This window comes from Sorangium sp. So ce1153 (genome assembly GCF_051521595.1).
Classification (GTDB): Bacteria; Myxococcota_A; Polyangia; order Polyangiales; family Polyangiaceae; genus Sorangium.
This window is the reverse complement of record NZ_CP150361.1, coordinates 3,862,672-3,920,342: the sequence shown is the minus strand read 5'-3', so window position 1 is coordinate 3,920,342 and position 57,671 is coordinate 3,862,672. Positions and strand designations below refer to the sequence as shown.

Annotated in this window: 41 protein-coding genes (1 of these 41 running past the window's edge); 20 read left to right on the top strand and 21 right to left on the bottom strand. The window is 72.2% G+C overall.

Features of this window, described 5'->3' with window-relative positions; translation table 11 throughout:
• Positions 1-64: 64 nt before the first annotated feature.
• Positions 65-601 carry an N-acetyltransferase family protein gene (locus tag WME85_RS13825; RefSeq protein WP_437838466.1) on the top strand — a complete coding sequence of 179 codons (537 nt, stop codon included), beginning with the start codon at positions 65-67 and terminating at the stop codon, positions 599-601.
• 54 nt (positions 602-655) lie between these two features.
• On the opposite strand, the gene WME85_RS13820 is transcribed toward WME85_RS13825, so the two are convergent.
• A complete protein-coding gene (locus WME85_RS13820) occupies positions 656-1,102 on the bottom strand; it encodes a hypothetical protein (protein ID WP_437838464.1) in 447 nt (148 codons plus the stop codon).
• Positions 1,103-1,566: 464 nt separating this feature from the next.
• Between WME85_RS13820 and WME85_RS13815 the strand changes: the two genes are divergently transcribed.
• Positions 1,567-5,616, top strand: coding sequence for a serine/threonine-protein kinase (locus tag WME85_RS13815; protein ID WP_437838462.1), 4,050 nt, complete (start codon positions 1,567-1,569; stop codon positions 5,614-5,616).
• A gap of 251 nt (positions 5,617-5,867) precedes the next feature.
• Here WME85_RS13815 and WME85_RS13810 read toward each other — a convergent pair whose 3' ends face one another.
• A complete protein-coding gene (locus WME85_RS13810) occupies positions 5,868-9,014 on the bottom strand; it encodes a PQQ-dependent sugar dehydrogenase (protein WP_437838459.1) in 3,147 nt (1,048 codons plus the stop codon).
• 532 nt (positions 9,015-9,546) lie between these two features.
• On the opposite strand from WME85_RS13810, the gene WME85_RS13805 reads away from it, so the two are divergent.
• The 3 genes from WME85_RS13805 to WME85_RS13795 are packed head-to-tail and all read left to right on the top strand — an operon-like array spanning position 9,547 to position 12,961.
• Positions 9,547-10,071, top strand: a complete 525-nt coding sequence (locus WME85_RS13805) for a hypothetical protein (RefSeq protein ID WP_436616822.1) — start codon at positions 9,547-9,549, stop codon at positions 10,069-10,071.
• Positions 10,052-10,444, top strand: coding sequence for a hypothetical protein (locus WME85_RS13800; RefSeq protein ID WP_437309564.1), 393 nt, complete (start codon positions 10,052-10,054; stop codon positions 10,442-10,444). Before WME85_RS13805 ends, WME85_RS13800 begins: the two co-directional genes overlap by 20 nt.
• A gap of 12 nt (positions 10,445-10,456) precedes the next feature.
• A complete protein-coding gene (locus WME85_RS13795; RefSeq protein ID WP_437838457.1) occupies positions 10,457-12,961 on the top strand; it encodes a SpoIIE family protein phosphatase in 2,505 nt (834 codons plus the stop codon).
• Here WME85_RS13795 and WME85_RS13790 read toward each other — a convergent pair.
• Both WME85_RS13790 and WME85_RS13785 read right to left on the bottom strand, forming a co-directional pair.
• Positions 12,924-13,577 (bottom strand): hypothetical protein, encoded by a 654-nt coding sequence (locus tag WME85_RS13790; RefSeq protein WP_437838455.1) that lies wholly within the window; start codon positions 13,575-13,577, stop codon positions 12,924-12,926. The genes WME85_RS13795 and WME85_RS13790 overlap by 38 nt on opposite strands.
• 32 nt (positions 13,578-13,609) lie before the next feature.
• Positions 13,610-15,778 (bottom strand): serine/threonine protein kinase, encoded by a 2,169-nt coding sequence (locus WME85_RS13785; RefSeq protein ID WP_437838453.1) that lies wholly within the window; start codon positions 15,776-15,778, stop codon positions 13,610-13,612.
• 151 nt (positions 15,779-15,929) lie between these two features.
• On the opposite strand from WME85_RS13785, the gene WME85_RS13780 reads away from it, so the two are divergent.
• From WME85_RS13780 to WME85_RS13755, 6 genes are all read left to right on the top strand, one after another.
• Positions 15,930-16,898 (top strand): SIMPL domain-containing protein, encoded by a 969-nt coding sequence (locus WME85_RS13780; protein ID WP_437838451.1) that lies wholly within the window; start codon positions 15,930-15,932, stop codon positions 16,896-16,898.
• 176 nt (positions 16,899-17,074) lie between these two features.
• On the top strand, positions 17,075-17,755 hold the full coding sequence (locus WME85_RS13775) for a hypothetical protein (RefSeq protein ID WP_437838449.1): 681 nt from the start codon (positions 17,075-17,077) through the stop codon (positions 17,753-17,755).
• Positions 17,756-17,783: 28 nt separating this feature from the next.
• Positions 17,784-18,680 carry a tRNA1(Val) (adenine(37)-N6)-methyltransferase gene (locus WME85_RS13770; RefSeq protein ID WP_437838447.1) on the top strand — a complete coding sequence of 299 codons (897 nt, stop codon included), beginning with the start codon at positions 17,784-17,786 and terminating at the stop codon, positions 18,678-18,680.
• Positions 18,673-18,987 (top strand): PhzF family phenazine biosynthesis protein, encoded by a 315-nt coding sequence (locus WME85_RS13765; protein ID WP_437842289.1) that lies wholly within the window; start codon positions 18,673-18,675, stop codon positions 18,985-18,987. The genes WME85_RS13770 and WME85_RS13765 overlap by 8 nt, the downstream gene beginning before the upstream one ends.
• Positions 18,988-19,487: 500 nt before the next feature.
• Positions 19,488-20,822 carry an NAD(P)-dependent oxidoreductase gene (locus tag WME85_RS13760; RefSeq protein WP_437838445.1) on the top strand — a complete coding sequence of 445 codons (1,335 nt, stop codon included), beginning with the start codon at positions 19,488-19,490 and terminating at the stop codon, positions 20,820-20,822.
• Between the two features lie 84 nt (positions 20,823-20,906).
• Positions 20,907-22,274: an MATE family efflux transporter gene (locus tag WME85_RS13755; protein WP_437838443.1), complete on the top strand. Its 1,368-nt coding sequence runs from the start codon at positions 20,907-20,909 to the stop codon at positions 22,272-22,274.
• Positions 22,275-22,358: 84 nt separating this feature from the next.
• On the opposite strand, the gene WME85_RS13750 is transcribed toward WME85_RS13755, so the two are convergent.
• The gene (locus WME85_RS13750; protein WP_437842288.1) at positions 22,359-23,093 is read right to left on the bottom strand and encodes an SDR family oxidoreductase; all 735 of its coding nucleotides are present in this window, start codon (positions 23,091-23,093) and stop codon (positions 22,359-22,361) included.
• Between the two features lie 323 nt (positions 23,094-23,416).
• Positions 23,417-24,100 carry a hypothetical protein gene (locus WME85_RS13745; RefSeq protein WP_437838441.1) on the bottom strand — a complete coding sequence of 228 codons (684 nt, stop codon included), beginning with the start codon at positions 24,098-24,100 and terminating at the stop codon, positions 23,417-23,419.
• A 127-nt stretch (positions 24,101-24,227) separates the two neighbouring features.
• Here WME85_RS13745 and WME85_RS13740 point away from each other — a divergent pair, with 127 nt between their 5' ends.
• Positions 24,228-24,665, top strand: coding sequence for a nucleotide triphosphate diphosphatase NUDT15 (locus WME85_RS13740; protein WP_437838439.1), 438 nt, complete (start codon positions 24,228-24,230; stop codon positions 24,663-24,665).
• A 26-nt stretch (positions 24,666-24,691) separates the two neighbouring features.
• Here WME85_RS13740 and WME85_RS13735 read toward each other — a convergent pair whose 3' ends face one another.
• The 13 genes from WME85_RS13735 to WME85_RS13675 all read right to left on the bottom strand — a co-directional run bounded on the left by WME85_RS13735 (position 24,692) and on the right by WME85_RS13675 (position 39,213).
• Positions 24,692-25,468, bottom strand: coding sequence for a PP2C family protein-serine/threonine phosphatase (locus tag WME85_RS13735; RefSeq protein ID WP_437838437.1), 777 nt, complete (start codon positions 25,466-25,468; stop codon positions 24,692-24,694).
• A gap of 140 nt (positions 25,469-25,608) precedes the next feature.
• Complete coding sequence (locus tag WME85_RS13730; RefSeq protein WP_437838435.1) at positions 25,609-25,968, bottom strand: hypothetical protein; 360 nt, start codon at positions 25,966-25,968, stop codon at positions 25,609-25,611.
• Positions 25,969-25,972: 4 nt separating this feature from the next.
• Positions 25,973-27,508 carry a hypothetical protein gene (locus WME85_RS13725; protein ID WP_437838433.1) on the bottom strand — a complete coding sequence of 512 codons (1,536 nt, stop codon included), beginning with the start codon at positions 27,506-27,508 and terminating at the stop codon, positions 25,973-25,975.
• 166 nt (positions 27,509-27,674) lie between these two features.
• Positions 27,675-28,655: a type VI immunity family protein gene (locus WME85_RS13720; RefSeq protein WP_437838431.1), complete on the bottom strand. Its 981-nt coding sequence runs from the start codon at positions 28,653-28,655 to the stop codon at positions 27,675-27,677.
• A 14-nt stretch (positions 28,656-28,669) separates the two neighbouring features.
• Complete coding sequence (gene tssI, locus WME85_RS13715; RefSeq protein WP_437838429.1) at positions 28,670-31,345, bottom strand: type VI secretion system tip protein TssI/VgrG; 2,676 nt, start codon at positions 31,343-31,345, stop codon at positions 28,670-28,672.
• Positions 31,346-31,361: 16 nt separating this feature from the next.
• On the bottom strand, positions 31,362-32,138 hold the full coding sequence (locus WME85_RS13710; protein ID WP_437838427.1) for a PP2C family protein-serine/threonine phosphatase: 777 nt from the start codon (positions 32,136-32,138) through the stop codon (positions 31,362-31,364).
• Between the two features lie 166 nt (positions 32,139-32,304).
• A complete protein-coding gene (locus WME85_RS13705; RefSeq protein ID WP_437838425.1) occupies positions 32,305-32,658 on the bottom strand; it encodes a hypothetical protein in 354 nt (117 codons plus the stop codon).
• Between the two features lie 4 nt (positions 32,659-32,662).
• Entirely contained in the window at positions 32,663-34,228 is a 1,566-nt protein-coding gene (locus WME85_RS13700; protein WP_437838422.1) for a hypothetical protein, read from the bottom strand.
• A gap of 58 nt (positions 34,229-34,286) precedes the next feature.
• Positions 34,287-35,369 (bottom strand): PEGA domain-containing protein, encoded by a 1,083-nt coding sequence (locus WME85_RS13695; RefSeq protein WP_437838419.1) that lies wholly within the window; start codon positions 35,367-35,369, stop codon positions 34,287-34,289.
• 1 nt (position 35,370) lies between these two features.
• Positions 35,371-36,138 (bottom strand): hypothetical protein, encoded by a 768-nt coding sequence (locus WME85_RS13690; protein ID WP_437838417.1) that lies wholly within the window; start codon positions 36,136-36,138, stop codon positions 35,371-35,373.
• Positions 36,135-36,833: a sigma-70 family RNA polymerase sigma factor gene (locus WME85_RS13685; RefSeq protein ID WP_437838414.1), complete on the bottom strand. Its 699-nt coding sequence runs from the start codon at positions 36,831-36,833 to the stop codon at positions 36,135-36,137. The genes WME85_RS13690 and WME85_RS13685 overlap by 4 nt, the downstream gene beginning before the upstream one ends.
• The gene (locus WME85_RS13680) at positions 36,830-37,120 is read right to left on the bottom strand and encodes a hypothetical protein (RefSeq protein WP_437838412.1); all 291 of its coding nucleotides are present in this window, start codon (positions 37,118-37,120) and stop codon (positions 36,830-36,832) included. The genes WME85_RS13685 and WME85_RS13680 overlap by 4 nt, the downstream gene beginning before the upstream one ends.
• Before the next feature lie 161 nt (positions 37,121-37,281).
• Positions 37,282-39,213, bottom strand: a complete 1,932-nt coding sequence (locus WME85_RS13675; RefSeq protein ID WP_437838409.1) for a serine/threonine-protein kinase — start codon at positions 39,211-39,213, stop codon at positions 37,282-37,284.
• 796 nt (positions 39,214-40,009) lie between these two features.
• On the opposite strand from WME85_RS13675, the gene WME85_RS13670 reads away from it, so the two are divergent.
• The 3 genes from WME85_RS13670 to WME85_RS13660 all read left to right on the top strand — a co-directional run bounded on the left by WME85_RS13670 (position 40,010) and on the right by WME85_RS13660 (position 47,176).
• Complete coding sequence (locus WME85_RS13670; protein WP_437838407.1) at positions 40,010-40,960, top strand: hypothetical protein; 951 nt, start codon at positions 40,010-40,012, stop codon at positions 40,958-40,960.
• 213 nt (positions 40,961-41,173) lie between these two features.
• Positions 41,174-41,377 carry a hypothetical protein gene (locus tag WME85_RS13665; protein ID WP_437838406.1) on the top strand — a complete coding sequence of 68 codons (204 nt, stop codon included), beginning with the start codon at positions 41,174-41,176 and terminating at the stop codon, positions 41,375-41,377.
• 309 nt (positions 41,378-41,686) lie between these two features.
• A complete protein-coding gene (locus WME85_RS13660; RefSeq protein ID WP_437838404.1) occupies positions 41,687-47,176 on the top strand; it encodes an AAA family ATPase in 5,490 nt (1,829 codons plus the stop codon).
• Here WME85_RS13660 and WME85_RS13655 read toward each other — a convergent pair.
• A complete protein-coding gene (locus tag WME85_RS13655; protein WP_437838402.1) occupies positions 47,145-47,516 on the bottom strand; it encodes a response regulator in 372 nt (123 codons plus the stop codon). The two genes, WME85_RS13660 and WME85_RS13655, sit on opposite strands and share 32 nt — an antisense overlap.
• 603 nt (positions 47,517-48,119) lie before the next feature.
• Here WME85_RS13655 and WME85_RS13650 point away from each other — a divergent pair.
• The 3 genes from WME85_RS13650 to WME85_RS13640 all read left to right on the top strand — a co-directional run bounded on the left by WME85_RS13650 (position 48,120) and on the right by WME85_RS13640 (position 52,211).
• Positions 48,120-48,926: a metal-dependent hydrolase gene (locus tag WME85_RS13650; protein ID WP_437838400.1), complete on the top strand. Its 807-nt coding sequence runs from the start codon at positions 48,120-48,122 to the stop codon at positions 48,924-48,926.
• A gap of 434 nt (positions 48,927-49,360) precedes the next feature.
• Positions 49,361-50,860, top strand: coding sequence for a protein kinase domain-containing protein (locus WME85_RS13645; RefSeq protein WP_437838398.1), 1,500 nt, complete (start codon positions 49,361-49,363; stop codon positions 50,858-50,860).
• A 109-nt stretch (positions 50,861-50,969) separates the two neighbouring features.
• Positions 50,970-52,211: an ATP-binding protein gene (locus WME85_RS13640; protein WP_437838396.1), complete on the top strand. Its 1,242-nt coding sequence runs from the start codon at positions 50,970-50,972 to the stop codon at positions 52,209-52,211.
• 114 nt (positions 52,212-52,325) lie between these two features.
• Here WME85_RS13640 and WME85_RS13635 read toward each other — a convergent pair whose 3' ends face one another.
• Complete coding sequence (locus WME85_RS13635) at positions 52,326-53,930, bottom strand: glycoside hydrolase family 43 protein (protein ID WP_437838393.1); 1,605 nt, start codon at positions 53,928-53,930, stop codon at positions 52,326-52,328.
• 23 nt (positions 53,931-53,953) lie between these two features.
• Between WME85_RS13635 and WME85_RS13630 the strand changes: the two genes are divergently transcribed.
• Together WME85_RS13630 and WME85_RS13625 are read left to right on the top strand one after the other, a co-directional pair.
• Positions 53,954-54,283, top strand: coding sequence for a hypothetical protein (locus WME85_RS13630; RefSeq protein WP_437838390.1), 330 nt, complete (start codon positions 53,954-53,956; stop codon positions 54,281-54,283).
• A gap of 597 nt (positions 54,284-54,880) precedes the next feature.
• Positions 54,881-57,671, top strand: the 5' portion of a protein-coding gene (locus WME85_RS13625) for a beta-propeller domain-containing protein (protein ID WP_437838388.1). Its footprint extends 584 nt past the window's final position; the window shows 2,791 of its 3,375 coding nt (coding positions 1-2,791); it begins with the start codon at positions 54,881-54,883; its stop codon lies beyond the right edge, outside the window.

The following is a 57,671-nucleotide window of genomic DNA, read 5'->3' as shown; positions in this document are numbered from 1 at the left end:
CGCCGGACAGCACAACGGCAGCGCGTCGCGCCTCGGCGCCATGCATACTGGGGCGCGAGGCACCATGTCGGAGCGGATCACAAGGGCGGTCATCCGCCAGGCCCAGCCCGGGGACGCGGCCGCCATCGCGCGCGTCGAGGTCGACTCGTGGCGGGCGGCCTACCTCGGCCTCGTGCCGGCCGCGGATCTCAACACCCTCTCCACGCAGGCGCGCGAGGCGAGCTGGCGGCGCATCCTGAGCCACGGCGCCGCGACCGGCACGCGGGCATGGACGCTCTCTGCCGAGGGCGCCGTGCTCGGCTTCGCGAGCGCCGGGCCGACGCGCGACGAGGACGACGACCCGTGCAACGTCGGCGAGCTCTACACCATCTACCTCCTGCCCGCCGCCTGGGGCCGCGGGCTCGGCGCCGCGCTCCTCGACACCGCCCAGGCCGACGTCGCCCGGCGCCGCCACCGGACCATGACGATCTGGGTCCTCGAAGGGAACACGCGGGCGCGCCGCTTCTACGAGCTCTCCGGCTTCACCGCCGACGGCGCGCGGCGGCGCGCGCGTGTGGGCGCGGGCAGCCTCCCCGAGGTCCGCTACCGCCGCGCGCTGTAGCGCCCAGGACGCCCTCCGGCGGCGGCCTCGGGGCCATCGAGGCCAGGGGAGCCGTCAGCGGGTGGCGTGAGCCTCGGCGCCCGGGCCGAAGCGCACAACGATGCTGCTGTAGCCGCCCCGCGGATCGTGCTCGGAGGTGATCTTCCCCCAGGGATACACGTACGGCGGCGGGCCGAGGATCGATTCGAGCCAGGCGTCATGGCTCGCCTTGCGCTCCGCCTCCTCCCTCTCGGACCAGTCGTTCCAGAACGCCTTCGACTCCGCGCCCACCTCGAAGAGCTCGACCGACGAGAGCTTCCCGCTACAGAAGTGGAGCGTCATCCGGAAGGTCCGGAAGCCGATGCGCTGGCGCGACGTCCGGTATCCGCTCCACGGCTGCGCCTGGCTCAGGGCGTTGGCCGTCCGCGCCAGGGGCGAGGACAGGAACTGCGCTTCCGAATACGAGGGGCCGATGCGAACCCCGGATGAGAGCTCGATGTCGCCCGTCTGTCGATGGATCATCCAATCCTCCGGCCGCTCGGCGCAGCATACACCACAGCTCCCGGCCCCGTGTGGCCCAGCGGCGCCCGCCGACGGCCGGACGCGGCTGTAGCATGAGGGCGGACTCCGCCTCTCCCGGGTGGGTGATCCACGGATACCCGGCCCGCCGGCGGCGCCGATCCAGGCCGCCGGCGAGCAAGCCCTGCCGCAGCGCGCGACACGACAGCGCCGCCGCTGTCCTCCTGTGTCGACGCAACACCCACGTGCCGTACGCGGCCCCGCGCTGCGCTTTCGACATGGGCATAAGTCGACGCGGAACGACGGGAACGGTGATGGCTTTTCCCATTCATGAAGACCGGATACCCGGTAATATCGGCCACCTCTCGCACCTGGTCCATCCGAGGTCATCAGAGGTCTTCTTGCCGCGCTGCCCATCCTGTCATCGCCGACTCGCAGCCCTCGCCGCCTGCCCCGCGGACGGCGCCGTGGCGCCGCGCCACGCCGCGCCCATCGATCTCGACGCCGAGATCTCACCGTCGCTCGCGGGCTACCGCGTCGGCCTGCCGCTCGCGGCGGGCGCTTTCTCGGTGATCTGGGGCGCGACGCGGCTGGACGACGGCGCCCCCGCCGCCCTCAAGGTCAGCAGGGCCCACCCGCTGCTCGCGCGCGAGCGCTTCCGCTGCGAGACGTGGGCGCTCGAGCAGCTCGGCCCGCCGGTCTCGCCGCGCCTGCTCCAGAACGGCGTCCTCGAGGACGGCCGCGCGTACATCGCGATGGAGCGGCTCCAGGGCGAGACGCTGGCCGCCCGCCTCGAGGGCCTGCCCGCCGCGCTCGACCTGCGCTCCGCGCTCGACGTCGCGCTCGCCGTGCTGGGCTGCCTGCAGGTGGTCCACGAGCGCGGCCTCGTCCACGTCGACCTCGCGCCCGAGAACATCTTCCTCGAGCCCGGCGGCGGCGTGCGGCTCCTCGACTTCGGCCTCTCGCAGCGCGAGCGCGGCGTCGTCTGCCACCCGGCGGACAGCGCGCTCACCACGCTGGGCACCATGCTGGGAGCGCTCGAGTACGCGTCGCCCGAGCGGCTCCGGGCCGAGCCGATCGACGGGCGCGCGGACCTCTACGCGTTCGGCGCGCTCCTGTTCGAGCTGCTCACGCTGCGGCCGCCGTTCACGGGCGACCGCGCGAGCGTCGCGCACGGCCACCTGAGCCGGCAACCCCCCCGCCCGGGCGAGCTCGCGCCGGTCCCGCCGCCCATCGAGGCCCTGGTCCTCGCCTGCCTCGCCAAGGAGCGGGCGCTCCGCCCGCGCGACGCCGCCAGCCTCCGCGCGGCGCTCGCGGCGGCGGGCGCCGCGGCGCTGGCGCCGGACGGCGACGCCGCCGCGCTCGCCGCGAGCACCGCAGGCGACGACGCGGCCTCGATCTCGACGGACCGGCACGACACCGTCGTGCTCGCCCTCGAGGCCCGCGGCGCCGAGGACGAGGTCCGCGCCGCCGTGGCCCGGCACGAGGGGCACCTGGCGCGGCAGCGCGGCTACCGCTTCGTCGCAATTTTCCCCGGACCGAAGGAGGCGGCCGCCGAGCGCGCGCTGGTCGCCGGGCGGGAGATCGTCGCGTCCGTGGGCGCGCCCCTCGCGATCCACGTGGCGCCGCTGAAGCTCCGGCGCGAGGCGGAGGGCGTCCAGGTCGTCGCCGGGCTGGCCGTCGAGCGGCCCGAGTCGTGGCTGCCCGCGGAGCCTTGGCGCGGGATCGCGCTGAGCGCCGAGCTCGTCACCGCCCACCCCGGCTTCGACGTCGCCGCGGCGAGCGAGGACGGCCGCTACTTCTTCGCGCAGGAGGCCCCCCCGCCGTCGAGCGACCGCGACGCCGCGCGCGCCGCGCCGCCGCTCGTCGGGCGCGCCGAGGCCCTGAGCGCCGTCGAGGAGAGCCGCCGGCGCGCGCTCGCGGGCCTCGGGCCGGGCCTGTGCACGCTCGTCGGCGAGCGCGGCGCCGGCAAGTCGCGGCTCGTCGAGGAGATCGCCGAGGCCAGCCGCCGCGCGCACCCCGGCGCGCTGGTGATCACCCTGCGCGCCGAGCCAGCGCTGCCCGGGCGCGGCGCGCGCGCGGACAGCGGCCGACCCGGGCAGACCGCGGCCGCCCTGCTCGCCCAGGTGCTCAGGGCGGATGAACGCGCGAAAGAAGGCGCCGAGGACGGCGCGGGAGGCGGCGCGCGCGCTGCGCCCCGCGACGCGCGCGCGTTCTGCGTCGAGCGGCTCGGCCAGCCGCTCGGCGGCGAGGTGTGGCCCGCCGTGGCCGCCTGCCTCGGCTGGACGACGGGCGGCACCTCCGACCGGCCGCCGCCAGCGCGCCGCGGCAGCGTGATCCGCGCGCTCGCCGAGGGGCTGCGCCGCCGCGCGGCCGAGCGGCCGGTCGTCGTGATCCTCGACGACGCGCACCTCGCCGACGGCTTCACGCTCGACGCGCTCGAGCTGGCGACGCGCCGCGAGGCGCCGCTCGCGCTCTGGGTGCTCCTCGCCGGCGGGCCCGAGCTCGCGGCGCGGCGCCACGCGCTGAGCGCCCGGAAGAGCGCGCGCGACAACGTCGCGCTCCCGCCGCTCGACGACGCCGCCGGGCTCCTGCTCTGCGCGGAGCTGCTCCGGCCCGCGGAGCCCCCGCCGAGCGCCGCGCTCCGCCGCATCTGCGCCTGGGCCGGCTACAACCCCCGCTGCCTCGTGGAGCTCACCCGGGCGCTGAAGCGCGGGGGCTTCGTGCGGCTGCGGGCGAGGTCGAACAGCTACCAGCTCGCGACCGCCGACCTCGACAAGCTCCCGCCGTCGCCCGCGTGGCAGTGGTTCGCGGCGCGGCAGCTCGAGGCGCTCCCGCCGGAGCTCAACGCGTGCGCCAAGCTCTGCGCCGTGCTCGGCTTCGAGCTCTCCGAGGACGTGGCGGCCGGCGCGCAGCGCTCGCTCGAGCGCGAGGACGCGTCGGCGCGGCCCGACGTCGCGCCCAGCGTCGAGCGCGACGTCGCGCGCAGCCTTCGCGCGCTCGTCGCGCGGGGGATCCTCGCGCCGCGCGACGCCGCCCGGGGCGAGGACACGCCGTGCGGCGGCGCTCGCTATGCGTTCCGGAGCGCGCTCCTGCAGGAGGCGATCTACGCGCTCCTCACGGAGGAGCAGCGCGCGCGCATGCACCGGCACGCGCTCGCCGTCTGGGAGTCGCTGGCCGAGGCGCGGCCGAGGGCGCCGGACCTGCTCGAGCCGATCGCGCGCCACGCCGCGGCGGCCGGGGCGCGCGCCCGGGCGGCGCACGCGTACCTGATCCTCGGCGATCTCCAGCGCGACCGGCACAACAACGCGGTGGCGGACGGCCATTACTCGTCCGCGCTCCTCTGGGCCGACGGCGACGATCAGCGCCAGCGCTACCTCGCGCTCCTCGGCCGCGCGCGCGTGCGCTACCGCGTCCTGCGCACGGGCGAGGCGCTCGACGACATCCGGTCCGCGGGCGCGCTCGCCCGGACGATGAAGGACCCGCGGATGATCGCCGAGGCGCTCCTCGAGGAGGCGACGGCGCTCGACTGGGCCGGCGCCTGGGAGGAGTCGGGGGCGCGCGTCGAGGAGGTGATCCCGCTGCTCGACGTCCGCGAGGGCCACGCGGACGCCGCGCTCGCCGCGCGCTTCGAGGTCGCCGCCGGCCGCTCGGCGTTCCGCAAGGGCAACCTGGACGACGCCCTCGAGCGGCTCACGCGCGGCGTGGAGGTCGTCCGCGAGGCCGACCACGACACGCACGTGATCGGCCTGACGCTCCTCGCCTGCGTCCTCGTGCGGTCCGGCCACCTCGACGAGGCCGAGCAGCGCTTCGACGAGGCCGTGCGCAGCTGCGAGGAGCGCGGCGACAGGGTCCACCTCTGCGCGGCGCTCGTCCGCCGCGCGGAGCTCTGGCCGGCGCTCGACGCCCCGGACCGCGGGATCGCCGACCTCAGGCGCGCGGTCCAGCTCGCCCGGGAGGAGGCCAACGCCTGGGCGGAGCGCGAGGCGACGATCAAGCTCGCGGAGCTCCTGTACCTCTGGGGGCGCGAGGACGAGGCGCTGCCCCTCGTGCGGCAGGTGCGCTTGCTCGACGAGCAGTTCAAGGACCGGCCGGTCTACAGCAGCGCGCTGCTGCTCGCGCGGATCCACGCGATGCGCGACGAGCACGCGGAGGCGAGCCGGCAGCTCCGGTGGCTCCGGGCGCAGGGCGCGGTCGCGGACCTCCCCCACTATGCCCAGGCCCTCCTCGGCGTGATGCAGCTCGCCGTGAAGGACCCGAGGCAGAGCCTGGAGAGCGCGCGCTCGCGGGCGGCGCTCCGGGAGGAGGGGGAGCCGGCCGGCGATCTCGGGAGCGGGCTGAGCGCCGACCAGCGCGTCGAGCTCCTCTACTGGCGGGCGCGCGCGCTGCTCGACGCCGGCCGACCCGACGACGTGGCGCTGCTGCTGTCGCGCATCGCGCCGCTGCTCGCCGAGAGCAGGGCGTGGCGCCCGCGCTTCGCGAAGCTCCGGTCGGGCTACGGGCAGCTCGCCGGCTAGAGCGACAAACGGGTTGAAACCACGAGAAAAGCAGAAATTTCACAGGGAGGCGGGGAGGCGGGGAGGCGGGGAGCGAGAGACGGCAAGAGGGAGAAATTCATTTTTTCTTCCTCCCCGCCTCCCCGCCTCCCTGTGAAATTTCTCCGGGTTCCAACGTGATCGATGTTCTAGCGCCTCGCCTCCCGAGCTCGTCGCGGTTCGGATCGTCCGGGTGACGAGGCGCTCGGCAGCTCGCGGGGCGGGGCGGCCCGTCACCTCGGGTCGATGCGGAGCACCTCCCCCGTGAGCATGACGACATAGAGCTCGCCGGCGGCGTCCTCGCCGAAGGAGGCCGCCGGCAGGCTCGACGCGAGGTCCGCCGTGATCTCCACGTGGTCCCGCACCCGCGATCCGTCCCACCGCAGCGTCCAGAAGCGGTGCGTCCCGTAGTCTCCGTAGACGTACCTGCCCTGGAGGCACGGAATCGCGGAGCCGCGATAGACGTAGCCACCCGTGATCGAGCCGCCCTCTCCGCTCGAGTGGCTGTGCTCCACGACGGGCGCGACGCCGACGCGCGAGCACCCGGCGGAGACGCAGTGATCGCCCTCCATCGTCGGCCAGCCGTAGTTGCGGCGCCCGGTGCGGGCCGGCTCGATGTCGAGCTCCTCCCACGCGTTCTGCCCCACGTCGGCGATGTAGAGATCTCCCGTGCGCCGGTCGAAGCTGATGCGCCACGGGTTGCGCAGGCCGTAGTCCCAGACGAGCGGGTTCACGCCCGCGCCGGAGAGATTGCCGGACGGACCGAGCCCGGTGTCCACGTCGATCCGCAGGATCTTGCCGAGGGGCGACGCGAGGTCCTTCGCCGGAGAGGTCGAGTAGGGCGTGACGGCCGAGTCGCCGACGGACGCGTAGAGATAGCCGTCCGGCCCGAAGGCGAGCGTGCCGCCGGCGTGGTTCCAGCCGCCGTGCTTCGTGTCGAGGAGCTTCCGGACAGGCATGCTCCCCGCCGACGTGTCGGCCACATCGGGGTTCGCGGCGGAGCGGCGGAACTCGGCTATCGTCACATTGCCCCTGGGCGCGGCGGTGTAGAAGAGCCAGAACCGGCCGTTGCTCGCGTAACTGGGGTGGAACGCCATCCCGAGCAGCCCCCCTTCCGCGGTCGGGCTGGGCGTGCACACGAGCGGGTTCGCGCTCGCCGGACGCGACGGCGGACACGAGGTCCCGCCCCGGATATCGAGGAACGGCGTGGACCGGAGGACACCGTCCTTGATGAGGCGGACGACGCCGTCCTTCTCGAGCACGAACATCCTCGACGCGTCGCCCGGCGGGCTCGTGAGGAAGAGGGGCGTCGACATGCCGGACGCGACCGGGGTGAGCTTCAGGCGAGGCACCCCGGTGCACGCGGCGCCCGAGCCGCCGCTGCCCGCGCTCGAGCTGCCGGAGACAGGGGCTCCACCGCCAGCGCCGGTGCCCGCGCTGCCGGTGCCCGGGCTCGCGCCGCCCGCGCCGGCGCTCGCGGTCGTGGTGGTCGCGCTCGCGCTGCTCGCGCCGGTGCCCGCGCTGCCGGTGCTCGCGCTGCTGGTGCTCGCGCTGCCGCTGGCCGCGCCGCTGCTCCCCGCGCCGCTGCTCCCCGCGCCGCTGCTCCCCGCGCCCGCCACCGGCCGCACGCCCTCGATCCAGGCGCGGACCGTCGCGAGCCCCGCCGCGTCGACGACCTCCGACCCGATCGGCGGCATCTGCGCCCGGGTGCCTCGGTGCGCCATCCGGCGCACCACCGCGCTCGAGTCGGGATCGCCGGCCGTGATGCGGTGGACCACGCCGGGCTCCCAGAAGCTGGGCGTCACGCCAACGCCGGTCGCGTACGTGTCGGTGCTCTCCACCGTCGTGTTCGCGGCGAGCAGGCGTGTCCGCAGGGTCGCGACGCCGGTGCTGTTGTGGCAGTTGCCGCAGTTCGCGTGCAGGTAGCCGAGCGCGGCGGCCGCCTTCGCGTCGCCCGGCGGGCGGAACCCCCGCGGCATCGGCACGGTGAGCCACCCGGCGTCGCTCAGCGACCTGATGGTCTCGCCGGACCCGTCGTGGCTCAGCTGCAGCGCGCTGAAGCCGAGGATCCGCTCCGGGAGCTTGCCGTGGCACTCCCAGCAGTCCGCGGTCCGCGGGATGTCGTGCGAGGTCCCGCGCGCGTCCTCGACGCCGTCCTCGACGAGGAACGCGTCGTTCCTCGACGGATCCCACGCGTACGCGGCGAACACCCAGTCGTCGATCCCGGGCCCGAACCGGTGGATGAGCCGCGTCTCCACGGCCACGCCCTCGGCGCGGAACTCCTTCCAGAAGCGGGTCCCCACCGGCAGCGACCAGTGGTCCATGTCGCTCGTGTCGATGGTCGAGCAGCGGGGCAGGTACACGAAGCGCCGCTTGCTCGCCCCGTCCGACCAGAGCTCGTACGCGGGGCGGAACTCGAGCGTGTTCGCCGCGCGCGACCGGGTCGCGATGTCCGCGTAGAGCCCGGTCTCGGAGAGCCGCGCGGGCGGCGTCGGATCGGGCGGCAGCGCGGCCGGATCGGCGCACGGGTCGCCCGCCCAGCTCGTGGCGCCCGTCGAGCTCGACGTGGCGGCGCTCGAGCTCGCGGCGCTCGCGGTGCTCGACGCGCCCGTCGTCGCGCCGACGCACGGAGCGCAGTGCGGCCCCCCGCAGTCGATGCCCGCCTCCAGGCCGTTCATCCGGCCGTCCGAGCAGGTCACGTAGCAGACGTCGAGCCGGGGGCGCTGCTCCACGCTCTCGATCTCGCTGCTCCGCAGGCTGGTGGTGCGCGAGGACGCCTCGTCGAGGAGCACGCCGTGGTTCTGCGCGGTCCCGAGCACCCATGACTGGACGAGCGACGACACGTCCGCCGTGCGGGCGCCGACGCCCGCCTCGGCCGCGATCGTCGCCACGCTCTCCGCGTCGAAGCCGCTGCCGCCGAGGCTGCTCCAGGTGACGGTCCGCTCCTCCCAGGGCGCCGTGACGCGGTAGACGCCGATCGAGCTGCTATCGACCTTGTAAGTCTGATGGAAGCTCAGCGTGGCAGAGGTGACCGTCGCGCCGGTGGGCACGGGCGAGAGGTCGAATCGAACGAGCGACCGGCGCGCGCCGGCGCTCGCGACGGAGCCAGTCGAGAGGTTCGGAGAGGTGGAGTCGTTCCACCCCGCAGCGTTTTGCCACAGTGTCGCATCTCTCACCGTGCCGAGCGTCCCGCGCCGGATCGAGACGCACACGACGCCGTCGGTCGAGAGCGCCGCGGCGGATGTCCCGAGCGCGAGCGAGTCGTCCGCCGCGACGTCGCTGTTGCCGCCGACGCCTTGCTCCTGCTCTCGCTCCGCGCCGGGCCCGGCGCTGCAGCCGAGGGTCGCCGCGGCGGCGCCGGCGAGGATGCCGCGCCTCACGAGGGGATGAACGCTCGAGATCGCCGTCGAGCGGCGGGGGCCACGGCGCGAGCGGCCGGGCGCGAGGGACCGTGGTTTCATACAGCAAGAACCTCCTTGTGGGGTTGACGCGGGGGATCTTCACCCGCGGGTGACGGCGTGCGTGCGCGAGGCGCTCGGTGGCCGAGCGGGATCCACGGGCACACCTCACCGTCGAGGGGCGCCATCACCACATCAATGAGCGTGCCACCGAGCTCATCACAACGCGGCGCGTTGTGCCCGAAGATGCGCAGAGCGCAGCGCTACGCGCCGCAGGCGAGGCACGCGAGATGCGCAAGAGACGCAAGAGACGCAAGAGACGCAAGACGCACACGAGAAACGTGAACGATGAACCATGGCAGTGCGCGCGACGCGCGACGCGCGACGCTATCGAGCGCGAGCGCGAGCGCTCCTGCTTTGCCGCTGGACACCATCCTACATGCGCGCCCGAGATCACGCCGCGCGCCGAAGTAGAGGTTGGATCCAGCGAAGGAGCGGCGTAACATGACAGGTTGTGTCATCCACCGAACCAACGCAGAGCGCGTCGCTGTTCCTCTGCATCACCTTCTTTCCGAGCGAGCGTCTGGCGACGGCGGTGCTAAGGCTGGTGTCCAGCTTCTGCGGCGCGGTGCTGGACGACGCGAATGTGAGCTCGCGGTTCTACATGGCCGCGCACGAGCTCGCCGAGAACATCACCAAGTACTCCACCGGCCCCCGCGTCAGCCTCGAGCTCGCGCTGGAGGAGGACGAGAGGTCGCACATCATGAAGATCCGCGCGCGCAACGAGGCGTCGCCGGAGCGCCTGAGGGAGGTCGAGAAGCGGCTGCTCGACCTCAAGACCGCGAGCGACCCGCTGAAGCACTACGATGAGCTCATCACCGAGACCGCGATGGTCGAGGGCGTCTCTGGCCTCGGCCTGGCGCGCGTCCGCGCCGAGGGCGGGCTCGACGTCGATTACAAGATCGAGGGCAACGAGCTCACGATCATCGCGCACGCCCCGCTCGAGCGGTGGAGGGTGAATGAGCAGCTTAAGGGTTGAGCCCGTCGTCATGGACAGCTTCGGCATCGAGCCGGCGCTCGCCGGCGACCGGCGCGACCAGCTCAGCGTCAAGCTCACCGGGACGGGCGACATGGCGGCGGCCGCGCCGCTCGGCAGCTATTGCAAGGAGCTCCAGGGCGAGGTGAAGCGCCTCTCCCTGGCCGCCGTCGAGTTCGATGTCCGGGCCCTCTACTTCCTCAACTCGAGCTGCCTGAAGGCGTTCATCGCCTTCATCTGCGGGCTCTCCGCCCAGGGGCTCCAGTGCGAGGTGCGGTTCGTGACCGACGCGAGGCTCGCGTGGCAGAAGCGGAGCCTCACGGCCCTCGAGCGCATGTCGCCGAGCACGGTATCGATCACCGAGAAGGTGAACTGAGAGCGACAGGCCATGGCGGCGAAGCGCCCGACGATCGCGCTCGTGACGGACTATCTCACGGGCGAGTACCAGGCCGAGGTGCGCTTCGGGGTCGAGCGCGCCGCCGAGGAGCACGACGTCAACCTCCTCGTCGTCTTCGGGGAGACGCACGCCCGCCCGGGCTACACGATGGTCCCGTCGAACACCATCTACCCGCTCATCGGCGCGGAGACGGTCGACGGCCTGGTCATCGTCTCGTCGGCGCTGACCAATCACCTCGGCATCCAGGGCACCCACGCGTTCTGCCGGTCCTACGCGCCCCTGCCCGTGTGCAGCGTCGGGCTCGCGCTTCCCGGCGTCCCGAGCGTCGTCGTCGACAACGCGAGCGGCGCGGAGACCATCGTCGCGCACATGGTCGACGACCACGCGTGCCAGCGCGTCGCGTACATCAGCGGGCCGGCCAACAACGAGGAGGCGACGCTGCGCGCCGACGCGTACAGGCGGGTGCTCGCGGCGCGCTCGCTCCCCTACGACGAGCGGCTGTTCGTGTTCGGCGACTTCCTGATCGACGGCGGCCGCGGCGCGATGCGCGAGCTCCTCGCCCGCGGGGTCGACTTCGACGCGGTCGTCGCCGGCAACGACCACATGGCGCTCGGCGCGATGGACGCGCTCAAGGCGCACGGCCTCGACATCCCGAACGACGTCCTCGTGTGCGGGTTCGACGACGCCGCCGTCTCGCGCGTCACGAAGCCGTCGCTGACGAGCATCCGCCAGCCGATCAAGCAGCTCGGGGCGCTCGCGCTCCAGACGGTCGTCCGCATGCTCGCCGGCGAGCGCGTCCCGGAGCGCAGCCAGCTGTCCGTCGAGCTCACGCGGCGCGAGTCGTGCGGCTGCGGCTACTACGCGACCCTCCCGCGCGCGCCCTCCGCCGCGCGGAGGCCCGCGGCGGAGGACGCGCGCGGGCTCGCGGCGACGCCGGCCGAGCCGGGCCCGCCCTCGGTGGCCTGGCAGCGGGAGGAGATGGAGCGCTCGCTCGCGAGCGCCGTGACCGTCCCCGGGGCGTCGCGGGCGACCTGGCCCGGCGCGCTGCTCTCGGCGCTCGAGGAGGAGCTCGCGGGGCGGGAGGGGCGCTTCCTGCAAGCGCTCACGGACGTGCTCGACGAGGCGGCGCGCGAGGGCGTCGCCCTCGACCAGTTCCAGGGCGTGGTCACGCTGCTCCGCGCGCGGCTCCGGAGCGCGCCCCAGGGCGCGCAGCACGACGCCGCCGAGCGCCTCTGGCACGCGTGCCGCGCCCTCATCGCCCAGGCGTCGGTGCGCGCGGAGGGCGAGCGGCGCCTCTACCTGCAGGTCGCCTCGGTCAACCTCAGCTGGACGGGCAGGTGCCTGTCGACGTGCCTGAGCCTGCCCCTGCTCAGGCGCACGCTGGCGGCGGAGCTGCCCAGGCTGGCGCTCACGCGCGCCTCGGTGTCCCTCTACGACGACCCGAAGCGCGCCACCCTGACGTCGCTCTTCCTGATGGAGAGCGGCCGCGAGGTGGATCCGCCGCGCGGGAGCTTCCCCACGCGCTGCCTCACCCCGCCCGGCTTCCTGGGCTCCCGCGAGCGCTGGAGCGTGTTCGCGATGCTGATCACGTTCGGCGAGGCGGAGCACTTCGGCATCGCGGTGCTCGGCAGCGGCGCCAACGAGGTGGTCTACGACGCCCTGCGCCTCCAGCTCAGCTCCGCGCTGAAGGCCGTGGCGATGCACCGGGAGATCGTCCGCCAGGTCGAGATCCGCGAGCGGCTGGAGCAGGAGCGGCTCCACCAGGAGAGCGTCGTCGCGGAGCACATCCAGACCAACCTGCTGCCGCCGCTGCTCGCGATCGAGGGGCTCGAGCTCAGCGCGCTCATGAAGCCCGCGGCCGAGGTGGGCGGCGACTACTACGACGTGATCGCGACGCCCGGGGGCGGCTGGCTCGGGATCGGCGACGTCGCGGGGCACGGCCTCGCGGCAGGCCTCGTCATGCTGATGATCCAGAGCATGGTCGCGGCGATGACGCGCGGCGCGCAAGCGACGAGCCCCGCCGAGGTCGTCTCGGCGCTCAACCAGGCGATCTACGACAACGTCCGCAACCGCCTGAGGCGCGACGAGCACGCGACCCTGGTCCTGCTCCGCTACGAGCGCAGCGGGCGCGTGACGTTCGCGGGCGCGCACGACGACCTCATCGTGTGCCGCGCGAGCACGCGGCGCTGCGCGTGCATCCCGAGCTCCGGCATCTGGGTCGGCGCCCTGCCGTCCGTGGGCGCGGCGACGCGCGACGAGGAGTTCCTCCTCGAGGACGGAGACGTCCTCGTGCTCTACAGCGACGGGGTGACGGAGGCGCGCAACGCCCACCAGGAGCAGTTCGGGCTGGAGCGGCTCTGCTCCACGATCGAGGCCGCCCAGGCCGAGCCGGCGGACGCCATCCGCGACCGGATCCTCAGGGAGGTCGAGAGCTGGTGCCCGAGCCCGGACGACGACGTCACGATCGTCGTGGCGAGGTACCGCGCGCCGACGTGAGGGCCGCCCCCGCGAGGGAGCTGTGCACCGCGGCGATGAAGCGCGGCGGGAAGAGCTCGGGATCGGTGAACCACGACGCCACGCTGCTCACGGCGCTGCGGCTCCCGGAGCGCTCGTCCGCCACGGCCCCGGCCAGCAACCACCCGACGCCGAGGGCGAGCCGGGTCGGCGGCAAGCCCGCCTCGCGCACGAACGACCGGGCGAGCGCGCCGCAGTCCTCGTCTGGCAAGAGCGCGCGCCGGGTGTCGCGCAGCAGATCCGCGGCCTCCAGGAGGCGGCCGTAGGACGCGGCGCGCCTCGGGATCGCGCGGCACAGCGCGCGGTGGAGGACCCGGAGGTGCTGATCCAGCAGCAGGCTGGGCATGCCGCGGTTCGCGAGCAGGCCGGCGAGCCAGCGGATCTGGCGCTCGACGACGGGGCGCGGGTGGGTGGCGAGCGTCACGAGGAACGCGCTGTCGCTCCGGGTGAAGCGCCGCCCGCGCTCGCCGTAGCGGAACCCGTAGTAGGGCGTCAGCTCCAGGGAGAGCTCACCGGCGCGCAGCGCCGCGGCGATCTCGCGCGGATCGCTGGGGAACGGGGTCGAGCCGGCCTCGGGGTTGAGCGGGTGTCCTGCCATCGGAGGGCGTGGAGCGGGGACTGCCGAGCCCGTCAGCCCGTGACGCGCCCCTCGATGATACCCCCGTCCGCCGTGATCGCGACGACGACCTCCGAGTCGACGAACAGCGACACGACGGGGCCGACCCAGGCGTCGTTCTCCCAGACGGCCTCCCACGTCCCGGCCATGGGCGGGATGCCGCCGCGCCGCACCCAGATGCGCCCCGCGCTGCCCGCCCAGGCGCGGCCCTCCGCGTCGACCGTCACCGCCGACAGGGCGCGCCGCGGCTCGATGTTCTCCGTGAAGACGCTCTGCCCGTACCGCCAGACGACGCTCCCCTCCGCGCCGACGGCGACGCCCACGCCGAGGTCGGGCCGCCCGGCGCAGGCGACGAACGCCCGGGCCGGCGGCGCGGGGATGCGCTCCACGTGCCAGTCGAGCGGGGCGTAGAGCGCGACCAGCCCCTCGCCCGTCGTCGACCGGCCGACCAGCATCCACCGCTCGTCCTCGACGCGCGCGACGGCGGCGAGGAGCGCGACGCCCTCGGCCGGCATCGGCCGCAGCCAGCGCTTGGCGATGAACGCGTGCAGCAGCGGCCGCGGATCGTTCTGCGTCGCCGAGACGAGGATGCCCATGTCCTCGAGGTCGCCGCTCAGCGCGACGTGGCTCTGCGGCTCGCCCGGCAGCTGGAAGACGCCCGTGACGCCGCCCGTCGTGTACACCGCGAGCGTCGAGCCGTCGCCGCCGAGCAGCCAGCGGCCGGGCCCGATCCGGTGCACGAAGCGCACGCCCTGCGGGCTCGGGAGGCCGCCGGACGACGCCTCGCTCCAGCCCGTCCCGTTCCAGAAGAGCAGCCCGCTCGTGGCCGCCGCGAGGCACCGGCCGTAGCCGTCCCAGGCCACGCTCCGGATCACGGAGTCGAGGCTCGGGTGGTGGAGCACGCTCCACTGCCACCGCTCGATGACCGTCACCCGCGACGGGGCCTCCCGCAGGGCGCGCGGCGGCTGCGGGCTGATGAGCTCGGCCTCGATGGCGCGGTCCGGGCTCGGGCGATCGGCGGCCCTCGGCTGGCGCGGCGACAGCATCGTCTGGCCGAGCTCCCCCTTGAGCTGCACCGGCGCCTTCAGGTGCGTGGACGGGATCGTCATCGGCGCCATCTCCTCCGGGGCGCGCGCGCGCTGCTCGCTCGCGCCCGCCACGAGCCGCTGCTCCAGCGCGGAGACGGGCGAGGCGGGGCGGAGGTACGGCGACAGCATCGCGGCCACGGCCACGGCCTCCTGGAGGCGCTCCTGCGCCTCGCCCGCGGACGCCCAGCGGAGCGCGAAGTCGATCGACTTGCACGCCTGGTCGTTCCCGCGCAGCGCGGGGTGGAGCCACCGCGTCTCGAGGATGCTCCGGCGCGAGCGCGCCATCGCCGCCATGAGCGCCTGCGCCTGCGACTCCGCGACGATGTACTCCTCGCCCGTGAGCACGAAGAAGATGACGGACGCGAGGTTGAAGATGTCGGTCCAGGGGCCGATGGTGCTCGGATCGGCCGACAGCATCTCCGGCGGCGCGACCCCGGTGTTGCTGACGACGCCGGCCATGATCGTCTCGCGGATGCCCCGCGGCCGCGCCATGCCGAAGTCGCTGATCTTGAACAGCTCCTCGTCGCCGGAGCCGCAGCAGAGGATGCTCTCCGGCGTGAGCTGCCGGTGGATGACGCCCACGTCGTGCACCGCCGACAGGCCGCTCGAGATGCACTCGATCGCGCGCGTCGCGCGCGCCGGATCGAACGCGTGGCCCGTCGCCTGGATCGTCCCCTGCACCCGCTGGCGGAGCGTCACGCCCTGGATGCCGCCGTGCACGTACTCGATCGTGATCCACGGCAGGTCGAGGGTCTTCGCGCCGCGCCGCACCTCGAACGTGCCGGTGTCGATCAGCCGGACGACGAAGGGCGTCGGGGGGACCTGCTCGTTGAGGCGGCCGAGGGACACCGCCTCCTTCTTCACGATCACCGCCGCGGACGGGCCCAGCTGCCGGAAGAGCGACGGCCGCAGCATCTTGACGACCACGGGGGTCTCGCCCTCGGGCGCGGTGCGGACCGCGTAGTACGAGACGAACATCGCCCCGGCCCCGGCGCGCGACACGATCCGGTAGCCGATGCTTGGCGACAGGTCGCTGGGGATCGTTGCACCCTGCAGACCTCCGAGGGCCTCTTCATCGCTGGGTATTGTGAGCACGTGAACGACCATAGCGCACCCGGCGCGCCGTGGAACAACTTGCCGCGGGGGGCCAATGCCGCCGCGGTAGGCGTCGCCCGCACGTCGCCCGCGCGGTGGACGTCGCGCGCGCGCACTGTAAGGCGGCGCGGGCGTCGCGCGTTGCAGGGGCATGAAGATCCAGAGCTCTCTGTCGCGCCGGCTGTGTCTCGCCGGCTTCCTGCTGTCGACCGCGCCCCTGCTCGCCGCCTGCGCGGCGCAGGCGACGCCACCCCAGGCCGCCTCGCCGGACGTCAACACCATCACGGTCGTCGGCCGAGGCGAGGTCAGCGCGAAGCCCGACGTCGCCCGCACCCAGCTGGGCATCGAGGTGCTCGCGCCCACCGTCGACGAGGCGACGAAGACCGCCGCCGCGCGCATGACCGAGATCCTCGGGGCGCTCAGGAAGGCGGGCATCGCCGACAAGGACATCCAGACCAGCAACTACTCCATCCAGCTCGTGCGGCAGTCCGAGCTGCCGCCCTGGATGCCCGTCCCCACCGCACAACCCGTGGCGGTGCAGCCTGCGCAGGCCGCGACCACCGCCGCCGCGGCCGCGCCCGCCGCGGCCACCGCCCCCGCCGCGCCCGCCGCGCGCGGGCCGAAGCCGGCGCAGCCGAAGCCGGCGCAGCCGCCCGCGCCGAAGGCCCCGCCGCCCGCTGACCTGGCGCCGCCCCAGCCGCCTCCGCCGGCGCACTTCTACCGGGTGAGCAACACGGTGACGGCCGTCATCCGCGACCTCGATCAGGTGGGGCCGGTGCTCGACGCCGTCGCGGCCGCCGGCGCGAACAACGTGTGGGGCGTCTCGTTCGGCGTCGACAAGACCGACCCGCTCGAGGCGCAGGCGCGGGAGAAGGCGATCGCGGACGCGCGGGCGCGCGCCGAGGCGCTCGCCCGGCTCCAGGGCGTCTCGCTCGGCCGCGTCGTCGCGATCAGCGAGGTCGTCGAGCAGGGCCACATCTATGCGGCCCGCGCCAGCCTCGAGTCCTCCGCGTACGGCGGCGGCGGCACCCCCGTCTCGCCCGGCGAGGTCCAGTTCGGCACCCAGGTGAAGGTCATCTACGCGCTGGAGAGCGCGCCGGCGACGAGCCCGCGCAAGTGACCTCGCGGCGCGGGCGGTACGCGCGGGGCCGCGCCGGCCGCGCCGGCTCCGCCGAATCCGTCTGAATGCAGCTACATGCGCCGCACGCCGCCCGAGTAGGTAAAGTTCCAGCGTCCGGCCCGGGCCCCGCGCGCTCGGCCCCCGGCTCCACGTCCTCGGCCCCGCACCGCGCCACCATGATCGCTCCGCCCTCTCTGCCCCTCCGCCGCGCCGCCGCCTCCGCGGCGCGCCCCCGCTCCTCCGCCGCGCTCGCTCGCTCGCTCGCGGCGGCGGCGCTCGCCGCGTCGGCCACGGGATGCCTCGTGATCTCGCCGCCGGAGTACGACGAACCCTCGCAGACAGGGCCGGTGCTCACGGCGGTCTTCCCGCCTCAGCACATACCCATCCACATCGTCGGGCCGAGGGTCGTCACGGATCTCGGCGTGACGGTGCTGTCCGAGGACAACGGCGATCCTGTCTTGGTCACCCTCTACATCGATTATGGACGGCGCAGCTTGCGCGAAGAGCCGTACCGGCTGCACACGACGCCGAGGGAGCTCGAGGCCGGGACCATCGCCGACGGGCAGCGTCCCTTCACCATCCCGTGGGACACCTACGAGCTCAACCTCCCGACAGACGGCATGACGCCAGAGAGGGAGTGCCACACCATCACGCTCATGGCATCGCACGACTTCAACGGGTGCATTTGCCCGGCCGACCCGGACGACATGAGCTCGCTCACCTGGCAGGTCATCAACTGCGATCCCAACGAGCCGGGCTGCCCCGCGGCGTGTCCCGCGCTGGACTGCGGCGGCATCGACGCCGCCGAGTGCCTCTTCTGCGATACGCCCGAGTACCATGCCAGCTGCGGCCCCTGACGCCGCGGCGGCGTGGTACATGGGGCCGATGATCGCTCCGCCTGACGTCCAGCCCTCCCCCGCGCCGCCGCCGCGCGGCGGGGTCGTCCGGCCCGCGCGGCGGCCGCCCGGGTGGGTCGCCCCCGGGCCCCGGCCCGTGACGCCCGATCGCCCGGAGGTCTGGCCCGGTCCCGGCGAGGACCTCTGCTATCTCTCGGGCGACTTCCGCATCCTCCAGCGGCTCGACGGGCACCGCTGGTCGGCCGACGACCTCGTGACCGCGTGGTTCGCGGCGGAGCAGGTCGGGCACGCGCCCCCGCGCCGCGCGGTGGACCTCGGGTGCGGCATCGGCACGGTGCTCCTGTTCACGGCGTGGCGCTTCCCGGACGCGCGCTGCGCGGGCGTGGAGGCGCAGGAGGTGAGCGCGGCGATGGCGCGGCGCTCGGTCGCGTGGAACGGTGTCGATGGCCGCTGCGAGGTGCGGTGGGGGGACCTGCGCGATCCGGCGTCGGTCGAGGGGCTCGGGCCCGCGGACCTCGTGACGGGGACGCCCCCGTACCTGCCGGTCGGCACGGGCATCGAGTCCGATCGGGTCCAGTGCGGGCCGTGCCGGTTCGAGCACCGGGGCGGCGTGGAGGACTACTGCCTCGCGGCGGCGCGGCTGCTCGCGCCCGGCGCGCCGTTCGTGGCCTGCGCCTCGGCGCGGCAGCGGGGGCGGGTCGAGGCGGCCGCGGCGGCCGCGGGGCTCGCGCTCGAGGCGTGGCGCGACGTCGTCCCGAAGGAGGGCAAGGCGGCGCTGTTCTCGGTGTACGCCCTGCGCCGCGCCGACGAGGCGGCGGCGCGCGCGCGCGTTGTTGACGAGCCGCCGCTCGTGCTGCGCGGCCGGAACGGGCGCTTCACGGAGGAGCTCGACGCGCTCCGCCGGACGATGGGAATCCCTGTCTAACGCCTGCTCCGCGCACCACGGTTCTCGTCGATCTCCAGCATACGCCCCCGCCACGGGCGTCAACGAAGATCCGGTCACCGGCTCCGCCCATTGCTGCCTGACGCCGTTCTGGGCGGCGCGCCTCGGAAAGGCGGAGATGCTCGCCTACCAGGCCTCCGCGCGCGGCGGCATGGTGCGCGTGCGCTTGCGCGGCGATCGCGTCGATCTGGGCGGCCAGGCCGTCACCATCCTGGAGGGCGAGCTCCTCGTCGAGCCGAACATCCGGGGCGAGAGCTCGCCGCCCTCCGACAGCCCGCCTGCCCGGTAGTATCGCACGTCAGAATCCCGCCAGAAAAGCCGTCGATGACGAGCGGTCGCCGGACGCAGTAGCGTGCTCGCGGTGTCACCGCGACACGCTGGCACGCTGGCACGCTGGCACGCTGGCACGCCCGCCCAGGCGCACCCCGCGCTCGTCGTCCTCGTCGGCGACGGCGCCCGTGCCCACGCGCACGAAGAGCGCTTTGATCCGAGGCGCGCTGCCTGAGCCACCGCCCCGCCAGGGGAAGCGGCGAGCGATCTCCGAGGCTGCCACGCGCCGGCACGCTCGCTGCTAAGGCCCCTCCCCGGCGCGAGACTCTGCGCTCCGAACGCGATCTCGCGACATGAGCGCCGCACCGGCGCGACTCGCGGCGGCTTGCCGTCGCGCGCCCCGCACATCGCGGAGGCTCGGGCGGGGAGCGACCCACGGGGCGGCGGGCTCAGACCAACGCAGTGAATTCGTCCCACCTCGCGCAGGGCCACCGCGCTCTGCAAGAAGGAAATCTGGATATGAGCATTCGTTCTTCTGCATTGATCGACGTCGCGCGCAGCAACAGGTCGGGGCGGCAAGCGCTGCTCCATGCCCACGGCGGGCGAGGCCTCGTCTCCGGCGGCGTGGGGACGCGCGCGGAGGCTGGGGTGAGCCTTCCGGTCCTCGACGCCATGGCTCATGCGCTGTCGCCCTACGTCGATCTCGAGGGCTGCTTCCTCGTCGCCTCCGTGCACCTCTTGCATGACACCGACGCCGTCCTCCGCAAGCTGGAGGGGTGGGGTCTTGATCCCCGGAGGGCCATCGTGTTCGGCAAACCCTACTCGACGAACCTCCGCGTCGTCGCCGGTCTCCTCGAGCGCGGCTATACCGTGCACAGCTCGAGCTACTCGATGGATGAACGGCTCCCCCTCGGCCCGGCGCTGGAGGCCGCCGCGCTGGAGTCGCTGACGGCCACGGTCGAGCGGTGGGCGGAGGAGGGCGGCGGGCGCAAGATCCTGCTCGCCGACGACGGCGGCAAGCTGATCCGCATCGCGCACGACCACTTCCGCGAGCTCGCCGGGGTGTTCTCGTCGGTCGAGCACACCTCGCGCGGCATCTTCGAGCTGGAGAGGACCGACCTCTGCATGCCGGTCGTCAACGTCGCGCGCTCGTGGGCGAAGCTGAATGTCGAGTCGACCTACATCGGAGAGAGCGTCGACACGCAGCTGGAGCGCCGCGTCGGGCGCCTCGATCCCAACGCCACCGCGCTGGTGGTGGGCTACGGCGCGATCGGCAAGGCGGTGGCGGCATGCCTCGGACGACGGGGCATGGAGGTGCTCGTCCACGATCCAGCGCTGCAGGACAGCGCCGCCGAGCCGTACGAGCGGCTCCTCGCGCGGGCCGACCTCGTGCTCGGGTGCAGCGGCAGGACGACCCTGGATGAGGTGCACTGGCCCTACCTCAAGAGCGGCGCCGTGCTCGTCAGCTGCTCCTCGCTCGACCTGGAGTTCGCCGCGTGGAAGATCCGCGCAGCGCCGCGCGCCGCCGAGCTGGTCGTCGTCCGCGACGAGCTGGACCTCGAGTTCGGCTCGCTGGGCGGGCGGCAGATGTTCCTCGGCGATCCCGACGACCCTTCCCATTACTGGTACTGCGCGCGCCTCGCTGGTCGCGTGGTGAACCTGCTGAACGGCGGGTGCCCCATCAACTTCACCGGAGCGGCTGTCTCGATGCCTCACACGAGGAGCGATCTCACCGTCAGCCTGCTCCTGAGCGGTATCGCCCAGGCCAGCAACGAGCAGCGGATCGGGCTCGTCCCGCTCGGAGACGCCGCTCAGGAGTTGCTCGTAGGGATGCATTTGCGCGCTGTCGGATAACGCGGCCTTGTCGCCCTGTCGCCCCCGGTCGCCGTTGACGCGCTCCGGCCACGGGGGCAGAGAGGCGCGCCCCTGGGAGCCAGCATGAGCAGCCTTTCCCTCGCGACCCCCACGGCTGGCGCCCGCGCCGAGCTGCGCGCGCTCCTCCGGCTCGCGCTGCCGATCACGCTCGCGCAGCTCGGCCTCGTGTCCATGGGCCTCATCGACACCGCGATCGTCGGTCGCGCCTCCGTGCAAGACCTCGCGGCCATCGGTATCGGCCGCTCGATCATGTTCGCGCTGACGTCGTTCGGGATGGGGATCGCGTTCGCCCTCGAGCCGCTCGCCTCCCAGGCGATCGGGGCCGGCCAGCCGGCGCGCGCGTGGGCGGCGCTGCGAGCGACGCTGCGCGGCTGCGCGCTCGCCTCGCTCCCGGCGCTCGCGCTCTCGTTCGCCGCGACGCTCCTGCTCGCGCCCATCGGCGTCGAGGCGGCGCTCATCCCGGGCGTGCGCGCGTACCTGCTCGGCCACGCGCCAGGGCTCCTGCCGTTCCTCGCGCACATCGCGCTCAGGACCTTCTTGCAGGCGCGCGGCGAGACGTCGCCGGCGCTGTTCGCCGCGGTCGCCGGCAACGTCGTGAACGCGGCGGCGTGCGTTTTGCTCGTGCGCGGCGATGAGGTCCTCGGGCTCTTGCACCTCCCGCCGGCCGGCTTGCCGCGGCTCGGCGCCCTCGGCGCAGGGCTCGCCACGAGCGCAGGGAGCTTCGCGCTGTCCGCCGTCGTCCTCTGGGCGGCACGGAAGCACCGGCCCGCGCGCGCGACGGAGGTCGTCTCGGTAAGGGCCGTCTTCCGCCTCGGCGTGCCGATCGGGCTGCACCTCCTGGTCGGGAGCGGGGCCTTCTCGCTCCTCGGGATGCTCGTCGGCCGCCTGGGCGCGCACACCGCATCAGCCCACCAGGTCGCCCTCGGGCTCGCGAGCTTCACCTTCATGGGGGCGCTCGGCGTGGCGGGCGCGACGTCGGTGCGCGTCGGCCATTCGATCGGCGCTGGCGCCTCCGCCCGACGGCCCGGGCTGGCCGGCCTGGCGCTCGGGGCCGTCATCATGGCGTGCGGCGCGCTCCTGTTCACGTTGATCCCGAGGACGCTCGTCGGCTGGTTTACCACCGATGCCGAGGTGATCCGCATCGGCGTGCAGCTCCTCTACGTGGCCGCGCTCTTCCAGCTATTCGACGGCATTCAGGTCGTCGCGGCCGGAGCGCTGCGGGGCGCGGGGGACGTGCGGTTTCCGTTCGTCGCGAACCTCACCTCGCACTGGCTCGTCGGCTTCCCGCTCACGCTCGTCTTCGGCTTCGCCCTGGGCCTCGGCGCGACAGGGCTCTGGTGGGGTGTGACGGCCGGGCTCGTGCTCAACTCGCTCCTCCTCGTCTTCCGGCTCCTGCACCTCACCAGGACGACGATCGCGCGCGTCGCTTGAACCTCCCAGCCCTCGCGCGCTCCGGTCGGGCGAGGGGGCGCCCACGGCGGAGCTGGGCCTGCGGGACGTCATGCGCTCGAGAGCTCAGCCCTGCGCCGTCGGCCACACAACGACGCTGCCGACATTGACCTCGGGCGGCTGCTCGATCGCGAAGGCGATGGCGCGGGCGATCGAGTCCGCCGGGATCGCGATGGCATCGGCGGTCGACCGGATCGCGCTCCGCGTCGCCTCGTCGGTGATCGTGTCCGTGAAGTCCGTCGCGATCATGCCGGGGGAGATCTCGGTGACGCGCAGGTTCGGCCCGGACTCCTGGCGCAACGCCTCGGTGATCGTGCGGACCGCGTTCTTGGTGGCGGCGTAGACGCCCATGGTGGGCACGACCTTGAGGCCGGCGACGGAGATGACATTGACGATGTGGCCGCTCTTCTGCCGACCGAAGACGGGCAGCGCGGCGGCAATGCCGTGAAGAACGCCCTTGAGGTTCACGTCGATCATGGCGTCCCAATCATCGACGTGCAGCGCGTCGAAGCGCGAGATCGGGGCGATGCCCGCATTGTTGACGAGGACGTCGAGCCGTCCAAACCGGTCGCAGGCGAGGTCCACCAGCGCCTGGAGGTCCGCTCGCCTGGTGACGTCGGTGACTCGATGGATCGCGCGCCCCCCGGCCGCCTCGATCTCTCCCGCGACCGCCGCGATCTCCGCTTCGCGCCGGGCGCCGATCACGACCCGCGCGCCGCGCGAGGCCAGAAGAATCGCTGTGGCCCGGCCGATCCCTCTGCCGCCGCCCGTGATCGCGACGACCTTGCCCTCGATGGTCATGTGATGCCTCCTGGGTTGGGTTCGACCAAGGCTAGTCGGGCGAGGCCGGTCGTTCCATGATTGTCCGGCCATGATTTTGTCGCGATCGTCCAGAGAGACGCTGGATCCCCTCTCCGATGTGCTCTCGGCCCTGGGCGTGCGCAGCGTCAGGTCCACGCGGCTCGAGGCGTCAGGCGACTGGGCGCTCGCCTTTGCCGGCAAGGCGAGGCGGAAGTTCGTCGCCCTCATCGGTGCCAGGGAGGCGTTTCGGCCCGCCCCTCTACACGGAGATCGGCGCCAGGAGGGCAGCCAGGGTCGGACTCCTGGCGGGCGGAGCCAGGCCGTCAGCTCGGCTGCGACACGAGCGGCAGGGGCATGGTCTGCGCCTGGAAGAGCGGCCGTCCTTCGCGCGCCCCGAGCGCGCCCTTCGCCGCAGGGCCCGACGCCGCGCGCGGGCGAGCGGGGCGAGCGGGCTTGTCGCGGGGCTCGGGCGCGGGCGCCGGCGCCGCCTCGGCGGGCAGGCGCTCGACCGGAGCCTCCCACGCGTTCCGGGTCCCGCCGGCCTCGTTGGCCTGGAAGAAGACGGCGCGGAGCGCCCTCCCCTCCACGTCTGTCTCGACCGCCATCATCCAGAACCACGGGCCCCCGGGCTCGGCCTCTTGCCCCATGAACGAGAACGCGATCTGGCGCGGCTCCGAGCGGCGGCTGTGCTCGGACCGGGCCGCCTCGAGGTGCCGCTGCGAGGGCTTGTCGGCCGGGCCTCGGTACACGCGCACCGCCACCCCCTCGATGTGCGGCATCAGGTAAAGCCCGTCGCGGTAGACCGAGAGCCAGGGGTGCTTGCCGCTCTCCGAGAGCCGGCAGAGCGCGTGGCCGAAGCGCTCGTGCGCCTTGCAGCCGATTCCCCAGCTCGTATCGCCCTCTTCGCGGTTCGCCTCGCTGAACGCCTTGTTCCGGACGTCGACCGCGGTCTGCGCCAGAAGGACAAGCCGGCTCTGGTGAAGGACGGGATTCAGCTCCCAGGGCAAGGTCGGCTCCATCGGAACTGGCACGGTACGCGCGTTCACTCAAAAGTCAATCGGTTCGCTGTGCTAGAGAGCGCTCGCGCGCGGCTTCATCCACATCTCCATCCCATCCCGCGCGCGGAGGTCTTCTGTGGGAGAGGCGATCGTCGGGGTGAGCGCCGCGGAGCGGCCGCAGGTGGGCGTGGGCGTCATGCTGGTGCGCGAGGGCCGCGTGCTGCTCGCGCGGCGGCGCGGCAGCCACGGCGACGGCAGCTACTCCTGGTGCGGAGGCCACCTCGAGCTCGGCGAGTCGTTCGAGGACTGCGCGGCCCGCGAGGTGCGCGAGGAGAGCGGTCTTGTCGTCAAGAAGCTCTCCTTCCTGTGCCTCAGCAACGTCCTCGCCTACGGCAAGCACTACGTGGACGTCCAGCTCCTCGCAGAGGAGTTCGAGGGCGAGCCCGAGGAGCGCGAGCCCCACAAGATCGCCGGCTGGGCCTGGTACCCGCTCGACGCGCTCCCCGACCCCCTGTTCCGCCCGGTCGAGCTGGCCATCGCGAGCTACCGCAGCGGCCGGCGCTACAACCCCTGACCCGCAGCACCTCGCCGCCGCGCATGTCACCCGCCTCCGAGCCGCGCCAGCACGCACGTCACGTTGTCCGGCCCGCCGTGCTCGTTCGCGAGGTCGACCAGCAGGCTCGCCGCCAGGCTCAGCTCTCCGTGCGCCCGGAGCACCCCGGCGATGCGCTCCTCGGGCACCGGGCCCCACAGCCCATCGGAGCACAGGAGAAAGACATCCCCCGGCGCCGTCGCCTCCACCCGCGACTCGATCGCCACGCTCTCGGCGCACCCCAGCGCCCGCGTCACCGCGTTCGCCCGGTCGCTCAGCGCCTCGATTGCCGATGGTGAGCAGCTCCCGTCCCGGAGCAGCTCCTCCAGCAGCGTGTGGTCCTGCGTCAGCCGCTCCAGCTTCCCCTCGCGCATCCGGTAGACGCGCGAGTCGCCCACGTGCGCGATGTACGCCATCCCCGCGCCGAGCAGCACGCCCGCGAAGGTCGTCGCCATCCCGCGCACTTCCTTTTGCTTCCGGCTCGCCTCGTAGATCGCCCGGTTGGCCCGCCGCACGCTCAGCACCAGCCGCACCTCGTCGCGGTCGTGCGCGCTCGCCGTGCCGTAGGGCCACGTCTCCTCGAGATCCTCTTCCTCCTCGAAGCAGCTCTTGACCACCTCGATGGCCATCCGCGACGCCACGTCTCCGGCCGCGTTGCCTCCCAGGCCGTCGGCCACCATGAAGAGCCCCACGCACGGCAGCGCCGCGAAGCTGTCCTCATTGCGGCTCCGCCGCCTCCCCACGTCCGACTGCGCCGCCGCCTCGATGGCGAGCTGTGGATACACGATCGTCCTCCTCGCGCGCTCGTCGATGGGACGAGCCGAGCCCAAGGCGCGCCGCGCTGCGCGGTGCGCCTTTCTCTGGATGTGATCACGCCGCGCCGCGCGCGGCCTTCGCTACGTCGCCGCTTCGTTGCGTCGCTACATCAGCGCAGCCGCAGGATCGCGAGCACCACGCCGCACAAGACTCCCATCACGAAGACGACCGTGCCGAGCAGCGCCAGGTGCGCCCTGCGCTTGTCCGCCTCACGATCCACCGGTACCGCCCTCACCCACGCATCATTGTCCTCGTGGTCGGCGGCGCTGAGCACCTCCGCCCACGCCGCCATCCGCACGAGCGCCCTCTGCACGTTCGCGTCCCGCGCCCTCCACAGCAGCAGCGAGCCGCGCGCTTGCGCCCGGGCGAGCCGCGCAAGCTGCTCCTTCCGTGCTTCCGGCGTCGTCGAGCTCCACACCGGATCGACCCATGGGTGCAGCTGGGCCGGCGTTTCCTTCGGTGACTTCATCGGTTCAACCTCCACACGGCGACTGCGTTGCGAAGTCCCAGCAGCTCCCTTCGCTCCCGGGCACTCCGGCGTTTTCCGGGGCTCCGCCAGGGCCGGCCTCGCCGCCGGTGCCGAGGGTACCGGCGCTGAATTGCACCGCCGGCGCTTCGCTGGGCGTCACCGCATACGCAACGCCTACGGCATAGCCGCCCCGCCCGCCACCGCCCGCGCCACCTGGGCCCCCTGCGCCACCCTTTCCGCCGTCGCAGCCAGATTTGCTGGGTGCCGTGCCCGAAGCCGTCCCACCCGCGGCCCCGTTGCCGCCAGCAGCCCCGCTTTGCCCCGCCACCCCGGCGCCTCCGTTGCCGGCCTTACCGACCGTGACCGTCACCCCGGTCAGCTTCAGCCGGTCGCCCAGGCTCACGATCCCCACGCTCGAGCCGCCCGCCTGCCCGCCGCCACCTCCCTTCCCGCCGCAGCCCCCGGCTCCGCCGCCTCCGCCGCTGGCCCCCACGCCATCGACGATGTCCGGTCCGACCGGGCAGAACAGCCCCGCCTTCGCACCGCCGCCTCCGCCCCCGCCTTGACCCCGGCCGCCCGTCGTGCCGGGGGCGCCGTCGCCGCCGGTCAGGCCCGTCAGCGCCAGCGTCGCGCCCGTCCCACCAGCGCCGGGGGGGCCAGCGGTGCCGCTCTTGCCGTTCGCTCCTTGCTCACACTCCTGCTCTGCCGTCTCGCCGGTCCCGCCAAGACCTCGCCCTGTCGGATTCTCCTCCGGCACCGGCCCGCCATCCTCCCCCACCTGCCCGTTGCCCGCGTCCGTCGCCGCGACCCCGCCCCGCCCCCCGCGCCCGCCGGCCGTCTCGCCGTCCTCGCAGCTCGTCACCCCTCCGGCACCGCCCAGCACCGCGTTGTCCGCCACGCACGCGTTCGACGCGCTCCCCGCCTCCGCGCTCGCTCCCGCAAGCGGCGCCTCCTCCGGCGTCGTCCCTCGCGCCCCGTCCATCCCGTTGCCCGCGGTCACCTCCACCAGCGCCAGCTCTGCCTCCACGTCCGCCACCACCACCCCGATCGACGACCCGCCCGCCTGCTTCGCGTCCGCCGCCCGGATCGCGAACCCCTCCACCAGCGCCCCTTCCGCCCCTTCCCCGAGCGTCAGCGCCACCTTGTCCGCCGGCCCGACGATCGCGCTCTTCCTCCCCTCCTCCAGCGTCCACCCCGCGCACGCGAAGCTCCCGATCACCTCCAGCCCCGCCTCGACCTTCACGCTCTCCTCGAACGCCGCCTCCCCCTCCGCGCACGCGTACACCCGCTTCCCCGCCGCCGCCGCCTTCTCGATCGCCTCCTGCAGAGACCCGTACGGCCTCTGCCGCGTCCCCTCTCCGCCTTCCTCCGCCCCCGCCTGCGCGAACACGCCGCACGCCTCGCTCACCGCGCCCGGATCCTCCCGCGGGTCCGCCTCGCAAGGATCCGGCGGCTCCTCGCCACCGGGGATGCGCGGGCGTGCTTCATCGCCGCCGCAGGACCACACGGAGAGAAGGCAGCAGAAAAGGACGATGCCCACCCCCCGTCGGTGCTCGGCGCTTCGCGCCTGCGCGCCGCCGGCCCCTCCCATAGCCCGCGCTCCGCGCGGGCTGGGAGGGGTGCGCCCTCCGGTGGTGTCTCGCGTCGTCATGGTGAGCTTCGTCGACTTCCTGGCCGTGATCCTCATCTCCAACTCTCCGTCGTGCTCAGCGGTCGTCGAAGCGCCGAAGCCATGCTTCGCTCCGCTCCAGGTCGAAGCGAAGCCCCGGGCCTCCATACTGGAAGGGCCGGTGCTCCGTGATCCGAATCGGCTTGAGGTATTTGGACAGCTTGACGTACAGCTCCGGCCAGACATTGCGCTCCGCGTTACCGAGCTGTGGACGTGGACCTGCTTGGATCACGAGGCCTCCCTGAAATCGATGAATGGTGAACCTACGATCCAACTCGCGCAAAGCTGACTCGATCTTGTCCACCCCCCCCATCTCCACAACCCACCGATCCCCCAGGACCGTAAGCCAGTTGACACCCTTGATCCCCGCCTCACCGCCTCTACCCTTGAGAAGCCAGATGGAATGACTCGTAGGGTAGTCTGCCTCAAGACCAGGAAATCGCTGGGCCCAGTCATAGACAACAGGCGCATACCGACTCCTGATGGTACTATCTGCAGACTCGACCACGCCGATGCCTCCATAACCGCTCACCGGCTTCAGCTTACGACACACCTCAAGCACCACCTCCGGGAACGCTCCCGACGAATCCACAGGCCAAAGCAAGGGGAACGCCACACGGAAGAACCCGAGCTCGACAAATGGCCGCTTCTCAATGCCCAGCGCTTCCGCGTAGAAGGCGCTCGCGCCTCGATCATACTCCGATCCATGATAGATGAGCGAAAAACTCTCGTCCTCTCCGAACCCCAAGAGCCACGCGCGAGGGTTCGTCCCCTTTCCTTTGCCGTACGGCTCCATCAGCCGCGTCTCCGGGTGCAGCGCCCAGCGGAGACGATGACCACAGCGCCTGAAGTAGTCTTCGCAGCACGAGACAACCGCCTCGCGCACCTCCGTCTTGTACGCATGTTCGAAGTACAGCGTCGCCAGGAGCGCGACTTGCAGAACCGGACGTCCGTCGTCGTCCTTGACCGCCAGGTGCTCATCCAGCACCTCCATCATCTCGTTTGTTTCGTCGGACATGTTCTCCTCATCCATCACGGAACGACCACCGGACCGCGGAGAAGCGGTGCGAGCTTGCCGAGGATCCGCGCGACCGCAGGCGGGATGGCCACATCATCGGCCTGTCCGCCCGGCACCACGTCATCCAGCACCAGTGCCACCACGAGTAACGTCAGCGCCGCCACTTCCGCCACGTCCCCTGCGGTGATCTCCTGCGGCTGAGGCTGCGGCTTCTGGCGCGGACAGCCACACCGATCGGGTCCGAGCACTTCAAACGGGGCTTTACCGGCTATCGTCTCATATGCCACTTCCTGCTCCCGTTTGAGCTCATCCGGAGGGAACTTGATCTCGATCACCTCCTTGATGTTGTCCTGGGTCGGCGGCTTCGTACCGTCCTTCACCACCACCACGTCCGGTATCCTGCTCCCCTTCGGGCTGCTCCGCGTCGCTCGCCGCGGGTCATTCTTGCTCATGATGGGCTCTGGCGGTCGCTTGGTCATGTCGTAGGGGACCTCGGCCTTGAGCGAGCTCGTCTGCGCCGACGCGTCCTCCAGCATCCGGATGTGCCTGGTCACGCACTGCTGCCGATACTGCTCGTCCTTACACCGGCAGATGAAGCCGCACACGGCCCCTTCCTCGGGCGTGAGCGGCCCGCCGTTACCGCCGAGACCTCCAGCTTGCACAGGTGGCAACCCGCCCGCGAAGCCGAACAGCGGCAGCCGCGCAGGTTCCGCCCGCACCGGAGCGCCGGCCGGCAAGAGCGGCAGCGCCGGCCGCGCCGCCGGCGCCCCGCCGGGCACGCCGCCCTGCTGGATCTTCACAGCGCCGCCGTCGATCGACACCCCGCTCGCGTCGATCCGGACGAAGCCCCCGGGCCCCCGGAGCGTCACGTCGCCCGCCTCGATCACGATCGCCCCGCCGGCCTTCAGGTGGATCGTCCCGCCCGCCTCCAGCGCCGCCACCCCGCCGACCCGCTCGTGCCGGTCACCATTCGCCGTCAGCGACCGCGTGCCACCCACCCGTTCGCGGAGTTCCCCGTCGACCGTGACGTGTGCGTCTTTGCCCACATACGCCACCGCCCGTCCTTCAGTCCGCGCGCTCTCGTCGCCGCCGACGTTCTTCGCGCGGCTCCCCCGCACCACCAGCGCCTCGTCGCGCCCCACCTCCGTGCGAAGCTGCCGCTCAGCGCGCAGCGACACCACCTCCGCTCCCTTTCGGTCCTCGAAGCGCAGCTCGTTGAAGCCCTCACCGCCCGGCGACGACGCGCTGCGCCACAGGCTTTGCGTCCGCTCCTCGGGCAGCTTCAGCGGCACCGGATTGAGCGGGTTGGAAAGCCGCCCCACGACCACTGGCTGGTCGGGGTCGCCTTCCAGAAAGGCGACCAGCACCTCCTGCCCCACGCGCGGCAGCGCGAAGAGCCCGTACCCTGCACCCGCCCAGCCCTGGCACACGCGCAGCCAGCACGAGCTGTGCTCGTCGTGCGCGCCGAGCCGATCCCACGGGAACTGCACCCGCACCCGGCCATGAGCATCGGTGTGGATCTCCTCACCGGGCGGGCCGACGACCACGCCGCTTTGCATCCCGTGGACGATCGGCTTCGGCGTGCGCTGCGCTGGCCGGTACGGCTCCGACGCCGGCACCGCCGTGCCATGCACCGACCAACCGCCGCGCAGGCTGCCCTCGATCGACAGCGACGTCACCAGCAGCCCCACCCGAGGGTCGAGCTCCGGCCGCGGGTGGCCCTCGGCAGCAACGACCGTGCCGGGCCGCAGGTCGAGCGCATTGGTCTGGAACGCGATCACGCACGCCCCCGTCTGCTCCGCCTCCAGTGCCTGCGCCGCGAGCCTCGCCGCGTAGCGATCGTCCTGCGAGGCGGTTCCGTCACGCTCGACGACGCACGCTCCCGGCCGGTAGCGGTACCGCTCCGTACGCGCGTCGGCGCAGGCAGCGCTTCGCGCCTGACCGACCAGCCTCCACGCTGGGCGCACAAAGTCATGGTCGCCCAGCGCGATCTCTCCGGCCCGCGCGTGCCGCTCCACCGCCACACGCGTTACCCAGGCGTGCGCGCGCACATCCAGCGGCTGGTCGACGTACGCCAGCGGCGCCTCCCGGCGCGACGCGCTCTGGCGCAGCGCGTCGGCCAGCACCAGCCGCGAGCGCTCTCCATCGTCGAGCAGCGCGTACGCGATCCCCGCCTCGTCCATCAGGCGCTGGAAGAAGTCGAGGTCCGTCTCCCCGTACTGCACCTTGTACGGAAGCCGCGGGTGCTCCTTCTCGTCGACGCGCCACGTCGCATCGAGCCCCCAAGCGTCGAGCATCGCCCGCCCGATCTCGGGCACCGACTGGTGCTGGTAGATCCGGTGGTCGGTGCGCAGCGCCATCCGCCACAGCGCCGGCACGATCGTCAGCGCGTACGTCGAGACGCCGAGCTCGCCTTCGCGCATATCGAGTGCGTGCACCTGCCGCACCTGGCTGCAGACACCCGACCAAATCCGTTCACCGAAGAGCTCGCTCCGCTCGCTGGCCTCAAGGCGCAGCGTCGCAGGCTGGCCGACGATCGCGCCGAAGTCTACGCACGGCTCCGGCGATGACGCCTCCACCTCCACCGCGAAGAGCGACGACACCGCCTCGCGGATCGCCACCCGCTGGACGCGCAGCGCCTCGCCGCACGCGAGCGACAGCGAAAGCTGCAGCACCTCACCGCCGCGCACATCACCGCCACGCACGTCACCCGCCTCCCAGCCGCGCCAGCACGCACGTCACGTTGTCCGGGCCGCCGTGCTCGTTCGCGAGGTCGACCAGCAGGCTCGCCGCGAGGCTCAGCTCCTGGTGCACCTGCAGGACCGCAGCGATCCGTTCCTCGGGCACCGGGCCCCACAGCCCATCCGAGCACACGAGGAAGACATCGCCCGGCGCCGTCGCCTCCACCCGCGACTCGATCGCCACGCTCTCGTCGCACCCCAGCGCCCGCGTCACCGCGTTTGCCCGGTCGCTCAGCGCCTCGAGCGTCTCGAGGGAGGCATGGCCCTCCCGGAGTAGCTCTTCCAGCAGTGTGTGGTCCTGCGTGAGCCGCTCCAGCTGGCCGCCGCGCATCCGGTACACGCGCGAGTCGCCCACGTGCGCGATGTACGCCATCCCGGGCCCCAGCAGCACGCCCGCGAAGGTCGTCGCCATCCCGCGCATCTCGGCCTTCTGCTGGCTCGCCTCGTAGATCGCCCGGTTCGCGCGACGGACGCTGAGGAGCAGCCGCACCTCGTCGTAGTCGTGCGGCTTTGCCGTGCCGTAAGGCCACGTGTCCTCCAGGTCGCCCTCTTCCTCGAAGCAGCTCTTGACCACCTCGATCGCCATCCGCGACGCCACCTCGCCGGCCGCGTTGCCTCCCAGGCCGTCGGCCACCATGAACAGCCCCAGGCACGGCAGCGCCGCGAAGCTGTCCTCGTTCCGGCTCCGCCGCCGCCCCACGTCCGACTGTGCCGCCGCCTCGATGGCGAGCTGTGGATACACGTTCGTCCTCCTCGCGCGCTCGTCGAAAGACGAGCCGAGCCAAAGGCGCGCCGCGCTGCGTGGCGCGCGTTTCCCTGGTTGCTGAGGCCGCGCCGCGCGCGGCCTTCGCTACATCGCAGCTTCGCTACGTCGCAGCTTCGCTACATCGTCACGTCGTCACGTCGCTTCACCCGTGCAGCCGCAGGATCGCGAGCGCCGCGCCGCACAGGATCGCCAGCACGAAGACCACCGTGCCGAGCCGCGAGCTGCGCCTTTCGCCTGCGCCCTCCACCAGCACCACGCTCACCCACGCCTCGGTGACCTCTCGCTCCACGGCCTTCAGCCCCTTCGTTCGGGCTGCCATCTTCGCGAGCTCCCCCCGCACGTCCTCGCCTCGCGCTATCCGGAGCAGCAGCGACCCGCGCGCCTGCGGCCGGGCGAGCCGCGCAAGCTGCTCCTTCCGTGCTTCCGGCGTCGTCGAGCTCCACACCGGATCGACCCATGGGTGCAGACCTGCTGGCGTCTTTTTCGGGGACTTCATCGCTTCAGCCTCCACACGGCGACTGCGTCGCGAAGTCCCAGCAGCTCCCTTCGCTCCCCGGCGCCCCGGCGCTCTCCGGAGCTCCTCCAGGGCCGGCGTCGCCGCCGATGCCGGGTGTACCGGCCGCGAATTGCACCGCCGACGCTTCGCTGGGCGTCACCGCATACGCAACGCCTACGGCATAGCCGCCCCGCCCGCCACCACCGGCACCGCCTGGGCCACCAAGACCGCCGTTTCCTCCCTGGCACCCAGGTCTGGAAGGCGCCGTCCCCGAAGCCGTCCCACCGGCGGCCCCATTGCCGCCGGCAGCGCCGCTTTGCCCCGCCACCCCGGCACCACCGTTGCCGGCCTTACCGACCGTGACCGTCACCCCGGTCAGCTTCAGCCGGTCGCCCAGGCTCACGATCCCCACGCTCGAGCCGCCCGCCTGCCCGCCGCCACCTCCCTTCCCGCCGCAGCCCCCGGCTCCGCCGCCTCCGCCGCTGGCCCCCACGCCATCGACGATGTCCGGTCCGACCGGGCAGAACAGCCCCGCCTTCGCACCGCCGCCTCCGCCCCCGCCTTGACCCCGGCCGCCCGTCGTGCCGGGGGCGCCGTCGCCGCCGCTCAACCCGGTGAGCGCCAGCGTCGCGCCCGTCCCACCGGCGCCGGGGGGGCCAGCGGTGCCGCTCTTGCCGTTCGCTCCTTGCTCACACTCCTGCTCTGCCGTCTCGCCGGTCCCGCCAAGACCTCGCCCTGTCGGATTCTCCTCCGGCACCGGCCCGCCATCCTCCCCCACCTGCCCGTTGCCCGCGTCCGTCGCCGCGACCCCGCCCCGCCCCCCGCGCCCGCCGGCCGTCTCGCCGTCCTCGCAGCTCGTCACCCCTCCGGCACCGCCCAGCACCGCGTTGTCCGCCACGCACGCGTTCGACGCGCTCCCCGCCTCCGCGCTCGCTCCCGCAAGCGGCGCCTCCTCCGGCGTCGTCCCTCGCACCCCGTCCTGCCCGTTGCCCGCGGTCACCTCCACCTCCGCGAGCTCTGCCTCCACCGCCGCCACCACCACCCCGATCGACGAGCCCCCCGCCACCGTCGCGCTTGCCGCACTCACCGCGAAGCTCCGCACCTTGGCCCCGCTCGCGCCCTCCGACAGCGTGAGCGCGATCTCGTCCGCGGGCCCCTCGATCGCGCTCCGCGCCCCTTCGCTCCACCTCCACCCCGCGCCGCAGTCGAAGCCGCCGATCACCTCGACCCCGGCCTCGATCGTCACGCTCTCCGCGAACGCACCGCCCGCGCACGCCAGCACCCGCTTGCCATCCGCGTTCGCGATCGCCTCTGCGAGCGACCCGTAAGGCTTCGCCTTCGTGCCATCTCCGCCCGGCGCTGCGCTCGCGCTCGCGAACACCGCGCACTCGTCCGTCACCGTGCTCGCATTCTCCGTCGGATCCGCCTCGCACGCGGGGCTCACGTCGCCACCGCCGCCTCCGGCACCGGAACTGCAGTCCGTGTAGGTGTTCTCGCAGTTGTAGTTCGAAGGGAACGGGAAGCACCCGGCCAGGTAGATCCCCGAGCCCATCGCTGCTGCGACCAGCATCCATGCACACCACGAAGCACGACGCATGTTCTTCTCTCCTCGCACCATCGCGCCTGATTCAGAGCGTGCCGCTCACGGTGAGGCCCACATCGCTCGGTCCAACCAGCGGCGTCAGCCGCACGCGCGCCTGCTGCGTCGAGGAGGGCTGCGTCATCAGCCCGTACAGCAGGGTTCCCACGCCGACGGCTCCAGCGCCGACGAAGCTGAAGAACGCGGCGTTGGTGAAGTTGACGCGAGCGTCGTACGCACTTCGGAGCTCGACGCACTCAGGCGCTCCGCCGGTGCGAGGACATGAATCGGCGTTCGCGCGAGCCAGTGCATCCCGCCGCTCTTCCGCGTCGCTGGCGTTCGCGTTCGCCAGTACGGTGAACACCACCCCCGCGATCACGCCCGCACCGGCGACCGCCCCGCCCGCGATCAGCACTTCCGGCCGCGGCCCGCCCGTGTCCGCCCCCTCGGGCGCTACCGGCGCCGGGGCCTCGGCGCGCGGCGGCGGCGCCGGCGGCGCGGGCCGCTCCAGCGGCAGCAGCGTGAGATCCGCGGTGTTCGTCTCGCCGGCGGGGACCTCCAGCGTCACCCGCGCCAGCTCGTGTCCCGCGAGCCGCGCCTCCACCGCGATCGTCCCCGGCTTCACGAACACCTCGTGCCGGAACGGCGTCCTCCCCATCGCCGTCCCGTCGAAGGAGACCTCGGCCCCGTCCACGTTCGCCTTGACGACGATCGACCCCACCTCCTTGCGCACCGCGCGGAACTGCGCCCGGATCTGCTCGTGCTGCGCCGCGTTGCCCGTCGCCGGGAAGCTCCGCAGGCAGAACGCGAGGTGCTCCGCCGCCTCGACCTTCATCCCGCGCTGGACCTCCGTGTTCGCGAGGTTCGCCGCGATGTCGTAGCTCTGCTTCAGCGACCACGCCGTCCGGTACGCCTCGTACGCCGCGTCGAGCTTCCCGAGCCGGTACAGCTCCTTGCCCCGCGCGAACGCCGCGTCCGCCTCGCGGGAGGCCTGCGCCGCCTCTGCGCTCGCGGGCACCCCCTGCGCGCTCGCCGGCCCGTCCTGCGCCTGCGCCGCGGCGGGCGCCGCGGCCCACCCCAGCACCAGCACCGCGCAGCCCATCGCGCGCGCCCTCATCGCTCTCGTCTTCATCTCAGAACACCTCCGGCGGCAGGGATCCCGAGATCGCGCTGCTCTCCGGCGCGGGCGCCCCTGCGGCGCCGGAGCTTACTCCGCTCGGCGCAGGACGGGGCGCCGACACGCGGCCCTGAGCGCGAGGCGCCGCGGGGGTCGCCGTCCGCCTGGGCGATACCGGCGGCTCAGGCGCCGGCCCCGCCGACGCAGGCGGCTCAGGCGCCGGCCCCGCCGACGCAGGCGGCTCAGGCGCCGGCCCCGCCGACGCAGGCGGCGCGGGCGCAGGACCCGCCGACGCAGGCGGCGCGGGCGCAGGACCCGCCGACGCAGGCGGCGCGGGCGCAGGACCCGCCGACGCAGGCGGCGCGGGCGCCATCCCCGCATCCGCCGACGGGGCGCGCGCCGGCGCCGGGGCATCGCCACGCACCGCGCGCGACGCCGGCCACAGCGCGATCGCGCCGGCGACCGCCGCGACCGCCGCGAGCACGACCGCCGCCAGGCGAAGCCGGGCGCGCGGCGCGCCCGCGGCCGCGCGCGCCGGCAGCGCCGCTCCGCCCTGCCCCTCCGCGCCGTCCGCGCCGCGCTCCCCCGGCTTCGCCGCGTGCCGGCCCGCCTTGCGCGCCGCCAGGAGACCCGCGCGCTGCTCGACGGGATAGAACGGGTCGCCGCCCTGCCCGTCGTGCCGGAGCTTCTCGATCAGCGAGTCGAGCCTGGGATCGTCGCCGGGCTTCACCACCGGCTGCTTCGGGTCGTCCATGCGCATCACTTCCCCTCGTTCGTCGCTCATTCGCGCGGCCCCAGATCCGTCACCCCGCGCTCGGCGAGCGCCGCCGTCACGCGGTCGAGCAGCGCGTCGTGGCGGCGCCGCGCCGTCGACACGGAGACGCCGAGCTCCGCCGCCACCTCGTGCATGGGCCGCCGGTCCACGTAGTACAGGGCATACAGCCGGCGATCGGCCTCGCCCAGCCCGGCGTACACCTCGCGCACGAGGCCGATCGCCCAGCGCCGGTCCTCCATGTCCATCGCCGTGTCGTCGAGCGTGTCCCCGGCCTCGACGACCCCGAGGACCATGGTCGCCACGAGCTTCGTCGCATAGTCCGCGAGCTTGCCGGTGTTCGTCGCCTCGTCGTCCCAGATCACGTCGAACCGATCGGACGTCTCCGCGACGAACGTGCGCGCCGCCAAGCTCGCCGCGCGCATCAGCCGGCCGACCTTCCGCTCCCGCTTCAAGCAGTCGAGGATCTCACCGCCGATGAACGCATACGCGTAGGTCGTGAAGCGCGTCCCCTTCGCCGGGGAGAAGCGCGACGCCGCGTCGACCGCCCCGTAGTACCCCCAGGCGATGAGCTCCTCCCGCTCCTCGGGCCGCGCGTGCGGCACGAGGTCCGCCACCCGCGCCCGGACGAGGTCGATCGCGCCCTCGACGAGCTCCTGCTGCTCGGGCGTCAGCGGCCGGCGGGGCGGCTTGTCCTTCCCGCTCATCCCTTCCTCCCGCGGCGTCGCCCCGTGTCCCGGCGCTCGCCGCGCTCGGCTTCCTCCCGGCTGCCGGGCGCGCCGCCCCGCGCGATCTCGTGGCTCTCGTCGGGCGGCGGCCGCTGCTGGATCGACCCGAGCAGCGCGGCCGGATACGGGTGCGTCGACATCTGCACCAGCGCCTCCTCGCGCGTGTGCGCGATGAGCTCCGGCGACAGCTTCCCGCGGTACGGCGCCAGCGCGCGCTCCACCACCTCCACCAGCACGGGATCGAACTCGCGCAATTTCGTGGCCATCGTAAACCTCTCTCGGGACCATCCGGGGTGGCGCCGGGACGCGCCGCCCCGAGCCCTCACCTACGAGTTGTCCAGCGATCGTCCGGGGATTGCTCATGAACCTCGGGCCGGGCCGCCGGTCTCGCGGCGCACCCGGTCGGGCGCCGCTCCCGGCCAGGTCGCTACTCCAGGAACTCGTCATAGAACTTCGGGTCTCGGATGACCGGCCGCCGCCTCGGCTTCGCCTTGGTGGCCGGCGGCGCGGCGACCGGCGCGGCCGGCGGTACGGCAGCCGGCGCGGCCGGCGGTACGGCAGCCGGCACGACGGTGCTTCCTTCGCTCTGCCGCGCGCCGGCGTTGCCGCCGGCGGGGGGCGCCTCGCGTGGCGCCTCGGCGCCCGCGCCTTCCACGGTTCCCGTCGCGGCGGGCGGCTCGAGCGCCACGGGCCCAGCGGCGCTCGCGAGCGCCGCTCCTGGCGCCAGCGCCGGCGGCGGCGCGTCGATCGCCCGCGCCGGCGAGGGCGCCGCCGGCGCGCTCTGGAGCCGGAGGATCACGTCGAGGAGGAGCAGGCTCACCACGACCCCCAGCGAGAGCCCTATCGCCACCGTGCGCGGCGTGATCCGCGCCCGCGGCCTCGCTCCGGTCGCGCCGCGCGCGCTCGCCGCCTCCGGGCGCGCCGCGACCGGCCCCGCCGGCGCGGCGGCCCGCCCCGCCGCCGCGCCGGCGGCGCCGCCGCCGGCAGGCGACCGCGCGAGCGCGCGGGCGTCCCCGGCGACCGGCGCGCTGCGCGGCAGCGGCACGGTGTGCTCCACGGGCACCCACGCCGTCCCGGCCTGCTCCGGGGGCGGGTCCGGCGCCCGCTGCGCGAGCGCGGCGACGCAGCTCGGGTCCCGCAGGCGCTCCGGCAGGCGCTCGGTCATGCCCCAGCCGGCGCCGGGCTGCCCGGACTCGGCCTCGCCGCCGGCCTGCAGGCGGCCGGCCCGCGGGTCGCGCGGCAGCGGGCGCGTCGCGGCTCCTTGCGGCAGTCCCGCCACGGCGACCTCCGGGACCCGGGCGCGCCCGGCGCTCGCTCGGGGTCGGTCCGGCGCCGCTGGCCCCGTGGTCGCGATGGCCTGCTCGTTGCCCCACCGCAGGACCTCCGAGATCTCCGGCTCGCCCGGGTTCGTGTCGCGCGCGCTCGGCGCATCGCGCGTGACGAGGAACGCGTCCCACAGCGCGTCGGCGAGCGCCAGCCCGTCCCGGTGCCGCTCGCGCGGGACCTTGGTGATGGCCCGCGCGATCACGTCCGAGAGCGCCTCCGGCACGCCGATCCGCGACAGCGGCGGCGGCACCTCGTTGAGGTGCCTGGCGAACAGCGCGTCCACCCGACCCGCGGCGCGGGCATCGCCGAACGGGTGGAACCCGGCGATGGCCTCGTAGGCGATGAGCCCCAGCGCGTACACGTCGGTCGCCGGCGTCGGCACCTCGTCGCGGATCTGCTCGGGCGCCATGTAGAGCGGCGAGCCGTGGGTCTGCGCGTCCAGCGTATCCGGGGCGCCGCTCAGCCGCGCGAGCCCGAAATCGAGGAGCTTCACGTCGCGCGGCCCGCGCACGATGAAGAGGTTCTCCGGCTTGATGTCGCGGTGGATGCCGCCGAACAGGTGCAGGTGGCCGGCGCCGAGCGCGGCGGCGCGCACGGTGGCGCACGCGAGCGGGAGCGAGAGCGCCCTGCGGCGGCCGAGCTCCTCGCGGAACGTCACGCCGTCGAGCAGCTCCATCCGGTACCAGGCGGTGAGGTTGTCGGTGAGGCCTACCTCGTGGACCTGGACCACGTTCGGGTGCCGCATCCGCGCGAGCACCTCTCCCTCCCGCAGCAGCCGGCGGCGCTGGTCCGGGTCGTCGAGGAACTCGGACCGCACCAGCTTGAGCGCCCAGCTCTGGCCCTTCTCCGTGACGGCGTACACCGCCCCCATACCGCCCTGGCCGAGGAGCCGATCGACGCGGAACCGGCGCATGAACCAGGTGCCCGGCTTGAGGAGCGGAGGACCGGTCCGGCCGGCCGCCGCTGGCAGCGCCTCGCCGCGGCACCCCTCGGCGACGACCACCTCGCCCTCGTCTCGTGACCTCCGCTTCACCGTAGACCTCCGCGTCCCGGGTCGGACGCCCTGAGACGACTGCCCCGCGCTGCGAGACCTGCCCTCCCGCGGCGGCGCGTCGCTTCCGTGCTGGTTATCCGCGAACGGTTCACGAGGTGCTCACGCCGCGCACCGGCGCGCGGCGCCACGCAGAGCGCGCGCGACGCTCCGGTCAGCCCGCTGGCGTACCCCGGCGTCGTGCCCCCGGCGCGACGCACCGCTATCGGTCCTCGGGAGGCAGCTGGCTGCCCCCGGAGCATCGATCCCGACCCCGGGGAGGCAGCTGGCTGCCCCCGGCGCATCGATCCCGAGCCCAGGGAGGCAGCTGGCTGCCCCCGGCTCACCGATCCCGAGCCCAGGGAGGCAGCTGGCTGCCCCCGGCTCACCGATCCCGAGCCCAGGGAGGCAGCTGGCTGCCCCCGGCGCATCGATCCCGAGCGCGGGCAGGCAGCTCGCCGCCTCCGGGACATCGTTCCCGATCCCAGCTGCCTTCGCGCCTCCGGGCGGAGCGCCCGTTTGGGCGCTCGCTGCTGGCCGGGTGGTCACGCGCTGACGCAGGATGCGCCCTCCGCGCGCGCAATGCGCCCGACGATGGCGCGCCGAATGGGCGGCGAGCGCGGAGGAGCGATCCAGAAGAGCAAATCAGCGACGTTGACCGCCTGACCGGGGTGATTACCCCAGGCTGACCGTCCGGCGCGCGTCGGACGGCCGTATCGAATCCAGCGCGGGGGGCACAGAGCACGACAGAGCGCTCTTCGCCTCTCCGCGTCGAACATCAACGAGAGGTGATCCCCTCATGGCCAAGCCTGTTGCTCCGCTCAAGAACAAGCCAGCTCCCAGGAAGCCCGCAGCGCCGCCCCAGGCGGCGGCGGCGTTCGACAAGGCCGCGCCCGAAATGGACGCGCTGGAGGGACACGCGCTCCTCCCCATCAACATCGATATCCCGCGCGCGGTCTCGCAGGTGCTCGGGGTGCTCCCTGGCCTGCTCGCGCTGCGCCCCCTCATCGCCGAGCGGCTGCCGACGCACGATGTCGGGCTGGTCGACCGACTCGAGACCTATGCGCTCGCCGCCTGGTATGCGCACCTCGCGTGGCTGTCCAGCGGCGGCGCGCAGAACGGTCTGAAGCCGCTCCTCGAGGAGGCGGTGCCGCTGCGCGCGAATCTGCTCGGCGACGCAGAGGCCCTGGCCCGCCGCGGCCTGGTAGACGCAGAGACGGTCGCGGACATCCGGGCGGGAAACGGTCACATGGACACGGCCAATGACCTCGTCGCGCTCTCGGCGCTGTTCAGCGGCAGCTGGTCCGAGATCGCGGGAAAGACCGCCGCGACCGAGGAAGAGGTGAGGCGCGCCGGCGAGCTCGGGCCGCAGCTCCTCGCCGCCCTCGGCGTGAGGGAGCACGGCGCGGCCCCCGGCCCGACCGACGCCGCGGACAAGAGGGCGCGCGCGTTCACCCTGTTCGTGAACGCGTACGACCAGACCCGCCGCGCCGTCGCCTACCTCCGCTGGAACGAAGACGACCTCGAGACGATCGCGCCGTCCCTCTACAAGGGCCGCGGCGGTCGCGGGGCGTCGTCGAGCGACACGGACGCCGCGCCGCAAGTCGCTCCGCCGGCGCAGCCCGACACGGCGGCGCCCGCACCGCCCGACACGGCGGCGCCCGCACCGCCCGGCGCGGCGGCGACCGCACCGCCCGGCGCGGCGGCGACCGCACCGCCCGACACGGCAGCGCCCGCACCGCCCGGCTGAACCGAGACCGCAGCTCCGCGCCCCCATCACCCCCGCGCCGCCGGCAGGTGACCCTCATCCGGCGCTCAACGGCGCGGACTATCCCTCCAGCCTTGGCCGGTGCTCGGATGCGACCGGCGATTGAAGCGCCCTGGAGGCGCAGATACTGCTGCCTCCAGGGCCCGCACTGCGCCCGTGCCGAGCATCCCCGCAATCCCCGGGATGAACCCCGGCGTGTTCATCCTGGGAGGAGGCGGCGGGGGCGGCGGCAGCAGCGGCCCCGGCGGCGGTGGGGGCGCCGCTGACCATGGAGCCGGCGGGGGCAGCGGCGGCAGCAGCGCGGGCGGCGGGGGCAAGAGCGCGCCGGATCCGAACAGGGATCCGGAGCAGCGATCCGCGCCCCCGCGGGGTGTGGGCTCGCCGTCCGGGCAAGCGTAGCCGGACCCGCCTTGCCTGGTTGGCTGCTTTTCCTTTTATGGAACGCAGACTCATGACGCCTGCGACCTGAGGCACAAGATCCACACCCATGTCGACAGCGCATGGCATCACGGTCCGTCAGGTCTTCACAGGCTCCTGCCGGCACGGGGCGCCGAGCCCGGCTGGTATGGATTCGAGCCCGCGGGATGCGCTCCATCACGTTCTCGCTCCGGCTCGGCGGCCCGGCCGACGATGCCCGAGCCCTGTGGAGCACCGCGCACGCGGCCTCATCGTCCTCGCCGAGCGTGTCGCGCATCAGGAACCGTCTCCATGCCCCTCGCCTCCCTGTACACGATCACCATGCCCCTCTCCCTCGATGGCAGAGCCGCCGTCTATCGTGCGGTCAGGAGCGCCGATCGCTGCCCGGTAATCCTCAAGGTGCTCGATCCGCAGCGCAGCCGCCCGAGGGACCGCGAGCGGCTGAAGCGCGAGTATGAGCTCGGACAGCTGCTCGACTCCCGGGCCGTCATCAAGCCGCTCGCCCTCCAGACCTACCACGGCATGCCGGCCCTCGTCCTGGAGGACTTCGGCGGCCAGTCCCTCGATCGCCTGCTCGGGACGCCCCTGGGGATCGAGCGCTTCCTCCCCCTCGCGATCCGCATCGCGGCGGCGGTCGCGGACGTTCACCAGCAGGACATCATCCACAGGGACCTGAAACCCGACAACCTCCTCGTCAACCCCGCCTCCGGCGAGGTCAGGATCGCCGACTTCGGGGTCGCGTCCCGCCTCCCCCGCGAGCAGCGCGCGCAGCCCCCCCGGCTCATCGAGGGCTCCTTGCCCTATCTATCGCCGGAGCAGACAGGTCGGACGAGCCGGGCCATCGACAACCGCACCGATCTCTACTCGCTCGGCGTGACGTTCTATCAAATGCTCACCGGCAGGCTCCCCTTCGAGGCGCGCGACCCGGTCGAATGGGTCCATTGCCACGTGGCCCGCGTTCCCACGTCGCCGTCGGAGCTCGTCCCCGAGGTGCCCGAGACGATCTCGCGCATCATCCTGAAGCTCCTCTCCAAGATGCCCGAGGATCGCTACCAGAGCGCTCGCGGCCTCCAGCGCGACCTGGAGAGGTGCCTCGCAGAGTGGAGCGCGAGCGGGCGGGTGGAGCCGTTTGCGCTGGGCGAGCGAGACACGACAGGCCGGCTCCAGATCCCGCAGAAGCTCTATGGCAGAGAGGCGGAGGTCGCCACCTTGCTGCAGGCCTTCGGCCGCGTGGTCGCCACGGGGACGCCGGAGCTCCTGCTCATCTCCGGATACTCCGGGATCGGCAAGAGCGCGCTCGTCCATGAGCTGCACAAGCCGATCATCCGGGAGCGGGCCTTCTTCCTTTCGGGCAAGTTCGATCAATACAAGCGCGACATCCCCTACGCCACGCTCGTCCAGGCCTTCCAGGAGCTCGTGATCGAGCTCCTCGCCGAGAGCGAGGAGCGGATCGCGGCCTGGAGACGGCAGCTGCTCGACGTCCTCGGGGTCAACGCCCAGCTCATCGTGGAGGTGATCCCGCAGGTCGAGCTGGTCATCGGACGGCAACCGCCGGTCCCCGAGCTGCCGCCGACCGAGGCGCAGAACCGCTTCCGCATGGTGTTCCGGCGCTTCATCGGGGTGTTCGCCCGGAAGGAGCACCCCCTCGCGCTCTTTCTCGACGATCTCCAGTGGGTCGACGCGGCCAGCCTCGGGCTGCTCAAGGACCTCTTGGCCCACCCTGAGACGCGCTATCTCCTCATCATCGGCGCCTACCGCGACAACGAGGTGTCCCCCACCCACCCGCTCCTGCTGACGTTGGACGAGGTGCGGAAAGACGGCGCGCGAGTCTCGAACATCGTGCTCGGCCCGATACCGCACGAGCACCTCGCCGCATTCGTCGGCGAGGCGCTTCGCTGCCGCCTCGAAGACGCCGCACCGCTCTCCGATCTCGCCTACGAGAAGACGGCCGGCAACCCCTTCTTCGCCATTCAGTTCCTCCTCTCGCTCCATGAAGAGCGCCTGATCGAGTTCGACGAGCGCACGGAAGCCTTTCGGTGCGACGTCGCGAAGATCCGCGAAAAGGGCTACACCGACAACGTGGTCGACCTGATGGTCGGCAAGCTCAGGCGGCTGCCCGCGAAGACCCAGGAAGCGCTGAAGCAGCTCGCCTGTCTGGGAAATACCGCAGAGGTCGCCCTCCTGGCGATGGTTCGCGGCAGTGTGGAGCACGACGTACACGCGGACCTCCGGGAGGCCGTCCGCGCGGGCCTCGTCATCCGCGTGGACAGCACATACAAGTTCCTCCACGACCGCATCCATGAAGCGGCCTATTCGCTCATCCCGGCGGAGCTGCGCGCCGAGATGCATCTTCAGCTCGGCCGGCTCCTTTTGTCTCGGTTGCCAGAGCAGGGGATCGCAGAGCGGGTCTTCGATGTCGCAAACCAGCTCAATCACGGTGCCCACCTCCTCACCGACCCGCGCGAGAAGGAGGCGCTCTGCCGGCTCAACCTCCTGGCGGGGACCAAGGCAAAGGCCTCGGTGGCCTACGCGTCGGCTCGCAGCTACCTGGCCCAGGCGACATCCCTGCTGCCACCGGACGCCTGGAGCGCACGGTACGAGGATGCATTCACGCTCCACCTGGAGCTCGCCGAATGCGAGTACCTCGTCGGCCGCTTCCAGCGGGCCGACGAGCTGTTCGACCTGATTCTCCAGAACGCCCGCTCCAGGCCCGATCGATCCAGGGCGTACCGATTGCGCCTGCGGCTCTACCAGATCGCGGGACGGCACCGCGACGCCGCGGCGGTCATGATCCAGGCCCTGCAGCTCTACCGGGTGATGCTCCCGGAGTCCGACGAGGAGATCGAGATGGCCGCGGAGGCCGAGATCCGGCAGGTCTCGATCAACCTGCGCGGGCGCCCCATCGCCGACCTCGTCGATGCGCCCGTAGCCACCGACGAGAGCGTGCGGGCGCTCATCGGCCTGATCGCCGAATCTTGCCCCATCGTATACACCTCGCGACCAGCGCTCTGGGTCCTGCTCACCGCCAAGGGGGTGAACGCTTCCCTGCAGCGCGGGCACGCCGAAGAGTCCTCTTTCATCTACAGCAATTACAGCATGGTGCTGGTCTCGATCTACCGCGACATCCCGCGCGCGCTTCAGTTCTCCGAGATGGCGCTCAGGTTGAATGAAAAATTCAAGAGTGCCACGGCAACACTGAAAGGGAAGCTGCTCTTCCAGTATGCGAGCGTCATCAAGGTCTGGTGCGGGCGCTTCGCAGCCAGCATCCCGCTCATGGAGCAGGCCTTTCTCGCTTGCCTCGACATCGGAGATCTCGTCTTTGCCGGCTACTTGACCTACAACATGACATGGCTTGTTTTGGAGAGCGGAGAGCCGCTCGCTCATGCCATCGATGTCGCGCGGAAGCACATCGCGTTCGCCCGGCAGACCCACAATGACGTGGTGTACCATATCCTCCGGCTCGAAGAGCAGTTTGCAGCGAGCCTGAAGGGAGCGACGCAGGCGCCCACGAGCTTCAGCGACTGCACCTTCGACGAGGAGAGCTGTATCGCGGCCCTCAAAAAGGCGGGCTTCGGCCTTGGAATTACATACTACCATGTCATGAAGCAGATCGCGACATTCACCCATGAACGATATGCCGAAGCGCTGGAGTCCGCGACCAGCGCCACGCCGATGCTGCGCCAGGTGGCGTCCATGGCGATCGAGGCGACGCATCACTTCTACCACGCGCTCACGCTGACGGCGCTCTATGCGCAGGCCCCTGTCGAGCAGCAGCGGCAGTTCGCGCAGACGCTCGAGAAGCAATTGCAGAAGCTGGAGCTCTGGGCCGACAACTGCCCCGAGAACTTCCGGACCCGCTACGCCCTGGTATCGGCCGAGGTCGCCCGCACTGAGGGCCGGGACCTCGACGCCATGCGCTTCTATGAAGAGGCCGTCCGCTCGGCGCGCGACGGCGGCTTGGTCCACGTTGAAGCGCTTGCCTACGAGCTCGCATCTCGGTTTTACCGGGCGCGAGGGTTCGTGCGCTTCGCCGATACCTACTTGCGCGACGCCCGCTCCTGCTATGTCCGCTGGGGCGCCGACGGCAAGGTCCAGAGCCTCGACCGATGCTACCCCGAGCTCGTCGAGCGACCATCGGTCGCGCTCACCGCCACGTTCGTGGCCGCGCCCGAGCAGCTCGACCTGTTCTCGGTGGTCAAAGCCTTGCAGAGCATCTCGTCCGAGATCCTCTTGCCGAAGCTCAGCGAGACGCTGCTGCAGATCGTGCTCCAGCAGGCGGGCGGGCAGAGAGGGGCGCTGATCCTGGTCCGCGACGGCGAGCTCGCCGTCTACGCCGAGGCCACGACCGACGGGACGGAGATCCGCGTCGCGAGCCACAAGGGCGTCCCGGCCTCGGCGGCGGCGTTCCCGATGTCGATCCTCCACTACGTCGCGCGGACGCGTGAGCCCGTCATCCTGGACGAGGCCGCCGTGGCGACGCGGTTCGCTTCGGACGAGCACCTCACCCGGAGACGGCCACACTCGCTGCTGTGCCTCCCCATCGTACGGCAGGCGCGCCTGAGCGGCCTTGTATACCTGGAAAACAACGTCGCGACGGGGGCGTTCACGGCTGGCACGATCCGGGTGCTCGAGCTGCTCGGCGCCCAGACGGCCATCTCGCTCGACAACGCCATGCTCTACGCCGACCTCGAACGGAGCCAGATGGAGATCAAAGCGGTGCTCGACAACATGGTCGACAGCGTCTTCGTCGTCGACCGGACCGGGCGCGTCACCCTGGCCAACCATGCGGCGGCGCGCCTCGCAGGGGTCGCGAGCCCGGACGAGGCGCGCGGGCCCATCGTGGATCTGGCGCGGCGGCTCGGCTTCGACCGCCCGAACGGGACGCCTTACGAAGCGCAAATGCCGCTCGTGCGCGCGCTCGGCGGCGAGATGGTGACCCTGGATGAGGGGACGATCTCGCTCCCCGGCGCGGAGCGGACCCGCTACGTGCACACGAGCGCGTCGCCCATGCGCGATGCGGGGGGGCAGGTGGTGGGCGCGGTGGCGGTCGTGCGGGACGTCACCGAGCTTGTGGAGCTCGACCGGCTCAAGGACCAGTTTCTCCGCGTGGCCGCGCACGAGCTCAAGACGCCCGTGACGGTGATCATGGGCTATGCCGAGATGCTCTTGCGCACGGCGACGGAGCTGCCGCCGAGTCAGCGCCGGGTCCTGGACGGGCTGCTGCGGGGCGCCGACCGGATCGAGCAGATCGTGGCCGATCTGCTGTTCCTTTCGCAAGTCCAGCTCGGCCGGCTGGATCTGGTGCTCGAGCGCGTGGATCTCGGGGAGCTGGTCAACCGCATGGCGGCGCGCCTGGAGCAGGGGGCGCGGTCGCGCCGCATCCGGGTCACGTGCGCCGAGCCCGTGGTGCTCCAAGGGGACCGCGAGCTCTTGGAGCGGGTCGTGGCGCACCTGCTCGACAACGCCCTGCGGTACTCACCGGATGGCGGCGAGGTGGAGCTGGACGTGCGGATGGCGGACGCGCTCGACGCCCTCGTGTCTGTGCGCGATCAGGGGGTGGGGATCCCCGTGGAGAAGCGGGCGAGGATATTCGAGCGCTTCCATCGCGCCCACACCGATACGCCCCACGATTACGGAGGGATGGGGACGGGGCTTTACCTGTCGCGTGCGATCGTGGTGCGCCACGGAGGCGAGATGTGGTTCGAAAGTGAGGAAGGCCGTGGCAGCACTTTCCACGTCCGCCTGCCCCTTACATGCCAAGGTGCGACCGTACCATCCTGACCAGCTGGTCGCAGTGAAAGGGCTTCGCGATCCACCCTGCGGCGCCGATCTCCTGGGCTCGAAGGGCGGCGTGCTCGGCCGCGGTCAGGACCATGATGGGCACCGACCGGCCGTATCGGATCTGAAACTCCCGCGCGAAGGTCCGGCCGTCCATGACCGGCATCTTCATGTCGAGCAGGATGAGGTCGGGCATGCTTTCATCTATCCTCTCCAGAGCCTCCTGTCCGTGCCGCGCTGTCTGCACGTGGAATCCCTCCACCGAGAGCATCATCGCCACGAGCTCGCGTAGGTCGTCGTCATCTTCTGCAACGAGAATATTCATCGTCACCTTGTTCTCCATGGCCCCCAGAGTGACCGATAGGGCTCAGGCCACCTCTCCGTTCACTCAGCGCGGGAGCCCGAAGACTCCGTCGAGCTCTCTTCAATATCGATCCTCTCGCCGTCAGCCATCAACACTCATTTCCTATACTGTACAGCCATTCCTCCCTCCTGGCGCGCCAGCACAGACGAACTCAACCGAGAGCATGGCTATTTGAGTATAACCATTCCGATTCACGTCGGCCTTCAAAAAGCCCCTCATCGCCGGACGGTTACTCCCTCGGCGACCGCCTTTCCGCCGACAGGCAGGTCCGACAGGCAGGCATGCGGCCTGGCTTTGCCTGCAAGCCCACGACCTAGGTGATCGTGACGACCCCTGCCGCCGTGCTGGCGCGCCCGTCGCTACAACCCCTGACCCCGCGCTGTCGGCCCGCCGCTTCTCCCTCCCCGCGCTCCCCGCGCTGTCGGCCCGCCGCTCCCCCGGGGCGCTATTGACTTCGGTTCAATAGATGGTATGCATGGGCCCGGCACCCGTGCCCCGGGCGGCGCTGTGGCGCGCGGGGGTGGGCTCCCCTCCGGCGCCGCGGCCGACACCGGAGGACACGCCGGGACGAAGGAGAGCACGATGGTCACGGAGCAGTCGTCCATCAGACCGCGCAAGCCGCCCGTGCCGTTCGAGCAGGGGCTCACGCGCCACTGGCTCGGCGGGGCGGCGGTGCCGACCCACATCGTCAACGCCGTCAACCTGCTGTTCCCCGCGGGCGAGCGCTTCTTCATCCGGAGCGTCGCGCGCTACGCCGACCGGGTCGACGACCCGTCGCTGCGCGCCCAGATGAAGGCGTTCTTCGGGCAGGAGGGCCACCACGCGAAGGCGCACGAGCGGTTCTTCGATCTGCTGCGCGGGCAGGGCTACGAGATCGACAGGTTCCTCCGCGCGTACGAGCGGGTCGCCTACGACGGGATCGAGCGGCTCTGCCCTCCCGAGCTGCGGCTCGCTGTCACCGCGGCGCTCGAGCACTACACCGCGATCATGGCGGAGGACGCCCTCCAGGCCGGGACGCTCGACCTGGCCCACCCGACGGCGCGGGCGCTCCTGCTCTGGCACGCCGCCGAGGAGATCGAGCACAAGACCGTGGCCTTCGACGTGCTGAAGGCGGTCAACCCGAGCTACACCCTCCGCCTCCTCGGCTTCGCGGTCGCCACGATCACGCTCTCGATGTTCTGGCTCGCCGCCCTGCTGGTGCTGCTCGCCCAGGAGCGCCGCCGCCCCCCCGAGCGGGGAGACCGCCTCCCCTTCCCCAGGCGCCGCTCGGTCCTGAAAGACGTATTCCTCCGCGGGATCCTCGAGTATGTGCGCCGCGACTTCCACCCTTCCCAGAACGACAACACCCATCTCGCGAAGGCGTACCTCGCCGGGATCGGCGTCACCTGAGCGTCGGAGCGCGCTGGAGCGACGCGATGAGCGCCCACGAGCACAGGCGCGCGATCGACGGGCCCGGCATCGACTCCCGCACGCGTCCCGCAGGAGCGCCGGGCTTGTCATCGCGCCGCGCGCGCTCCAGATGCTCCGCGCGCTTCGGGTCTGCGAGCGGCCGCTGCCGCGGCTGGAGCCGCTCCTCACTCGAGGCGCCTGGCCATGCCGGCGAGCGCAGCGCTGCCCGCTGGACCAGGCGCGCTGAGCAGCGTGGCATTTCGACACAACCTCGACATCGTGCTTGACGCCGCCCGGACGCGCCCCCAGCAGAACCCGTAGACCGTGGCGCTCCCGCAACACGTCCTCCGGCAGTCGCGTGCACAGCGCTTCGCAGCTGCGACACGTGTCGCTCTTCATTGATAGACATGAGCAGGGCACGTATCATGCGCTCCATGGCAGACGCGGCGGGCGGCCCGCCTGGCTTCAGCTCCGGAAGCGAGAACGGCGGCGATCCTCCCCAGGCGCCGCTCGTGCCCGACGTCGCGGATACGCTGCAAGGCGTGGACACGGTGGTGCGCGACCGGTCCCCCGTGCGGGTCGAGCCGCCGGTGGAACAGCACACCGACGGCTCCACGCTCAGCGACGAGGACCTGGCGCTGGCCGCCACGCGCTCGAGCATGCACGAGGGCGGAGGCCATGTTCAGGTGCCACCCGACGGCACTTTACTGGGCGGCGTCTATCGCATCCTCGGCCGTCTTGGAGAAGGCGCGATGGGCGTCATCCTGCTCGCCCGCGACGAGCAGCTCCAGCGGGACGTCGCCATCAAGCTGCTGCGCCCGGAGCAGCTCGACAACGCGCAGATGCAGGCCCGGCTGCTCGCGGAGGCGCGGGCGATGGCGCGGGTCCACCACCCGAACGTCGTCGAGATCTACGCCTTCGGTGAGTACGTGAACGCGCCGTACTTCGTCATGCAGTACGTGCCCGGCGTCACGCTCGACAGCTACATCCACAGCAAGGGCGGTCGGCTCGGCCTCGACGAGGCGCTGAGCATCCTCGACCAGGCCTGCCTCGGCGTGTCGGCGATCCACGCCTCGGGCATCGCCCACCGCGATGTCAAGCCGAGCAACATCCTCGTCGGCCACGCCCTCCGCGTGGTGGTGGCCGATCTCGGCCTCGCGAAGCGGATCCCACGCGGCGACCGGATCGAGCTCGCCTTCTCGGGCACCCCGGCGTACCTGGCGCCGGAGGTAGCGCTGGGCCGGCAGCTCGACCCTGCGCTGCTGCCGCGGATCGACGTCTATGCGCTCGGGGTGGTGGCTTACTACCTTCTCGCCGGCCGGCTGCCTTTCCAGAGCACGAGCACCGTCGATCTGGTGATGCAGCACGCCTATCAGCCGCCGATCCCGCCGAGCGAGCTCTGCGTGGACCTCCCTTCGTCGTTCGACGCGCCGGTGCTCGCGGCGCTGGCCAAGGAGCCCGACCAGCGCACGGCGAGCGCCGAGGCGCTGCGCGAGGCGCTCCTCGACGCGCGCAGCGCCATGCCGGCGTACGCGAGCTCGACGCGCGTCATGGTCGCCGACGACAGCCCCCATTTCCGCGCTTTCCTCGTGAGCGTCCTCGCGCAGGCCCTGCCGGGCGCGATCATCGAGACAGCCCCCGACGGCACGGCGGCGCTCGCCGCGATCGAGGCGAACCCCCCGTCGCTCGGCGTGTTCGACCTCGACATGCCGGGCCTCGACGGCATCGCGCTCACGGCAGCGGTGAGGAAGCTTCCCAAGGGAGGAGACTTTCCGATCATCGTGGCGACCGGAACGGGCGGCGCGGCCGACTGGCAGTGCCTGTCGCGGCTCGGCGCCTCGGCGTTCCTCGTCAAGCCGTTCGACGCGGGGCAGCTCATCACCCTGGCGCGCGCGTTCGTGGGCGTCGCGGATGAGCAGAAGCGCCGGCAATGATACCTAGAACGACGACCACGACCACGGCGCTGGACGAGACGGCGCGGCGCGGCGTGCGCCGGCGCGAGCGCGCCGGGGCTCCTCGGGGTCGGCGGCGTCGAGGCTCCTGATGAACGACGAGATCAAGGTCCTGCTGGTGGATGACGACGAGGTCGATCACCTCGTCACGCGCCGGCTCCTGCGCGAGATTTCCCGGACCCGCTACGACGTGACGTGGCTGAGCACGTCGGACGAGGCGATCGAGGCGCTGCTCGCCGGCGGCTACGACGTCTGCCTCCTCGACTTCCGGCTCGACGCCCGCACCGGGCTCGAGGTGGTGCACGAGGCGAACCACGTCGGCTGCGCGATCCCCATCATCATGCTGACGGGCGTCGGCGACGAGGCGATCGACATGGCCGCGATGAGCGCGGGCGCCGCGGATTACCTGGTGAAGGGGCGGTTCGACGCGCAGATCCTCGAGCGCACGATCCGCTACGCCATCGAGCACAAGCGGAGCCAGCTCAAGCTCAAGCAGTACGCCGACACGCTGGAGGAGAGCAACCGGCAGCTCCTCCAGATGCACGAGGAGCTCGCGGCGAAGAACGCCGAGCTGGTCCGGCTGAACGAGGAGAAGAACCGCTTCGTCGGCATGGCGGCCCACGACCTCAGGAATCCGCTCGGCGTCATCCTGGGCTACAGCGACTTCATGCTGATGACGCAGCGGCGCGGCGAGCCGTCGTCGCTGCTCCGCGAGGGCGGCGTCGAGATCATCGAGATGATCAGGAGCTCGAGCAAGTTCATGCTCTCGCTCATCAACGACCTGCTCGACGTGTCGATGATCGAGCTCGGCAAGCTGAACCTCGACAGGAAGAGCACGGATATCGTCCAGCTCGTCGAGTCGAACGTGGCGCTCAACATGGTGCTGGCGGGGCAGAAGAGCATGAAGCTCGTCGTTGAGAGCGACGAGAGCGTCCCGCGGGTCGACGTGGACGTGCACAAGCTGGAGCAGGTGCTCAACAACCTCATCAGCAACGCCATCCACTACTCCCCTCCGGGCACGACCATCCGCGTGCGGGTCCAGAGCGCCAGCGCGCCCGCCGGCCTCGACGGGTCGGGCCGCGAGGTGCTCGTCTCGGTGCAGGACGAGGGGCCCGGCATCGCGCCGGAGGACATCGGCAAGCTGTTCCGCCCGTTCGGTCGGGCGCGGACGGTCGCCACCGGCGGGGAGCGCTCCACCGGCCTCGGGCTCGCCATCGCGCAGCGCATCGTCGAGGGGCACGGCGGGCGCATCTGGGTCGATAGCGTGCTCTCGAAGGGCGCGACGTTCTTCGTGGCGCTCCCTGTCTCGCAGAACACCGACGCGGCGTCCTGACGGGAGCGCCGGGCGAGGTGCCCGAGGGCACGCCGGGCGCCGGCCGGAGCCGGCGCCCGCGCTCAGGTTCCATGCGGGAGCTCCGCGGGCGCCGGCCGGAGCCGGCGTCCGCGCTCAGCGCCCCTGCGGGAGCTCGGCGTAATCGAGGTAATCGAAATCGGCAGGAAGGCTCTTGCCGGTGAGGTCGTGCGCGCACAGCGCGGCGAAGGCGCCGGTGAAGCCGAGCCCGAGCGAGGGGCCCTCGTCCGACAGGATCGACGCGTCCAGCACCGGCCCGAGCGGGCCGAAGCGCTCGCCGTCCCGCGAGTACGAGAACTGGAGGTCCTTGCCGGAGAGCTCGAAGCGGAGGTGGAGGCGGGGGGACGTGAAGGCGAGCGGGCGCGCGAGCCAGGTCAGCTTCCCGTGCTCGCTGCCGAGGAGCGCGAGCGAGCGCCCGAAGCGCTCGTCGTGGCTGAGCAGCGCGTAGAAGAAGTTCTCGTCGCTGTACATGCACATGAGCCCCGCCATCTGCTGGAACGAGGTCGGCTCGAACTCGAGGCAGGTCTCGACGCGGCAACGGAGGGACTGGATGCGGCGCCCGACGACGCTCTGCCGGTGCAGCGACTGCGGCGACTCGCGGCCGTGGACGCGCAGGTAGCCGGGCCGCGCGCGCAGCGACACCCAGCTCTCGTCGGGCACGTCGCGCAGCGTCTGGTACGCGACGCCGAGCGCCTCCCTGTCGAAGTGGTCCCGCACCGGTGGCTCCTCGAAGGGGTGGTCCGGCAGCCGGGGCGCCTGCACGCGGACGGCGGGCGAGCGGGGGCCCTGGGTCCCGTCGAGCGCGAGCCACCCGTCGTCGGTCCAGCGCACCCGCTGCAGCGCCGTCTCGCGGCCGAGGATACAGCGGCGCGCGCTCGGGAGCGGCCTCCCGACCAGGTGGGCGAGGTACCACTCCCCGGTCGTCGTCTCGACGAGGCTGCCGTGCCCGGCCTTCTGCAGCTCGAGGCTCGAGTCGAGACGGGAGGTCAGGAGCGGGGTGCCCGGGGCGACCTCATAAGGCCCCTCGATGCGGCGGGAGCGCGCCAGCGTCGCGGCGTGGTCGTAGACGGTGCCGCCCTCGGCGACGAGCAGGTAATAGTAGTCCCCGCGCCGGTAGAGGTGCGGCCCCTCGACGAGGCCGAGGCTGCTGCCGGAGAAGATCCAGCGGCGCTCGCCGATGAGCTGGCGCCGCTCGAGGTCGAGCTCCTGCAGCACGATGCCGGGGAACTGGTCGTTGCCGGGGCGATGGTCCCACACCATGTTGACGAGCCACGCCTTGCCGTCCTCGTCGTGGAACAGCGAGGGATCGAAGCCGCCGCGGTTCAGCTCCGCGGGCTCGGACCAGGGCCCCTCGATGCGGCTCGCGGTGACGTAGTAGTTGTGCGCGTCGACGAAGCCGCGACCCCAGGTCTTGACGTCGGTGAAGACCAGGTAGAACACGCCGTTCGCGTGGGTGAGGCAAGGCGCCCAGATGCCCCCGGAGCGCGGATTGCCGAGCAGGTCGAGCTGCGAGCGTCGGTCCAGGACATGGCCGATGGGCTTCCAGTGGCGGAGGTCGCGGCTGTGGTGGAGCCGCACGCCCGGAAACCACTCGAAGGTGGAGGTGGCAAGGTAGTAGTCCTCGCCCACCCGGAGGATGGAAGGGTCTGGATGAAAGCCCCGGAGGACGGGGTTCTCGATGAAAGTCGGTTGTTTGGTCATCGCTGCCGCCACGGTTCCTGGAAGTGAAGTCGATTGCTGCTCGTCTGGAGTCGGACGTCGCGCGGAGGCCACGCCAGGTCGCGCGGGCTCTCGTGCGCCGGGGCATCTTGCAGCGGAGGGGCTGGCGAGCGCAACGAAACAGGGCGGGCCGGGGCAGGACCGCGCGCGGTGCTGGCGGCGGCGGCGGCGGCGATGACGGCGGCAGCCCCTGCATCCCCGGCGCGCGCGGGGAGAACGCCTGCTACCACGAGCGCGGCGACCGCGCCCGGTGCGGCCTGCCGGGCGACCTCGGCTGCTCCGGCGACGCGTGGGGCTGCGGCTGGAGCGCGTACAACACGGCCTTCCATCTCTGAAGCGCTCCCCGCCCCCCGCCCTCTCCCTCTTTGTCCCCTCCTGCGTGTCGCCCGTTCACTGGGCACGACGCCAGCAAACGCCAGCGAACACCTGCAAACGCCCGTTCGTCGCGACAGCGGAGCGCGGCGTCATGCCGCGTGTGACCAGCGCGTCACAGGACGCAACGACAGGCGACATCGCGCTGCTCCGCCGGTCGCGCGCACTTCGCATCAGACGGAAGCGAGCGCTGCGAGCGCTGTCGTGTGGGCAGGTGGCTCCCGTGTGAGCAACCGGCGCCGCGCTCCGCCCCGGCGCCACTGTATGTCGCGCGAAGAACCGCTTCCCCCTTCGTCCTTCCAACGCATTCCACGTTGAGCAGGGCATCCAGAAGGTGGATAATCCGCTCGATGCAACTTCACGGTCCATGGTAGCGCGAGACCGCGAGGGCCGACCTGATCGCTGGGTGCGCCGTGCCGGACGCACCCTCGACCGATCACCGGAAGCTCGCGGCGCCGCCGCCCCTGGACCGGGACGTTCAGACCGCGCCTGAACCGCGTGGGACACATCGATGTGCGCAGGCTCCGTACCTCGAGCGAGGTACCAGGGAGGAGTAGGCAGTGGCGAATAGAGCTCGTTTCAGAGGCGTGCTGTCGGCGCAGGCCAGCGTGATGATGGCCGCGCTCCTCGTCCTGTCCGGAGGACAGGGGTGCGGGGGCAACGAGGACAAACCCGATCCCCAGGAGCAAACCCCGCCGGACGACAACGAGAACCCACAGCCCGATCCGGACCCCGATCCCGATCCGGACCCCGATCCCGATCCCGATCCCGATCCCGATCCGGACCCTGATCCCGATCCCGATCCCGATCCCGACCCTGATCCCGAGACGCCAGCGGGGCCCACCGAGTTCGTGTCGGCCGACGATCCCTTCACCGAGGGGTACCTCGGCGAAGAGGAGGAGGAAGAAGAAGAGGAAGAGGAGGAGGAAGAAGAAGAGGAAGAGGCCGGCCGCGACGTCGAGGAGGGCGACATCTACCGCGTCCTCGGCGGCGGGCAGCTCCTCAACCTCAACACCTACCGCGGCCTGCAGGTCATCGACATCGCGGACCCGACGAACCCGAAGTTCCTCGGCCAGCTGCAGATCGCCGGCACCCCGGTCGAGATGTACGTCGTCGGCGATCGCGCGGTCGTGCTCCTCAACGACTGGGCCGGCTACCAGCTCAAGGCCGACGGCCTCACCGTGGAGCGGCGGACGGGCGGCAACCTCCTGTTCATCGACATCGCCGACCGCACCGCGCCGAAGCTCCTGTCGCAGGTCCCCGTGACGGGTCGCATCATGACGAGCCGCCTGGCGCGCGGCGCCAGCGCGAGCTCGCTCTACATCGCCTCGAACGGCTCGGAGCTCGTCGAGTACGCCGCCGGCGCGTGGCACTGGGTCAACAAGACGATCGTCAAGAGCTTCGACGTCACCCCCGCGGCGCTGGTCGAGCGCAGCGAGATCGAGCTCGGCGACACCGTGACCGCCATCCACGCCGAGGCGGACGTGCTCCTCGTGGCCCGCAACAACTACGGCTGGTCCGGCGAGCCCAGCGACATCTCGGTCATCGACATCTCGAGCAGCGACGGGTCGATGGTGGAGCGCGGCAGCGTCACCGCGAGGAGCTACGTGCGCTCGCAGTTCCACATGGACTTCCGCGACGACACGCTGCGCGTCTTCTCCGGCCCGCGGTGGGCCGACGGGACGTCGGCGAGCTACCTCGAGACGTGGAACGCGTCCGATCCCGACAACCTCGTGCCGATCGACAGCGAGGACTTCGGCGCCGGGCAGTCGCTCTACGGCGCCATCTTCATGGATGACCGGGCGTTCGCGGTGACCTACCGGAACCAGGACCCGTTCCACGCCTTCTCCATCGATCCGAGCGGGAACGTCGAGGAAAAGAGCGAGTTCGTCGTGTCCGGGTGGAACAACTTCTTCCGCCCCGTGCTCGACGCGACCCGCATCATCGGGATCGGCGTCGACGATCAGAACGGCCGCCGGCTCTCGGCCAGCCTCTACGACATCACCGACCTGACCAACCCGACGCCGCTCGTGGCGCGCGCCACGGTCGACACCACCACCACCGGCTGGAGCTGGTCCGAGGCGGACTGGGACCACCGCGCGTTCACCGTGCTCGACGACGCCGTCGACGCGGTGGCGCCGACCGGCGAGGCGGAGACCGGCCTCGTGCTGCTCCCGTTCTCGGCGGGCCGGTACGTGGACGGCTACTATCGGCCGTTCGCCGGCGTGCAGATCTTCACCTTCTCGGACACGACGCTGACCCGCCGCGGCTTGATGGAGCACGGGACGCCGGTGCGCCGCACGTTCCGCGCGGGCGACGTGGCCACCGCGAACGTGTCCGAGGAGGAGCTCACCCTCTACGATCAGGAAGCGCTCGACACGACCGAGAAGCTCGGGCGGCTCGAGCTCGCCCCGGATTACGTGAAGGTCCTCGCGTTCGGCGATTACCGCGTGCGCATGAAGGTGCCTTACGACCTCTACTGGAACCCGCCGGCGAACCGGATGATCAAGGCCGAGGTCGTCCCGACCGCGGGGATCGCGCAGCTCGCGGAGCCGGTGGCCACCTTCGACCTGCCGCTCAACGCCGAGTTCCATCAGGTGGGCAACCTGCTCGTGTCGCTCACCAGCACCTTCGAGAACTGGGTCGGCAAGGTGACCCACGTCGAGGTGATCGACCTGTCCGATCCGACCGCGCCGCGGCGCGCGGGCACGCTCGACACGGGCGATCTCCCCACGACGGGCGTCTACTACGGCGGCGCCAGGTCGTTCCCGACCGTGCACGCCGGGCGCGACGCCCTCGCCTTCCTCCGCGTCATCGGCCACACCGAGGACCTCGGGGTCGGCTGGACGTGCCAGACGCGCCCGGCGACCTCCTCGGGCTGCATCGGGCAGGAGGGTTGCACGTACGTGGCCGGCGAGCGGCAGTGCCGCCACATCGGCGCCGACGACTACTGCAGCGGCGGGTTCGCCGAGTGCACCGACCACGTCGACGCGGACACGACGTGCACCCCGATGGAGATCGGCCAGGGGGCTGACATCCCGGGGGTCACCTCGACGTACTGCTACGAGTACGTACCGCGCCGGAGCTGGGCGCAGGTCGAGGTCAACGTGGTCGACCTCTCCGACCCGGACCACCCCACGTTGACGCAGCCCCTCGCGCTTCCGTACGACAACGAGGCCGTCGACGTCCTCAACGACGACGGGGAGCTCTACTTCAACATCAAGCGCTCGGTCGGCGCGCCGGACGACCCGCGCCCGCACACGCAGTACTTCCTCACGCACCTCGACCTGACCGACCCGGCGGCGCCCGCGCTCGATCCGGGGATCAACGTGCCCGGCGAGGTCCTCGCGA

What these genes read in the sequence shown, in the direction of transcription:
- WME85_RS13790 (WP_437838455.1), bottom strand. Translation starts at nt 13,577, where the DNA reads ATGGCAGGACACCCGCTCAACCCCGAGGCCGGCTCGACCCCGTTCCCC.
- WME85_RS13635 (WP_437838393.1), bottom strand. Translation starts at nt 53,930, where the DNA reads ATGACCAAACAACCGACTTTCATCGAGAACCCCGTCCTCCGGGGCTTT.
- WME85_RS13775 (WP_437838449.1), top strand. Translation starts at nt 17,075, where the DNA reads ATGATCGCTCCGCCCTCTCTGCCCCTCCGCCGCGCCGCCGCCTCCGCG.
- WME85_RS13755 (WP_437838443.1), top strand. Translation starts at nt 20,907, where the DNA reads ATGAGCAGCCTTTCCCTCGCGACCCCCACGGCTGGCGCCCGCGCCGAG.
- WME85_RS13700 (WP_437838422.1), bottom strand. Translation starts at nt 34,228, where the DNA reads ATGCTGGTCGCAGCAGCGATGGGCTCGGGGATCTACCTGGCCGGGTGC.
- WME85_RS13660 (WP_437838404.1), top strand. Translation starts at nt 41,687, where the DNA reads ATGCCCCTCGCCTCCCTGTACACGATCACCATGCCCCTCTCCCTCGAT.
- WME85_RS13750 (WP_437842288.1), bottom strand. Translation starts at nt 23,093, where the DNA reads ATGACCATCGAGGGCAAGGTCGTCGCGATCACGGGCGGCGGCAGAGGG.
- WME85_RS13680 (WP_437838412.1), bottom strand. Translation starts at nt 37,120, where the DNA reads ATGGCCACGAAATTGCGCGAGTTCGATCCCGTGCTGGTGGAGGTGGTG.
- WME85_RS13825 (WP_437838466.1), top strand. Translation starts at nt 65, where the DNA reads ATGTCGGAGCGGATCACAAGGGCGGTCATCCGCCAGGCCCAGCCCGGG.
- WME85_RS13730 (WP_437838435.1), bottom strand. Translation starts at nt 25,968, where the DNA reads ATGAAGTCACCGAAGGAAACGCCGGCCCAGCTGCACCCATGGGTCGAT.
- WME85_RS13820 (WP_437838464.1), bottom strand. Translation starts at nt 1,102, where the DNA reads ATGATCCATCGACAGACGGGCGACATCGAGCTCTCATCCGGGGTTCGC.
- WME85_RS13685 (WP_437838414.1), bottom strand. Translation starts at nt 36,833, where the DNA reads ATGAGCGGGAAGGACAAGCCGCCCCGCCGGCCGCTGACGCCCGAGCAG.
- WME85_RS13690 (WP_437838417.1), bottom strand. Translation starts at nt 36,138, where the DNA reads ATGAGCGACGAACGAGGGGAAGTGATGCGCATGGACGACCCGAAGCAG.
- WME85_RS13655 (WP_437838402.1), bottom strand. Translation starts at nt 47,516, where the DNA reads ATGGAGAACAAGGTGACGATGAATATTCTCGTTGCAGAAGATGACGAC.
- WME85_RS13780 (WP_437838451.1), top strand. Translation starts at nt 15,930, where the DNA reads ATGAAGATCCAGAGCTCTCTGTCGCGCCGGCTGTGTCTCGCCGGCTTC.
- WME85_RS13760 (WP_437838445.1), top strand. Translation starts at nt 19,488, where the DNA reads ATGAGCATTCGTTCTTCTGCATTGATCGACGTCGCGCGCAGCAACAGG.
- WME85_RS13705 (WP_437838425.1), bottom strand. Translation starts at nt 32,658, where the DNA reads ATGAAGTCCCCGAAAAAGACGCCAGCAGGTCTGCACCCATGGGTCGAT.
- WME85_RS13770 (WP_437838447.1), top strand. Translation starts at nt 17,784, where the DNA reads ATGATCGCTCCGCCTGACGTCCAGCCCTCCCCCGCGCCGCCGCCGCGC.
- WME85_RS13800 (WP_437309564.1), top strand. Translation starts at nt 10,052, where the DNA reads ATGAGCAGCTTAAGGGTTGAGCCCGTCGTCATGGACAGCTTCGGCATC.
- WME85_RS13720 (WP_437838431.1), bottom strand. Translation starts at nt 28,655, where the DNA reads ATGTCCGACGAAACAAACGAGATGATGGAGGTGCTGGATGAGCACCTG.
- WME85_RS13795 (WP_437838457.1), top strand. Translation starts at nt 10,457, where the DNA reads ATGGCGGCGAAGCGCCCGACGATCGCGCTCGTGACGGACTATCTCACG.
- WME85_RS13670 (WP_437838407.1), top strand. Translation starts at nt 40,010, where the DNA reads ATGGCCAAGCCTGTTGCTCCGCTCAAGAACAAGCCAGCTCCCAGGAAG.
- WME85_RS13650 (WP_437838400.1), top strand. Translation starts at nt 48,120, where the DNA reads ATGGTCACGGAGCAGTCGTCCATCAGACCGCGCAAGCCGCCCGTGCCG.
- WME85_RS13645 (WP_437838398.1), top strand. Translation starts at nt 49,361, where the DNA reads ATGGCAGACGCGGCGGGCGGCCCGCCTGGCTTCAGCTCCGGAAGCGAG.
- WME85_RS13640 (WP_437838396.1), top strand. Translation starts at nt 50,970, where the DNA reads ATGAACGACGAGATCAAGGTCCTGCTGGTGGATGACGACGAGGTCGAT.
- WME85_RS13695 (WP_437838419.1), bottom strand. Translation starts at nt 35,369, where the DNA reads ATGAAGACGAGAGCGATGAGGGCGCGCGCGATGGGCTGCGCGGTGCTG.